This is a genomic window from Methanothrix soehngenii GP6, from assembly GCF_000204415.1.
GTDB classification, from domain to species: Archaea; Halobacteriota; Methanosarcinia; order Methanotrichales; family Methanotrichaceae; genus Methanothrix; species Methanothrix soehngenii.
This window is the reverse complement of the sequence record NC_015416.1, coordinates 115343-171748: the sequence shown is the minus strand read 5'-3', so window position 1 is coordinate 171748 and position 56406 is coordinate 115343. Positions and strand designations below refer to the sequence as shown.

Genomic DNA, 56406 nt, shown 5'->3' with positions numbered 1-56406 from the left:
CCATTGTCAACTCCAAGTTCAAATTTTCCCTGCTGTCCATATAGGATTGACCTAGGCTCTTTGCTTTTAAGATAGAAGAATACCTCAACTGAAAAATTATTTTCTCCATTGAAGAACAGGCTCGGAATCGCGTTATGCTGCATATAACTACTGCTCGTGGTCTTTAAAGCATTCATGGAATTACGGTTTACATTATAGTCCGGCATTGTGGTTTCCTCCCTGTTCATTTTATCCTGCTGTATATCGATTTCAGTTTTTCAGCTTCAATCAAGATAGCTGGATCCGTTTCGGCCTCATTCGCCGGAATCTGACATGAATTCTGGATCGTGTTGTCGCCTACAACAAAGCCATTACAGATGAATGGACCGCCGCCTTCAACATCCAGATTGTAGACAGTGCGCCCGTATGGCTCCGGATAACATTGATCTATGGCGGAGTAATTGCCATCTTCCATAAGCAGCTCATCGCCGATACTCAGGCTAATAATAGGTTTCATTCCCTCCCTTGTCATAAAGGGATGCTTTTCGGTAGCACTTATTTCATTCCCTTTTTCCATTATAATTCGCAGGATCTCTTTTTCCATACCGGTCCAGACATTTGTCACGCTCAGTGACTTGCCCCCCAAACCCATAACCCTGTCTCCAATGGCAATAGCTCGAATTGTTTTCGTGCTGCCATCAACCATCCTAACAAGGCTGTCTTCAGCCAAACATCCCCACTGAAGTTTTATGCATGATATATGCTTGTAATGGGGATTCGGGGGCTTCTCAAGGCTGGATACAAGAATCTGAAACAGTTTTGGGATATCATCGCCCGGTCCTAGCGCGTAAAAAAATAAATGTAATCCATATTTGTAACTCCTGGTGCCAGCAATGACGCTTTCTGGAATTTGATTATCCCAGTCTTCATCGATATTCCATTCGAAATGTGTATCGTCTATCCTGCTTATTGCATTCTCCGGGATAGGCGGCGAATACAAGATAGAGCCTTTATCAGTATGATTCAGCACAACAAGCGTCTTCTTCATTTCGCCTCCCATGAATTTAACGCCATCATTTAGTGTCACTTTTCCGCGATTCTCAAGATAGACACTCTGATTTTGCTCTATACGGTGCTCGGGATAGCTATAATCAAGATTTGGTGCACTCCGGCCATAGGCCACTAGAATGTCTTCATCTGGAATTGATGCCTTATGTCTCGGGTCTACGACCTCAATATCCTTGACTACCTCGTCCAGCGTTGATTTGAGTGAATCTCTGGTATCATAGCTGATGGCTGAAAAGAGAACATCTTTTCTTTCTGGTATCCATGTAGTATTGATTATAATCGTTAGCTCATCCTTCTGGCCGCCTAGAGGGTCGATGTCAATTGTAGTCTTATCTATGAAGTTATAATTGCTTTCAAAGCTGAAAGACTCATTATTGTCAATGAGCTCATCATTTCTAAAGACATAAAGGATTTGATATATCTTATCTGCCTTTCCAACCAGGTTCGCGTAGCCACAGGAATAAAGCTGCCTATCGGTTTTTTTGTAAGAAACATCAAGCACTTCTGTATAGTCTCTAAATCCCTGCTGGTCGGATTCGGCTGTTACCGCCTTGTTTGCTGCATGATCCTGCCTGGTCTTCTGCGCAAGCAAATAATGACGGGGAAATTCCTTCTTAAAGTAGTCTTCGCCACCGAACATCTCGCTAATGCAACGGTAGTGATCTTCGTTTGCGAAATTCAGGAAAACTGTTCCTCGTCGTTCTGAACGGTCGGAGACTATTCTGTTAATAGCTCTTGAATGACTTTTAATATCATATGCCATATAATATCTCTCTCATCTGATATCCTCTAATCCATTTTTGCTGTTGTCACTGATTCTTTGGATCCCTCATGCCCAGAGACAAGAGCCACTCACTGATAACCTCGATCTGCTCGATGTGACGAAGAGCGATGAGATCACTATGCTTCGATGAAACCGACTTCAGCAATGCATTGTGTGTCTATCTCGTGTCAATGACTTAGATCAAATTTAAACTTAGAGATCTTCTGACATCTAGCCTTATCCTCTGGGCAGGGAGTGTTTGACTCACTGCAGCGATACAAAAATAAAGGCCTAGATAGGGCCTATGCAAGCGTTTTCATTTGCAGGGCTACTCAATCCCTCCATCCAGCATCAAAGATTTTTTACAACCGTCATTGTTTATCACTTCATAATATATAAAACTTTTTGCAAGTGTTTAACTTCTGTAGAGTCCCGAAATTATTTTGCTTGCCATTCAAGCCTGGACGGCTGGTTCAGGATATAAGGCAGTGTACCGAATCTTCTGCAAATTGGCTGGCTCTGATATACCTCAAGTCAATTCGCATCCATGGTCCTCGGCTGCTTTGGCTACTTCCTGCTTAAGCCACTCTCCGAACTCTCCTCGCGCTTTGCGATAATGCCTTGGAGGCAGGAAAGGAGTTGCACTCTCCTCACGAGTACGCCTCCAGCGTTCTCTGCTCTCCGGCCATCCTCGCCTCTGCCTTCCCCCGGCCCTTTGCCCCAGCTGGCCTTGAGCGGGAAGAGTATTTAAGCCGGCAAGCTAAATAGATCCATGGGCAAATTATGAGCACATCCAAGACCATCGAATGCATCTATGAACGTGGCGTCCTAAAGCCGCTCCACGAGGTAGATTTTAAGGAGGGAGAGAGGCTGAAGCTCACGATAAAGAGATTCAATATCTCCGATTTTCTCGGGGCATTTGGCGAAGGCTCTGTAGAAGAGTTTGAAGAGTTTGAAGAAGAGGCCCAGATGTGATCTTTCTAGATACAAATGTGCTATACAGCGTTTTAGGACGAAATCAGGGCTAATCCCCGCCTTTTCAAAGGCGGGATACAGCCCGTACTTATAGACCAAAAGACTCATTAGCCGGCACAGCATATTAATATCATAATGGCTAAAGTGTTTCGGTATAGACTCAGACCGACAAAAGCTCAAGTTACAAAACTTAATGAGCAGCTAGAGCTTTGCCGATGGGTCTACAACGAAACGCTGGCTATGCGAAAGAATGCATTCGAGCAAGAAGGCAGATCAGTAAGCTACTTTGAATCCAAGAGAATGCTTCCAATTTGGAAAGAGTCTAAGCCGGAACTGAGATCTGTTTATTCTCAGGTTCTGCAAGACGTTGTTCTCAGAGTTAATCTGGCTTTCAAGGCATTCTTTCGCAGAGTTCAATCAGGCGAAAAGCCTGGCTATCCTCGTTTTAAGGGAAAGAACAGATACGATAGCATCAGTTATCCTCAAAGTGGTTTTTCCATAGACGGTGATAAACTCTGGTTATCCAAGATAGGAGATATCAAATTCAAGTTGCATAGGCCTATCGAAGGATTTGTTAAAAGGTTAACCATTCATCGATCTGCTACCAATAAATGGTATGTCTCTTTCCTGGTCGAAGAGTCGATTGATCATGTTATTGAACCTTCTGATAAGGTAGTTGGGATTGACGTGGGGATTACAAACTTCGCTGTATTGTCTAATGGCGAGTTCATAGAAAATCCTCGGTTCCTCTTAGCAGATGAAGGAATGCTCAAGAAAGCCCAAAGCAAACGCGATAAGCTGCCCAAAGGTTCTCAAGAGAGAAATAAAGCAAATAAATCAGTCAACCATCTCTATGAACGGATTGCTAACAGGCGAGAGGATTTTGCTCAGCAACTCAGTCACATGCTTGTAACCTCTTATGGCATAATATGTTTTGAAGACTTGAATATAAAAAACATGACTCAAAATCACAACCTGGCAAAAAGCATTCTGGATGCATCATGGAACAAGCTTGTACAATACACTTCATACAAAGCGGTAGAGGCTGGTAGGAAGGTTGTACTTGTCAATCCATTGAATACATCTCAGATGTGCTCTTGCTGTGGTCAAACAGTCAAAAAGGATCTATCCGTCAGAGTCCATAGTTGTCCCTATTGTGGATTGTCGATGGACAGAGATCTTAATGCAGCTAAGAACATTCTCAGACTGGGGCTACAGTCTGTGGCGAAAGCCTAGATGCCCGCCAATTCATTGGCGGGAGTGGTCACTGCAAACGAAATTCAGCAAATCCGCTCAAGAGATAATTTTGATGCCATCCGATCTGGCGACATCATCAACGGTTTTGAGCGAACTAGTCTTCGTATCCCTTCGCAAGCTCAGCAAAGAACGATATGGGACCAAGAACTACTCCGAATTTCGCAAGGCCATTGTTCAAAGAGGTTATGGTCCCTTTAAGGAGGATTTGGATCTATTGTTCAGGCTTATTGAAGAGCGGGAGGTCTCAATTCTTCCTATTAATGATGACCTGAATGAGTGGAAGGGTATCATGATCAGATACAATTTATTGCCCAATGATGCATTGATCGCTTCCACCTGTCTTAAGCATGAGATCTCCAAGATTGCCACATTTGATAGTGACTTCTCAAGAGTTGATTGGCTGAAGATAATCGGTAAGAAGCAATGACATCTGTATTCTTCCTGATCGAAAGATGACTGTAGCCAAAAGCTCTGCTCGAACTCCAGGACCCAGTTCTAGAGCTTGAAAGCAGAGGTCATTCAAAAACTGCTAATACTCTTGAGAGTTTCCTGTTCTGCCTATGGAAATGCAGGTCATTTCACAATTCTCACGGCCTGGAGGAAAGGAGTTACACTCTCCTCACGAGTACGCCTCCAGCGTTCTCTGCTCTCCGGCCATCCTCGCCTTTGCCTTCCCCTGGCCCTTTGCCTCAGCCGGCTCATTGTAGATGCAGAACACACGGTCGGCCAATTCGGTCATCTTCTCTAGATGGGGATCCAGCGCAGGCGCATAGAGAAGAATGGTTGCCTCTCTGGAGGTCTGCTTGAGGGCCTGGGCCAGGTAGCCCACCATCCCCTGAGAGTCCTCGTAGAGTAAGGGGTCGTGCTCCACGATCAGAAAGCTGTGGTGGTTCTCCTCCAGTATGGTCATGAGCTGGAAGGAGGTAAAGGCTCGGCGCACGTCCAGCTCGGTGATGTTCCGGTTAAGCCGGCTGAGGATGCGGGAGTAGTTGCCGCTGATGAAGAGGATCTTATAGCGCTGCAATTCGGGGTGACTGTTGATAGCTCCGGCCATCAGCTCCACCGGGGCGACCAGGACGTTGAAGGTCTCGGGGAGGAGAGAGACGGCCGGGCAGAGTTCGATCTCCATGATGGAGAACAGGGTGCTTCGGGGATATCAGGACGAGGCAAGGGGGCGGGGCGAAAGTGAGAAGGCCCACTTTATGAAATAGGTCCCTTCTCGTCACTTGGTGGACTTAGGTCTATCATCAGATTATCCATGCTCTCATTATTCAGGCAATTAATCAAGAAAGCAGCAAGATCCTCTTGCCTGGATTGTCCAAAGACCATCCTGTATACTGCCAGCGATTTTTTCAGTTCATTCATCTTCTCTCTGTCACGACTCAAGGGCAACGCAGGGACGTGCCGCTCTATTTTAGAATCCCCCTCAGGATATATCCAGAACGGAACCAGATCCCCCGCTTCACTTTTTCTGTCTCTTTTGCCTGCTCTGAAAAGCGCATCCCATGGATCGATATCGTTAGGTCCGACTTCAGCAAGTCCATATTTAGCTGCCAGATTCTTTCTTATTGCATGGCCTTTGAACCTGTGAATCCTTCCTTCACGCTGCTCAAGATCAACGGGATTCGATGGAAGATTCCAGTGGACGATTGCATGGCAATATGCATGAAAGTCCAGCCCTTCCTGCCCAATCGATGTTGTGGCCAAAACAAAAGGCCAAAATGGGGAATTAAAAGCCTGCCTCACCTGGGAGATCCTATTCACTGACCTACCCTCATCGCTTTTTTTATCAGAGAGCATTACCGCAAAATTCGTCCTCATCTTCTTGATAGACCTCGACATGGATTCTAATCTCTGGTCAATTTTTATTTTATCAACATCCAGGCTTGCGGTTCTTAGGCTCATGGCTTCAGAAACAACTTCCGATAATTTGCCTGCAATTTCTACCTTTTCCTTGCCAAACAGTCCCTCAGATTCCTTCAGAAAATGAACATATTCATCTAAAACCGCTTGAAGGCCACCATCTAGGCAATAATCCAGAACTTGCCTCCAATAGGCCTGACCGTCTTGATCTTCTAATGAATAAAGACCGCGCAACAGGGCAATAGACGTTGACAGATTAAAAAGACGAATAAAAGATCGAGACATTCGAATAGAGCTCATGCTAATCTCATAAAAAGGATGCCAAGGATTGTTTGCAGGCAACCCCCCTGTGACCCTAGACAATGCTCTTAAACATGTTATTCCGGGCCCAGCTAATGCCAACTTTGCCAAAACTAATGAGAGATCCTTCGGAGGTTTCTCAAGGCGGATCTTGCCCCCGATCAGATCATTGACTTCTGCAATTGCCTCAATCCAGAGGGTTGAACTTTCATCAATGTCTTCATCATCAGATACCTCTTCGCCGCTCAAAATGACAGCTAAATCCCTGCTGCGAAAAATTTTTTCAGAGATTCCTCGGTAATAATGCAGATCCAGCAGTATTGGCGCGGCCCAGTACCAGTCTTCATCTTCAATTCCATACCCTGGATAAGTCTCTAGAATAGGAACCATGAGCTTCTCTATGACCATCTGGGCTTTCTGGATCACATCATCTGTAGATGGCAATTGCTGAGAAGCGAACCCAATGGGATCGCATGCCTTCGCAAGCGTTATGCTCGGATATACGATCCCCAGGATTGGCAATCCTGTTATTCTCCCTTGCCTATGACTTCTACCGAGTTTAAGCAGACGCCCTATCTTTTTCATTGAATCGGGCTTTTTGTGGATGCTAGAATCGAATTGCCTTATTATATTACGTTCCGCTTCATAGCTCGTCAGACTCGCAACCATCCTCGGAACCATCCTCCAGGAAGAGAATACCAACCTCTTGGTAAAATTCTTGAGAGCAGGATCTGCAAAAGGTCCTCGGAGTTCGTAATAAGACAGAGATGGAGGCAGCCAGAGTAGCTTCCAGGCATTAACACCAATAGTCCCTAAAAGAAGACTGCGAAGCCTTGCATTTCTTGGATCAACTTTGTTATAAGCTTCGATATCATCCCAAGGAAGCAGCAATCCTTCTGCTTTTGAGAGATGACTGTAAATTTTTTTATTGTTATTCGAACAAGCGACATCAAAGGCGCCTTTCAGTTCGTATTTTTCCATGAAGTTCAATGTATATGGTGATGATTTCCAGTACTCAAGAGAATCGCGGCTGTTCAGACATTCAGCCACATTCTGCAGGCCGCAGTAGGCTATCAGATCACCAGGATGTAGCTTGACCGACTCATCAGAGACCTCCTCTAGCATCCCGTTTCGGTCATCCGAAGCCGCAAGCCTTTCAGTCCTTACCATAACTCTTCTGAGATGAGATTCAAGTGATTCCTTCAGATGAATTAGATGAGATACATCCCCACTTCCAATGCGGAACAACTCCGTCCTGTATTCTCTGAGGATGCTTTCGCATTTCTCAACTGCCGCGGTATCTTGCATAAGAAACTTCAGAGTTCTTAGAAAGTCCTTGTAATGATCCTCAATTCCAGACTCGTCAGCAGTAGTGTACATCTTATAAGGAGTCGCAGAGAGCAGAAGCACTCTGGCTTTAGAGTTCTCATCAGCATAATCGAATAGCTCTTGCGCAAGTTCTCTGGCTGAAATTGTTGAAGCATCTTCATCATCATCACTGTACATAAGATGCTTGAACCTCTGGAATTCATCCAAAATGATTAGATCCGGCTCAAGGGCTTTTAGACATGATCTGACGAGAAGTCTACGCAGCTCGGATACGCATCTATTGCTCTCTTTTATCATCTCTCTTTTTCTTGAAGCACTCAAGCTCATCTCTGAGAAAGCGCTTGAGAGCTCCTGCACCTTACGTCGCAAAGCGATGCAAGAGTTGCTATCAGATACATCTTTGTCATCCTGCAAAAGGCTAAGGAAACACGCTTTTAGATGAGCATCTATTTTATGTCTAGGATATTCTTTTACAAGCCTCTTGAAGTTCATGAGCTTCATGCTACCGCAAAATACTCTTTTATGACCCTCTCCTTCAAGCTTCCATTCCTCCTTTAACATCCAGTACAAGAGAGCCCTTTCATTAGCAATTCCTGTGCCAGATGATACCTCAAAAGAGGTGCCTGGGGTCAGAGAGACAAAGTTGATCTTTCTTTCTTCGAGATTCTTGATTATCGTGGGCAAAAGAGAAATGCGACTGGAGCAATGAGCATTATCATCCCCCAAGACATTTAGTCGCGCTATATTCTGTTTGGCAATATTTGAATTTGAGCAGATGTAGATAATATCAATCCTGTGAACAGTCTTCCAGAGGTGGTCTATTGTCTTGGCTATGACTCCTCGGGCCACAAGGGTTTTTCCGAGGCCCACCTCATCTGCGACGAGGAAGCGTCTTGTGCAATCCTCATCAGTATAGAGCCGACGAAAGACATAATCTACGGTCTCTCTTTGGAAGTCCTTCAAGCTTCCTAGAATCGCATCGCAATCAGGCTTTTGGAGGGTCTTTTCACTCTCGGCCATATCAATGGATTCATGTTTTATCATGTTCGTCCCCTCCGATCATCTTTCTTGCCTCCCAGATGGGCTCCCAGATCTCATCTATCCTATCAGGGAGCAAATCCTTCGTATCAGGATGACTCCTGAGATCCTGAATAAGGTGGTTTAAGTCGTCGAGCCTTCGTTGATCCCGCGCTAATGCTCGTATCATGCACTCGAAAAGAGGAATCATACCTTGAGATGCCCAGTTTCCCCCATTGGTTCGCCCTGGTCCGACTATCAGGCCCCCTGGATCTGACCTTCCATCAAGAGAGAGAAGAAGCAGCATAAGCCTGAGCACCTGGCTTTTATCCTTCAGCAGAGCCCGAAGCACTCGCTCAGTTCTATCTTCTGGTGCTCCGGTAAGGGGCAGCTTTAGGACAAATCCATCTGCCAACCTTTTCTCCTCTAAAATTATTGTTGATTCAAAGGCAAAAAAGGCTGAGATCTCATTATCCTGAAGGTGCCTGAATTCTGCTAAAGCGCCGGGAATCGATGAGAAACATATAGCTCTCGACTTTTGCAGAGTGATTGGTCTGCATTTTACAGTGGCTTCTTCAGGAAGGACTGGAGATCTTCCCTCCATAGAAATACTGAAATGATCATCGCCATCCATGGATACATGTGCTGCAAGATTTGATTGTATCAGCGCATTTCTGACCTTGTCTGCCAGATGCTTCAAGGATTCCATCTCATCTACGGTAGGACCACCGTTAATCGTGAACGGATCAAGAAGAGTTCTTAAACCCGCCTCCGTTTCGTCTTTCGCCTCTTTGCCGCCATTTAGTATCGCATCTATGCCACAGAATTTCTTTCTGCCTCGCAGTTCAACAAGGAATTCTATATTTCCCTGGAAGGCGGCATCTGTGGCATTAGCTGAGCCTGTCCATATCCGGCCCTGACCTCCAGCATCGGCAACATAGAGTTTTGCATGCAGCCCTTGGGGGTTTTCGTCCAATACAGCAAAATTTTCTTTCTCGATATCAATTTGTCCTTGTCCAGGATCGATAAATTCAGAAGAATCCTCTTGTACAACGAATTCTTCTTTAAGGTAATATATATCCGAGAACTGCCTTAGGCTATCGGCTTTAATTTTCTCAAGGCTATCTAATCTGGATATCAACGTGGCTCCTTTTCCCAGAGATGCAAATGAATCGAGTCTGCTCTCTGATAAAAAGGGAGATATTACCAGGATTCTATCGATTCTATCTGAGAAGGGATTGGATCGGCGATTGCCAATGCCAAGAGGGTAAAATATCATTTCGTCAAAGCCCTGGGGCGGATTAAAGGATACCCTGCGGACCTCGTGCTGCATCAAGTCAATCCTCTTTTGCAGCTCCATCGGCACGCCCTTTTCTACCATTCCCGGAAGAGAAGCTAGAAAATCCCCCAAGGGATGATTCGAGGCAAAAGCCCTAATTCTGTCTTCTAGAACTCCATCAAGAACCAAGGCTGCATCCCATGACCTGTCGTAGGTGAGGTTTCTACTCAAACATAGGAAACGGTAGACAACAGGTCCCTCTTCAGAATTGTAGCGCAGAACCCAAGCTTTAGGATGGAAGACCGATCCTTCGTAGGGTGGATGCACCTGGAAGACCGAACCTTCCAAGAATGTAAAGAGAGGCTGACCGTATTCTTTGGGGATATGAATTCTGCCTTCCTGGCAGAAGATGCTGATCCTCCCTGCGTATCTTCGAATTGACTCTATTAGCGCCAGGGAATCTGGCGATCCAGAATCACTTTCAGCCTCGAAGAGTGTAAAGCCAAGCGGCGCTGTCATGAGAGCCAACAGATCAAGAGAGAACGTTGTGCCAATGGCGAAATCGAGAGTATAGCCGTCTGGAGGTCTTAGGATCTCAAGAAGGTGCCTCCGATCATAGGGATCTAGCATCGGGACCTCTTAAGACCCAATAGTATATCTGAAATGATGGTCTCTGCAGGTCTCCATCTATACCTAAGCTTTCCTGTGCCAGCTTGCCCATTCCATCTGGCCAGGGCATCAGGATTATCAAGCTTTGATAGATTGCGTTTCAAGAGGCTTTCCCGATCATGAATGAGCTTTCTGGCGAGGTCATCCCCTGCAATTTGTTGAGCACGTTCTGGTGACAAGACCATCTGTAGCCATTGATTTACAAACCGCCAGGTTAGGCCGGTCACTCGTGCACCCTCTTTGTTTAATATATCCCAGAATCGCTTTCTATAATCCCAACGAGACATATCATCACTGCGTGACTGCAGATAATCGGCCCATTCCATCAATTCATCTTCGTAGTAGCTCGCCAGGCTTTCCTGCGCTTGCCCGGTTAATTCATCCATCTTTTCGGCAAGCATGAGGTTATAAAGGAGGGAAGCGCCATTAATGGCATCTGAGAAGTTTCTGGCATGCAAAATTTTCTCTTGGATTGGCTGGGGAAGGTCCGGGCAAATGGGATGGTCCCATGGGAAGGCCACTGATTCAATTGGCATATCTGAGTCCAAGAGGTGGGCAAGCATCGTATTTGGCTGTCTGGATAATACTCTCTCTTTTAGATAGCAGGCTTCATCATATGTCAAGTCAAAAGAGGCTTTGGCCGGGAAGTCAGAGGGTGCTTGAGGAAGTCCGGGATGCCAGTTATGAAATCTTTCGAAACCATCGATCTCTTCTTCATATCTATGGGAGGCCTCTTTGAGATGTCTGTAAAATGTATCTAGAGAACGATGATAGTCGGAGACGGAGTAAGGACAGAGCCGGATACCCCAGGCTTCAAGCCCCTGCCAATAGATATTGCTTGGAAGCCGCTTGAGGTTTTTTTTAGCCTCCTTTCCTATTACGCCATTGGTGTCATTCGACTCCAAGAGGGCATAGATCAGTCGCACTTCTTCATCTCTTGCTCTTCTTTCTATCTTTGAGGAGAGGACCTTCTTCTCCTCAAGGCTCTTGTATATCCATGGCACAAACAGAAAATATCTGGCACGAGTCTGGATAACGCTTGTCCCAGGAAAGAGCATATCCGAGAATGCATCTCTAATAACACCAATCCCAAGTTCATCCCTTGTCTCATGCTCCTTGAAGGTGCTCAGGATATCTAGCATCCTTTGTCGTTCTTTTTCTGAGTAATCCAGCCAAGTGAAGGTTGAGGCCATCTTAACCATATCCAGACATAACTTTTCCCAATCTGAAAATTGATTAGTGAGGTTAGTGAATAATCTAGCGGTTGTAGGATAGGCTCGCGGGAGGAAATCGAGCAGGCCAAAACACCTCCATGAGGTGCTGGATATGCCGCCCCCTGAGGAGCTGCGCGCCCTGACCAGGAACGGGCTGCGGGAGATCGCCGTGAGTGAGCTGAAGGCTCGCGGGCCGAGGATGGATGCGGTTTTCTATCTGCTGGATGCCATGCGACTATTTTTCATCTATCATTTTCTGGAACTTCTCAAGGTAATCTATCCTTGTGCGGTTGAGGTTGACCATTTGGCTCAGCCTTGATTCTATGGCGCTCACAAGGCTCTCTGTAACCGTATTCTTGCGGTTTCTCCTAAAAATGTCCTTTAATTTATCGAAGTCTATCTTGCTGATATCCACAATACGCAAGTCATCCTTGAAATCTACGGTATTTCGGTGAACCCTTTAATGAAGCTCCCACTGAAGCAGGAGGCCCTCATCCAGCCTCTGAACAGACTGGAGGCTGAGCCTGGGAAAGGAATTCCGAAATCCAGGGCCATCTACCAGGCTGGGAGCTCTCTCTCCCCCTATTATCAGCCCTCCTATGTAGATGTAAATCTCATCGACCAGACCAAGCTCTATCAATGACCAGTTGAGGCGGGCGCCGCCTTCCACCATAAGGCGCCTTACCCCCCGGTTATACAGCTCTTCCATGAGCCCTGGCAGGTCCACCATCTCGGTGCCGCATTTGATTATCTCACAGCCAGATCGAAGCCTATCCAGTCTCTCCTCAGGGGCAGAATAGGATACTGCGATCATGCACCCAGGCCCGAGGATCTTTGCATTGGCCGGAGTTCGAGCGTTGCTATCCGCCACAATTCTGAAGGGCTCTTTCAGCTGCCCCATATCCTTTCTCTTCTCCCGCAGGATCCTGGATTTGACCCTCAGCCCGGGATCGTCTGCCAGAACCGTCCCCACCCCCACCATGATGGCATCGCTTGCAGCCCGCAGCTCATCTACCCTCATTAGATCCTCTTTGCCCGAGATCCTTATCTGTCTGCGGTCTCTTGAGCTGATCTTGCCGTCCGCGCTCATGGCGCTGTTTATGAAAACAAATGGCCTGTTCAAATGATCTCCGCCGTCATATTCTCGCCGTATTCTTATTCTGATCCTTTTGTTCTACTATGAGAAGCTAAATACATTGCCTCGTCTTATAACCATAGCCATGTCAAATATCGCCAAGCCCAAAGTAGCTCCGCCTGGTGCAGCCAGGCTCAAACAGGATGAGCTCATTCTGCAGGGAACCATAATCTATGGCGATGATTTCCAGCCCATTGAGGGCTACATCAGCATCCGGGACGGAAGCATAAAAGAAGCGGGCACCGGTCAAGTGGACGCCGATCTTGAGGGGATAGTCTGCCCTCGTTTTGTCAATTCTCACATTCATCTGGGCGACTCGGCATTCAAGGATCCTCCATTCCTCCCCCTCTCCGAGCTCGTCGGCCCAAAAGGCCTGAAAATAAGCCTGCTGAGTGAGACGCCGCGTGAGCGTCTCATTGAGGGCATGAGAAGAAGCCTGGCCCAGATGGTGGACTCGGGCACCTATGCCTTTGCTGACTTTCGCGAGGGAGGCGAGGCAGGAGTCAGGATGCTGCAGGAGGCGGCGAAGGATATGCCCCTCCTCGTGCGCATCTTTGGCCGGCCAGCGCAGGGAGAGACGGAGACGCCGGAAGGCTGCTATGGCCTGGGAATAAGCAGCACCAGGGATTTCGATCCCAGCCTTATCCAGAGAATGATCTTGGAGGCGCGCCGGGCGGGCAAGGCGCTGGCCATCCATGCGGGCGAGTCAGCCAGAGACGATATACCTGATGCCTTCTCACTTTTGCCCGATCATCTGGTGCATATGAGCCGAGCAGAGGAGTCTGACCTCAGATCTGCGGCCCAGAAGGGCATTGCTCTGGTGATCTGCCCCCGATCGAATCTGATCACCGGCTCAGGCCTTCCCAATGTGAAGAGGATGATTGAACTGGGGATAACTGTTGGAGTTGGAACGGATAATGTGATGCTCAACTCCCCGAATATGTTCATGGAGATGCATCTGATCAGCAGGGCTTTGCTGCATGACGATAGACAGGTATTTAAGATGTGCACTCTAAATGGCGCTGAAATAATGGGGCTTGATCAGAAGCTCGGGTCCATAAGGGAAGGAAAAGAGGCAAAGGTGATGGTCATCAACGGAAGCTCAAACAACCTTTGGGGATCGACTCATCCTCTCCGAAGCATTGTGCGGAGGGCCGAGCCAACTGATATATTAGCGATCTTCTAGCTTTAATTATTGGGGTGGATCATGTTCGAGAAGATTCTAGCGGCAACCGATGGATCGGAGCACGGATTGAGAGCGGCAAAAGTAGCAGTGGAGCTGGGAAAGATCTCAGGAGGAAAGGTCTATGCCGTCTATGTGGCGGACACTCAAAGGACGGCTCATCTGCCTGATGATATGCTGCTGTTCAGCATCAAAGAGCTTCTGCTCAAAGAGGGAAAGGAAGCGATAAAGCAGGTCCAGGAGCTGGCGGAGAAGAATGGCGTCGACTTCGATGGAGCAGTTGTGGAAGGCAATCCCAGCGATGAGATCATTAGCTATGCTAAGAAAAAGGGGGCAAATGTAATCATCGTCGGCGCTGTGGGACGCACTGGGCTTGACAAATTCCTCCTGGGAAGCGTGGCTGAGAAGGTGGTACGCAACTCCAGGATTCCCGTTTTGACTGTTCCGAGGGAAGAGTCTTGAAGATTCTTGTCAGAGATGTGATGGTTCGGGAGGTCGCCTATGCCGAGATCCCCGGAAACAGGGACGATGTCTTGAAGACCCTTCAGGACCGGAAGGTATCCGGCCTGCCGGTGGTGAAGAAAGGAGAGGTGGTGGGGATCATAACCCGATCCGATCTGCTCCGCAATCGGGAGGAGGACCAGACTGCTCTGCTCATGACCCGCGATCCGGTTGTGATAAGCCCGGACAGGAGCATAGTTGAGGCTTCAAAGCTTCTTATCCAGCATAAGATAAGGCGCCTTCCTGTGGTTGAGGGCAAAGAGCTGGTGGGGCTGGTCACAGTGGCGGACATCGTCCGGGTGGCAGAGGGCATGAACATAGAGGAGAGCATAGAGCCGTACCTGGAGAAGGAAACGGTTGTACTCTGGAGCGAGATGCCCCTGCCGGTAGCAGGATCGATCATGGAGTTTGCGGCTGTCGAGGCCTGTCCGGTTATAGATACCGACCTGAAGCTGGTGGGCATGATCTCTGACAGGGATCTAATCAAGGCCAGCGTCATCGAGGATTCGGTGGAGAAGACGGACATGTCCGCAGACGGTGGGGAGGATGCCTGGATGTGGGACCGGGTGATGCGAACCATCAATAAGTATTACACCGTCTCCAGGATAAGGCTGCGCGATATACCCGTACGCGAGGCAATGGTCCCGCCAAAGACGGCATTCAAGACGGACAAGGTGAGCGACTGCGCTGCTGTAATGCGCAAGAACCGGATCGATCAGATGCCGGTGGTTAAAACGAGCCGCAAGCTGATGGGAATGCTCAAGGATACCGATATCCTGAGAGCTCTGGTGGACTATTGCGAAAGATCAAGCGCTTGAATTCAATCGGTCAAATGGCGAAGATTTAAAGATCAGGCCATCTCAACCACAAAGGACTATGTCTCTAATCAAGTTCTTCAGCACCAACGGCCACCTGGATAGGGTGGACTTTAAAGGGGCTCTCCTGGCTGGCCAGGCCCCGGATAAGGGGCTCTATATGCCCGAGATGTTCCCTTCTCTCTCCCCGGAAACCATCCGGAATTTTCCTCAGATGAGCTATCATCAGATCGCATACCAGGTCATCAAGCCATATCTTGGCGACCTGGTGGAAGAATCGGCTCTAGAGGATATGCTAAAAGACGCCTACAGCTATGAGGTTCCCCTGGAGCGGGTCTATGACGGCAAGTACCTGCTGCGGCTGGATCGGGGTCCTACCTGCTCATTCAAGGACTTTGCCGCCAGGCTGATGGGCAGGCTGATGCAGTACTTCCTCAAAGAGGAGGGAAGGAGCATGATTATTTTAACTGCCACTTCTGGGGACACCGGCTCTGCGGTAGCGCATGCATTTTATGGCCTGGAGAATATCAAGGTGATAGTGCTATTCCCGGAGAGGGAGGTTACGGAAAGGCAGCGCCGGCAGATGACCACACTTGGCGAGAACATCTATCCTCTGGCCGTAACCGGCAAGTTCGATGACTGTCAGGCCCTGGTCAAGCAGGCATTTGTCGATCCGGAGCTCAAGGGACTCGAGCTCTCCTCAGCCAACTCCATAAATGTCGGCCGGCTGCTGCCCCAGGCGGTCTATTACTTCTATGCTCATTCTCGGGTTGCACCCGGAGGAGAGGAGGTGGTCTTCTCTGTTCCCAGCGGAAACTTCGGCGACCTGATGGGCGGTCTTATCGCTCTGAAGATGGGGCTTCCTGTGAAAAAGTTCGTGGCGGCCACCAATGAGAACGACGAGTTTCCTCGCTTCATGCAGACCGGCGTCTATGAGCCAATCCGGCCGAGCAAGAACTGCATCTCCAATGCCATGAACGTCGGCCATCCCAGTAACCTTGCCCGGCTCTTCTCCCTTTACGGCGGCCAGATGGATGAGACCGGACAGGTAGCCAGGCAGCCGGACCTCTCCGCCATGCGCGAGGAGATCTATGCCGTATCTATCAGCGATGAGGAGACCCGCCAGACCATCAGAGAGGCTTACTCTCAGTACAAGGTCCTCCTCGAGCCCCACGGTGCAGTTGGATGGGCGGGGCTGGTGAGGTATCTGGATGAATTCGGAGACTGGAGCCCCGCCGTCTCCCTGGAGACGGCAGATCCTGCCAAGTTCCCGGATGAGATTGTGCGCCTTACAGGGGTGAATCCCTCTCTTCCTCCAGCCATGGCCAGTCTTGATGAGAAGGAGGAGCACTACCTGGAGATGGATGGCAGCTACGCTTCACTGAAGAATTATCTGAAGGGCTTTTTCTGATCGATTACTGGAGGCAATAGGATGGAGCAGGAGAGAATATTCTTCGATGATATCGGCAGCTATCCCCTGCCCAGGGGAGTTAGGCTGGATGGCCTTTCCAGGGATCGGTATCTGCAACTCGTAGGCCAGGTTCTGGCCGAGAAGATCCGTGCCGGGGTGGAGATTCCTACCTATCCTCAGCTCCGGGATATGATTCGCATGTTCATGGACCCCATCAAGGATCCGGATATGACTGAAAGCCCCTTTCTGATCCGGAGAGAAAAGGCGGAGATACTGGAGCTACAGGCCGTCCCTCCCGGTCAGAAGGTGCGGGTCTGCGTCACGGGACCGGTTGAGTTATACATATCCGCTTTTGCGGCGACGCATTACACTGATATTCTTTATACCCTGGCGGAGAGCGTTTCCAGGTTCCTGGAATGGGCAAAGGAAGAGGGAAAGATGGCCATTGCCTCACTGGACGAGCCGAGCTTGGGCCTGAACTCCAATATCATCTTCTCTGAGGAAGAGATTCAGGAGGCTCTGGAGATCGCCAGCCGCCCCTGTCAGGGAATGCACTGCGAGGTGCATCTGCACTCACCTCTCTATGCCGAGCTGTGCGCGCACGTCTCGGGGATAGACATCTTAGGAGTCGAGTCAGCGGCTCATCCTGATTACCTGAAGCTGATCGAGAGGGAGGTCCTGGAGGATACTGGGACATATCTGAGGGCGGGAATCGCTCGCACCGATATCTTCTCTCTATCTGCCCAGCTTAATGATAGATATAAAGTAAATCTATGGGAAGATCTGCCCCGTCTGGAAAGGGAGATCACCAGCCTGGAATCGCCTCTTATCATGAAGAGCAGGTTGGATCAGGCCTATGCCCAGTTCGGCGATAGGCTAATTGCCACTGGCCCGGACTGCGGATTGGGGCCCTGGCCAAGCCAGGAGCTGGCTGGAAGCATTCTGGGCAACTGCGCTGCAGCTATTGCTTTTTTTCGCTCTGAGCATCCTTGATTGTGGTATTGGACCTTCAGTATTTGCCAGGCAATTGCTGTTGTGAAAATATAAATTGTTTCTTATCATAAAAACACATAGAACAATTTAACATTTATCTGAGCGCTTTTGCTCCGGAGCATAAATATTTTCCTAATTCAATTTCTGATCTCAGTATATCTAATTATGGATTACTATGATTACCATTATCTATAAATATTTTAAGAGCATTGGTATGTATCATGAAGCTGAGGGTAGTAAGTTCAAAAAAGGAGATCACAGATCTGAACAGGAATGAGCAGTTGGTTCATCTAGCTTTCAGGGCCTCTAACATGGATGTGATGAATCTGGTGCAGTCATGTCCCCGTCTGCGCGCCGTTCAGATACCACCATCTTACCATGAGACCATGTCCCGGGCCGCTCAGCAGTTCCTGGAGATTCAGGGAGTTCAGCTCCTGAAGGGAGATGTATGGGGCCACCGCAAGGACATCGACGAGTATTATGCCATTGGAGAGCAGATAGTGAACCGGATCTCCACCCTCATGTCCGAAGGAAACAGCATTGAAGAGACTGTGAGGAAGCTGCAGAGAGAGACCAAGCTCTCAGAGGATCTCATTCGCTATATCTTAAAAGAGCAGGTGATGGCCTAATCTCATCCAGGCTGACGGGATCCAAAAAACCGCAGCTCGGAGCATAACTCTTTTTCAAATAGTTCAGCCTGCCAGAAAAAGCAGAGGCTCCGAGGAAGAACAGGGATATGAGAGCACAAGCTTTCTCATGCAGAGCCTAAAGGATGATGCGTACGCATGTTTTCAGGCATATTCTCCATCGCAGTTCACAGATAAATTTTGCGTCCAGTCTCCATGGCAGGGATCGGACGAGCACGAGCGAAGTCGCAACGGCAAATATATGTCAGAAACAAGCAACAAAATTAATATAATGTATTAATCTTGGATGGCGGGGAATGGTCGGGATCATTGGTTACATCGGAGAGGAAGAGGCAAAGCCCATCTTGCTCCAAGGACTTAAGAACCTGGAATCAATGGATTATGATTCTCTGGGCTTAGCTACCTTATCTGACCGGCTGTTTATCGCAAAATCTGTAGGGAAGCTGGATGGAGCTATTGATGACCTTTTAAAGGAGTTTGAGGGAAACATCGGCATAGCCCATACCAGAAGAGCCACACATGGGCATATATGCGTGGCCAACGCTCACCCTCATACAGACTGCAAGAACAGGGTGGCCATTGTTCACAATGGCGTAATTGAGAACCATAAGGAGCTCAAAGAGGAGCTCCTCTCCCGGGGCCATATCTTCACCAGTAGCACTGATTCAGAGGTGATCGCCCATCTCATAGAAGAGGGCCTAAAGGCAGGTCGTAGCTTTATCGCTGCCTGTATGGATGCATTCAAAAGGCTGCAGGGCTGCTATGCATTGCTGGTGATCTCTCCGGACGCCCGCAGGCTGGTGGCTTTCAGAAAGGATCTGCCTCTCGTTGTCGGCGTGGCGGAAGGAGGAATCATATTCGCATCGGATGCATCAGTCCTCCTGCAATGGACTCCCAAGATGATCTATCTGCAGAACAACGATGTGGCCGTAGCCTGCAAAAAGGAGCTGGTGTTGCGCAATCTTATCGACGGCGAGGAGGAATAGGCTTGTTAAAAAATATTCTCTTTACAACCGCAATACTTTTTTATTATGGTGCCAGCCTTCTATAGAGGACAATGCCGATCTGATGATCAGAATTGGCGAATCACGGAGGACAAAATCATGAAGTTGTTAGGCATTTTGATGTGTATAATTATTTTTATCGGCATATGCGCAGCGGAGGAGACTGAATACTTCGACTGGAAGGGGTCACAGCTCTACGCAGCGAAAAATTATACTGATGCTCTCGCCTATTTCAATCAGGCAGTGGCTCAGGACCCAAACTACGTAAATGCCTGGGTCCATAAAGGGGATACGGAGAGGATTCTGAAAGACTACAATGTATCGATCCAGTCTTATTACAACGCTCTGCAGTTGGACGGCAGCAATGCAGCTGCCTGGTCGGGCATCGCGGAGTCATATATGGCAGTAAAGAGCTATTCCAATGCCACCATCGCTGCCTCAAAGGCTACAGAGCTGAATAACCAAAGCAAAAACTACTGGTATCGGGAGGGCCGTCTGCTTCAGCTGCAGGGGATGTATGAGGAATCAGTGGCAAAATTCGATGGTGCCATTGCTCTGGATCCGAATTACAAAGAGGCCCTATACCTGAAGGGAATCACCCAAATGGCCTTGGGCAATTATGAGGATGCCAAAGCTCTCTTCGATCAGGCACTGGTGGTCGACCCCAATTATAAGCAGGCTTATTTGGGTAAGGGATTGGCCCTGCATGCAGATGGAAAGCTTGTGGAGGCCCAGCAGGAGTATGATAAGGCCCTGGAGATCGATCCCGGTTATTCTTCTGCCAAGATCAGCAAGATGCATGCCCTAATGGCAATGAATAAGCCAAGAGAAGCTTTTGGGATGCTGATCTAGATCAGAAGCCCGCGAACGCGGGCTCTGTTATTTATTAGCACCTTCCTATTTATTATGGGTGAACTTGAATCGCAAATTATAAGAAAAAAGGATTATTCCTCAGCCTCTTCAGGGGCTGATTTATCCTTTTTTGCCTTGAGCTTTATCTCAATCTCAAGCTCATCCTTCTCGCACTCCACCTCGACCTTGATTGGAGGCTCGGGATTGATGGAAATATTGATGCTGCCATATTTCACTGAGACCTCTCCGCCAGCCTCGATCTCTCCAGCAAGACCTCTTAGAAATGAGGCCGTCTCGGAGTTGGTGAGGGCATACTTCTGCTCGAACTCCTCAACCCCTTTGCCTGAGCGGAATTTAAGCTCAATCTTTCCCGGAACACCTGTTAATTCAGCCATAACAATCGCTGTTCTTTTAGGGCTCGATCTATAAATCGCTTTGGTTCTGGAAGGATCTTCGGCTTGCTGGATATGATTTGAGCAATTCTCGCAGCAAAAGAGATGTGATGATGAAAGGGCGGTGTTTCAAGCCCATTCATCAGAATTTCCGCTTGTCCAGCTCGATTTCTCAATAGTTCTTGGCCATCAGCTCGAAGTAAGCCTGCTCATGAGCGCATGCCGGGCACTCATCTGGAGCCTCGGTGCCTTCATGGATGTATCCGCAGTTTCGGCATCTCCAGGCCACTTTGGTATCCTTCTTGAAGACCTTGCCCTCTTCTACATTCTTCAGCAGAGCCCGGTATCTGTCCTCATGGCCTTTTTCCACCTTGCAGACATTTCTGAACTTCTCAGCTATCTCCGGGAAGCCCTCTTTGTCTGCCGTGGCGGCAAACTGGGGATACATCTTGGTGTTCTCGAACTTCTCTCCCTCGGCCGCCTCCATAAGGTTGGCCTTGGTATCCCCGATCACGCCAGCCGGGAATGAGCCGTTAATCTCCAGCTCACCTCCTTCCAGCAGCTTGAAGAAGACCTTGGCGTGCTCCTTCTCATTGTCTGCCGTATCAAGGAATATTGCCGCAATCTGCTCGTAGCCTTCCTTCTTGGCCTGGGAGCCAAAATAGGAGTATCTGTTCCTGGCCTGCGATTCTCCTGCAAAGGAGAGCAACAAATTCTTCTCTGTCTGTGTGCCTTTAAGACTCTTCAATCTCTCATCTCCGATTAATCTTGATATCAATTTTAATTCAATTCGATCTACTTGGGAACCTCGCTCATGGATATGCCAAGAGCCCTGGCCACGCCTTCGCCGTAGGCTGGATCGGCCTTATAGCAATTGCCTATATGGCGGATCTTGATCATTTTAGGAGCATCTCCCATGGCGCGAGCGGTGTTCTCAAACAAGGCCTGCTGCTGCTCCGGCTTCATCAGGCGGAAGAGCTTGCCGGGCTGGGTGTAGTAATCGTCATCGTCTTTCCGGAAATCCCAGTGATATGCCTCTCCTTTCAGCTCTAAAGGCGGCTCACGATACTCCGGCTGCTCCTGCCACTCTCCATAGCTGTTGGGCTCATAAGCCAGGGTGCATCCCTGATTGTCATCCACCCTCATCATCCCATCGCGGTGGTATATATTGGTGGGACAGCGGGCCCGGTTGACTGGAATCAGATGGTGGTTCACACCCAGGCGGTAGCGCTGGGCATCGCCATAGGAGAACAGCCTGCCCTGCAACATCCTGTCCGGAGAGAAGCCTATGCCGGGAACTATATTGGCCGGATTGAATGCCGCCTGCTCTACCTCGGCAAAGAAGTTCTCTGGATTGCGGTTGAGCTCCATTACCCCCACCTCGATAAGCGGATAGTCTCCATGGTACCAGACCTTGGTCAGGTCGAAGGGGTGATAGGGAACGGTCTGTGCCTCCTTCTCGGGCATTACCTGGATGAACAGCTTCCAGCGAGGATAGTCTCCCTTCTCAATGCTATCGAATAGATCGCGTTGATGGCTCTCCCGATCCTTGGCTATGATCGCCTCCGCCTCGGCATCGGTCAGGTTCTTGATTCCCTGCTGGGTTACCCAGTGGAACTTCACCCAGACCCTCTCGTTCTTGGTATTGATCATGCTGAAGGTATGGCTGCCAAATCCATGCATGTGGCGGAAGGAGTAAGGGATACCCCGATCGCTCATGGTGATTGTCACCTGGTGCAGAGCCTCAGGAAGAGAGGTCCAGAAGTCCCAGTTGTTCTTGGCGCTGCGCATGCCCGTCTTCGGGTCGCGCTTAATGGCGTGGTTCAGGTCAGGGAACTTGAGAGGATCTCTCAGGAAGAAGACAGGGGTGTTATTTCCCACCAGGTCCCAGTTGCCCTCCTCGGTGTAGAACTTGACGGCAAAGCCGCGGATGTCTCTCTCGGCATCTGCTGCCCCCCTCTCACCGGCTACTGTGGAAAAGCGTGCAAACAGATCGGTCTTCTTGCCGATCTTCGAGAAGATCATAGCTCTGGTAAACCTGGTTATGTCATGGGTAACAGTGAATGTTCCATAGGCACCTGAGCCCTTGGCATGCATCCTTCTCTCAGGAATTACCTCCCGGTCGAAATGGGCGAGCTTTTCCAGGTACCATACATCCTGAAGAAGCATCGGTCCGCGTTGTCCTGCAGTCAATACATTCTGGTTGTCGGCCACTGGTGCACCGACATTTGTGGTCAGCTTCTTATCCTTTTTTTTATCTGGCATAACTATTCTCTCCTGAGGTTCAATCCCTTTGCGCCTGAGCAGATAGCAGGAAGCATTGGCCCACAGCCAAGAAGTTCATGATTGATCTGCCCCGGGGATCAGCGATTTTGATGAAAATCAGCTAGCAATCTTTTTTATTCGGTTTTTTCCCCGGTTATGAGATTTCCCTAACCATTGCCATAAATAAGGTGCGAAGGTTATTTAAGAATTGCTATCACCTAATAATCGTGACTCCTCCCGCCCCTAAAGGGGACGGGCTTGGACGGATTGAATACCGACAGATTGTAGTCCCAATCTGTGTATGTTGATCGCCGCGTTCCAGTCTCCATCTATCGAAAGCCCGCATTGAGTACAATTATGGACTCGCTCAGATAGATCTTTTTGAACCAGAATGCCACACCTAGAACACATCTTTGACGTATTTCTTGGATCTACCAGGACTACCATCGAACCAGCACTTGCAGCCTTGTACGAGGTCAGAGTCACAAGCATATTCCAAGCCACATCTCCAATGCTTTTGGCTAGGTTGTGGTTTTGCATCATGCCTTTTATATTGAGATCTTCAAATGCGATTAGGCCATATCGATTGACTAACTGGTTGCTGATCTGATGAGCAAATTCATATCGCTTATTTGCTATTCGCTCATGGACTCGCTCAACAATCTCAAGGGCTTTCTTGCGCTCTGGCGTGCCTTTAGGAGCTCTAGATAGTATTCTTTGAACTCTGGCTAACTCGTGCTCTTCTTCTCGGAAGAATCGAGGATTAGCTATCTTCTCGCCATTGGAGAGGGTGGCAAAGGACTCTAAACCGACATCTACGCCCACCAGAGAGCCGTCTTTCCAGGGCGGTTTGGGTAGATCTTCCTGGCCTACTGAGAAACACGCATACCATTTCCCAGTTGCTGCCCAGCGAACAGTTAGCCGTTTGATCTTGCCTTCAATGGGCCGGTGGAGCTTGATCTTGATATCCCCGATCTTGGAAAGATACATCCTTTCCAGAATCGACCTTGAACCCTTTCTGAGGATAGGTGAACGAGTCATATCGACCTCTGCCCTTGAAATAGTTTCCTTGAATGGCTTAAGCGATCTTCCCACATTGACGATTCGATCACTTGCGGACTGCCGGTACTATGAGAACGGGAATTTTAGAATGACGCACCACCTTTTCTGCAACGCAGCCAAGCAGAATCTTCTCCAGATCGCTCCGTCCAATTCTGCCTAAAACCAGCAGATCTGCGCCGGACTTATGCGATCTCTTGACAATTTCCTGGCTGGGATCTCCCTCCGCAATGATACTGCTGAAAGGCACGCCTGCATCGCATGCCATATTCTCTACCTCAGAAATGGCCAGCTCTCCCTCTCTCTGCATAAGCTCCATCAGCCTGCTGCTCAGGCTGGGAAAGGCGGCATAACCGGGAAGATGGGCCAGACGATAAATATCCACCACATAAATGGCGATGATCGATCCCCCAGAGAGCCTGGCCAGGTCAACCGCAAGCTCAGCGGTCCGTATGCTGGTCTGGGATCCATCAGTTGCTACCATTATCTTCTTGAACATGCCATGAACCCTCTGCTGCTTTTCTCCCGCATAGATGATTCAATCTCTATCTGCATCACTGGTCTCCAATTTGGGTGCTGTTATCTTTACCAGTCCTTTGGAATTGAGCTCTCGCCTTGCCTCTTCTGAGAGCAGACAGCCACATGATCCCGCGGTCGCTTTGGCGCAATTGCAGGGCTCGATGTGGATGGTGACTGTGGTTCCCGGGTAATGCTGCTTGATTGCACATGCGATCATGTCGGTAATACGATGCGACTCATCTACGGACATGGATGAATCCACCCGCAGATGAAATTCAACGAACCGGTTTCCGCCTGCCTTTCTCGTACGAAGCCTGTGGACTCCTCTCACCGTTGGGGCAAAGGCAGCTATATGCCTTCTCACTTCCTCTATCTCATCATTTGGGAGGCCGAAGTCTATGAGGTCCCGGGCCGATTCGAGGATCAGATGATATGAGGTACGGGCGATGTGCAATGCTACTACTATCGCTGCTATGGGATCTACCCATTGCAGATTTGTGCTCGGTGAGATGTAACCTCCAAGAACGATGATCAAGAGCCCTGCCAGTACTCCTAATGAGGTATAGACATCTGTTCTCAAGTGCCAGGCATCGGCCTTCAGGGCGATGGAGTCGGTCTCCTCGCCGACAATGAAGAGCTTGCGAGATACGAATATGTTGGCCGCTACCGAGACCAGCATCACTGCCAACCCCAATGCCGGCTCATCCAGTGGCACAGGATTTCTCAGCCTGCCGATGGCCTCATAGATTATCCAACCGGCGGCAATGAGAATCAGCAATGCCTCCGCTGTCCCGGAGATATTCTCGACCTTTCCGTGCCCAAAGGGATGATCCTCATCAGCTGGCTTGGCAGATGTCTTGACGGCAAAGAAAGCGATAACTGCAGCGATCAAGTCCATACCGGAGTGGATCGCCTCAGAGATGACGGAGACGGAGCCGATCATCATCCCGACGATGATCTTGAGAAAAACCAAGCTCGTGTTGGAAAACACAGAAAGAAGAGCCACGTTCTTCTTGCGTCTGTCTCTGTCTTCAATACCGTTTCCCATGATTGTTTCCACGAATTGCAGTTGACCGTTCATCCTTTCCGATGTTATATAAGAGTATCTTGTGGGCCTTTATAGCCGATCCGGCAAAGAACTTCGGCTGCTGATTCAGGGCACGCTAACTTTAATAAATAGATCTGCAAACTACCGGTTGTGGTATACGATGTCATTCGAGATCGAGAAGATTCATGCTCGTGAGATACTTGATTCACGAGGCAATCCGACCGTCGAGGTCGATGTCTACACCTGCTGTGGCTTTGGACGGGCGGCTGTGCCTTCGGGCGCATCTACAGGCACTCACGAGGCCCTGGAGCTCAGGGATGGCGGCGACAGGTACGACGGAAAAGGCGTCCTGAAGGCGGTCAAGAATGTGAATGAGGTGATCGCTCCTGAGCTTTTGGGCATGGATGCCTCCTGCCAAAGGGAGATCGATGATCTCATGATAAATATGGACGGAACCGCGAACAAGGCCAATCTGGGCGCCAATTCCATCTTGGGAGTCTCAATAGCTATGGCAAAGGCGGCGGCAATGTCCTCTGGGGTGCCGCTCTACAAATACCTGGGCGGAGTGAATACCGTAACTCTTCCCATCCCCTCTTTCAACGTTCTTAACGGGGGCAAGCATGCCGGAAACGAGCTATCCATCCAGGAGTTCATGATCCAACCCACCGGGGCCAAGACCTTCAGCGAGGGCCTGCGCATGGCCGCCGAGACCTACCATGCTCTGGGAAAGATCCTGCAAGGGAAATACGGCGTGGGGGCGACGAACGTAGGATACGAGGGAGGCTATGCACCACCTCTCATCAAGACCCGAGATGCCCTGGACGCCATCATGAGCGCCTTTGACGTATCAGGTTACGGAGATGAGATCAAGATCGGCCTCGATGCTGCTGCCTCAAGCTTCTATATGGAGGGCGGCTACTCTGTGGACGGAAACAGGCTCTCACCTGGCGAGCTCATAGATTATTACGTGGATCTGGTCAATACCTATCCCATCATTTTGCTGGAGGATCCCTTCGAGGAAGAGGCTTATGATGACTTCGCCCGCCTCACTGCCAAGCTTCCGGGAACGATCATAGTGGGAGACGACCTGTACGTCACCAACATCAAGCGCCTGGAGAAGGGAATCAAGATGTGTGCCGGCAATGCACTGCTTCTCAAGCTTAACCAGATCGGAACGGTATCCGAGGCCTTTGACGCTGCTCGGATGTCCTTCCGCTCTGGATGGAAGGTCATGGCATCCCATCGCTCTGCAGAGACAGAGGACTCCGCTCTGGCAGATGTGGCAGTGGCCTTAGGCTGCGAGCTGCTGAAGACTGGCGCTCCCGCCCGTTCCGAGAGGACGGCCAAGTACAACCAGCTCCTAAGAATCCAGGAAGATCTGGGCGAGGCAGCAAGATACGCTTGCATCTAAATATGGATGCATCAGTGAGAACATCACCCGCTTTTCCTCCTGAGATGGGAGGATGAGCGCTCTTTTTTAAGGGGCATTGGGCAAAACGGCTCGAAACATTATTACTCGATCAGAATTCACCTTCTCACATGGATTACTCATTCAAGCGCGGATTCAAGCCCGACATGGAGAGAATCAGAAAGGTTCTGGAAGAGGAGTTCCCCGCAGAGATAAAAGAGTTGGACGGAATGCTCTCGCTCTCCTTTGGCGCCCTGAAAAGCATCCAGGTATCGATCAATAATAAGAAGCTCAATGTCACCACTGAATCGTATTCGGACGCAAAAGACGATCAGATCCTGGACACCAACAAGCGCTTCCGAAATTTTTTGGAAAAAGCGACCGGATATACTGCAAAACAGCGGCTGCAGATGGCCAAAAAAGAGGTCTCAAAGGAAAGCAAAGGATCTTAAAAAGGCGCAGCGATTTTCAATAATCCCCTAGCCTCCTTCAGAGATGAATTTATAAGCCTTGAAAACTCAGTCCCTGATTATATGAGTGAATCAACAGCATTCTCTGGTCAAGACACAATACAGGAATCATTCCTAAAGAGGATAGCCGCTCTGGAATCAGATACAAAGAGCCTCGCAGAAGAGCTGGAAACCACCCGGATGGAGCGGGAAGAGGTAAGGGCAAAGCTCTTCGAATCCCTAATCGCCAACAAAAAGTATCTGCGTGAGGTTGAGCGGCTTAAGAAAGAGAATCTTCTTCTCAAGAGGATGCCTCTGTTCCTGGCAACTGTTGTTGAGATGGGACCGGACTATGTCCTGCTGAGACAGCACGGAAACAATCAGGAATTCATCACAACGGTTGCTCCAGAGATGATGGAACAACTCCAGCCAAACTCCCGGGTGGCAATCAACAACTCCCTGACTGTAGTTCGCATTCTTGAGCGCTCGGTTGATGTCCGCGCCAAGGTAATGGAGCTGGTTGAGCTTCCGGATGTATCCTATGATCAGGTTGGAGGCCTGGAGGCTCAGATCCAGGAGGTAAGGGAGACGGTCGAGCTTCCCCTAACCAATCCCGAGATCTTCCAGGACATAGGAATTGAACCTCCAAGAGGAGTGCTACTCTACGGTCTTCCCGGGACGGGCAAGACGATGCTTGCCAAGGCCGTGGCCCACGAATCCAAGGCCACATTCATTCACATGTCCGGATCGGAACTGGTGCATAAGTTCATCGGCGAAGGTGCACAGCTGGTTCGCGATATATTCCAGATGGCCCGGGAAAAGGCGCCAAGCATCATATTCATCGATGAGATCGATGCGGTGGGAAGCATCAGGACCCATGATGGGACCACTGGAAGCGCAGAGGTCAACAGGACCATGATGCAGCTTCTGGCGGAGATGGACGGCTTCAGAACCAGGGGAGATATCAGGATCATTGCCGCCACGAACAGGATAGATATCCTTGACCCTGCCCTGCTCAGACCGGGACGCTTCGACAGGATCATCGAGATACCCATGCCATCCCTTGTGGGCCGCCTCAAGATACTGGAGATCCATACCCGGAAGATGAGGAAGGCAGAGGATGTCAACCTGGCCGAGATCGCCACAGTTACGGATGAGGCGAGCGGCGCAGACCTTAAATCCATCGCGGTAGAGGCAGGCATGAACGCTCTGCGCAGAAATGCGACCATCGTCAGCAAAGATGACTTTGATAAAGGGATCAAAAAGGTTCTGGGAGACGAGATCGATGGATCTGAGGAATCTCTGCGCATGTTCTCGTAGGTAACCACTGAGCGGCATTTCGCCGCTTTTTTTTAAATTTTTCTGGTGCTGTCGCGAAGGGGGAGCTGCAAGCTTCCAAAGCACCTCATTCATAAAGCATGAAAAACCAGTATGCCTTAAGATTTTTTCAAGGTGACTGCAGAATAAAAAAAAGAGAGAGGTTGAGGGCTTAATCGAAGTCCCCGCCCATACCGCCCGGCATGCCTCCGGGCATTCCACCGGGCATTCCGCCAGGCATTCCGCCTTGCCCACCGGACTTGGAGGCGATGACATCATCGATCCTCAGGATCATCACCGCTGCCTCAGCGGCAGAGCTAATGGCCTGGCTCTTAACCCTCAGGGGCTCGACCACACCGATCTGCATCATATCCACCGGCTTGCCGGAATCCATGTCCAGGCCTGCGGTCATAACGCCCTTCTCATGCTGGCTGCGCAGTGCCACTAGAGTATCGATCTGATCCAGGCCCGCATTCTCGGCCAGGGTCTTGGGTATGATCTCCATGGCATTGGCAAAGGACTCTATGGCCAGTTGCTCACGGCCGCCCACAGTAGAGGCATAAGACCTGAGCCTTGAGGCAAGTTCCACCTCTGGCGCTCCGCCGCCGGCAACCAGCATTTTATCCTCAATTGCCACACCAACCACTCGGAGGGCATCCTCCATCGCTCTGTCCAGCTCGTCGACCACGTGCTCTGTCCCGCCATGAAGGATGATGGAGACGGACTTGGGATTGTTGCAGTCCTCAACAAAGGTCATCTTCTCATCGCTGACCTTTCTCTCCTCCACCAGGCCAGCCTTGCCCAGGTCATCCACTGAGATCTCATGGAGGCTGGTGACGACCCTTCCACCCGTGGCCCGAGCCAGCTTCTCCATGTCGCTCTTCTTGACCCGGCGTACAGTGTAGATTCCGGCCTTGGCGAGATAATGCTGGGCCAGGTCGTCAATCCCTTTCTGGACGAAGAGCACATTAGCCCCGGTGGCGGCGATCCTGTCGACCATGCCCTTTAGCATGCTCTCTTCCTGATCTAAGAACGACTGCAACTGGGCGGGAGAGGTTATCTGGATCTTGGCATCGACCTCAGTCTTCTCGATCTCCACCGCAGCGTTCAGCAATGCAATTTTCGCATCTGTGACCTTCTTGGGCATGCTGGGATGGAGACGATCCTTGTCTATGACCACACCCTGCACGATCTTCGAGTCGGATATGCTGCCGCCTACTTTCTTTTCTACTGTAATGTTATCGGTGTCCACCGATCCGTCCTCATCCACAACCGCCTGGACTGCTCTTACGGCAATATCGGCGAGCTTCTCCCTGGCGGCCTGAGAGCCTTTGCCGGTCATGGCAGTGATGGCGATGCTATTGAGAAGATCCTGGTCATTGGCGGTGACATTTTTGGCCAGGCTCTGGAGGATCTCCATGCATTTATCTGCCGCCGCTCTGTAGCCTGCTGCGATGACTGTGGGATGGATATCCTGCTCCAGTAGCTCCTCAGACTGCTTGAGAAGCTCTCCTGCCAGGATCACGGCAGTGGTTGTGCCGTCTCCAACCTCAGTGTCCTGGGTCTTGGCGATCTCCACCATCATCTTAGCTGCCGGATGCTCGATATCCATTTCCTTGAGGATAGTGACGCCATCATTGGTGATGACCACATCTCCCATGGTGTCCACCATCATCTTGTCCATGCCCTTGGGGCCAAGAGTGGTCCTCACTGCGCCGGCTACAGCCTTCGCCGCCATGATGTTCGATCTCTGCGCTTCTCTTCCCGCAGTCCTCTGGCTGCCTTCCCTAAGGACGAATATAGGGGTCCCGCTGAATTGTCCTGCCAATTTAATACCTCAATAAGGATTTATTATCTAGGCGTTGTTTGAGGTTCTATATAAACCATGTTATTAGTATTCTCCTCCGATCAAAGGCTGAAGTGATAAAACCATTAGGCAGACAGAAAATAATGAAAGCAAGATGCTGGACAACGCCATTAATAATAACATCATGAGCATTAGGAGTGAGCTGGAAGACACCAGATGCATTCTGTCGATTCCCATTTTTTTTAGAGGGATTCAAACCAATCATTCAGCTATGGCTCCGCGAATGGATTAAAGTGCAGACCATGAGCCTGCAGATTAAATTATGGCAAAATTAACCTGCTGATACCATGTAAAATGAAGGACGTATGTATTCTATACTCTAAGAATAAGCAATCTATAAATACTTATGAAATGTATATGATATGCGAATGCAGCTAAAATTAACATCAAAGGAGAGGTTAGTTCTTTACGGTCTTGCCAGATATCCGGGATTTAGCGATATTGATCTCGCCTCCAACATAGGCGTGGATCGATCAACCATATTCAAGAGCAAAAGGAAGTTCAGAGACTGGAAACTCATTAAGCTATTGAATGTGCCTTCCGGAGAAGCTGTGGGTGCCGAAATCCTGACCTCAGTGTTCGTCAAGTACAATCCGACTGCGCCATACGAAGTGAGGAAGGAGTCTGAGTCCCACAAGAGATGGATAAACTATCCTAACTGCGTATCCCATACTGCAACAGACACCGATTCCGTCTCAACATTTTACTCCCGGAGCCTGACGGATTTTCGGGTTAACTTCGATCCAATCATCGATGAGTACTATAGGAACGATTTCGTTGAGGATATTCATTATTATCACTATCCCTTCCAGGTTTCCGGCTACTCATCTGATGCCGCCCTGGCAGTTGACGGCCTCTTCGATCTGGAAAGAGCTGATCTTCCCAGCGGGATGATTCCTCCCCGTCCCGCACTGACTGAGGACTCACGGCTGACGGAGAAGGATAAGCTGACCCTATATGCCTTTGTGAAGTATCCCATGCTCTCCGACCTTGAGCTCTCCAGAAGGACGGGCATATCCAGGCCTACGATCTCCGGAAAGCGGACCAAGTTCTTTCAGAGCGGCCTCTTGACCCGGGAAGCCTATATCGACTGGCAGAAGATCTGCTGCGAGCTGATGTCCTTCTATCACGTACCCATCAGGCACGGCCATGACCGGGAAGATCTGGCCAAGGTCTATCAGGCCTTCCGCCGGGTTGGAGCGCCGCTCTTCACCTATATGCAGCCTGGCGAGATATTCGGGGCGTTCCTCTCCACTGGCTATCCGGAGCTCAAGAGCCGCCTGGATCAGGAGCTGCGCAACCTCTCTTCCCAGGGGCTGATCACTGAAAGGCCGATGGTGGTCATCATGCCTCTTAATGAGATAAAGTCTACCAAGATAGACTATGCGCCAATGGTAGCGGACATGCTGGGGATCGGCAGGGAGATCTGAGAATTCAGCAGCCTGGTCAGATTGCTGTAGTCTGCTCTCGGGCAGATCCGGCAAGTTTCAATATCTTTGGACGTCTGCTTGAGCTGCAGGCTTGGCAGGAGTGCAAAGGATACCGATCCAGCGGAAACTTCCGTCTCCTGGTTCATGATGATAAGCAGACCGCCCTTATTGGTCTGGACGATCGTCTGGCGGATCTGGATCTTTATCCAGATATGATCGTTCTCCCCTGCAGGCATGAGGCCAAGGCAGCATTACCCTGGTTCGGAGGGCATTTTACTGGCATTTTGGAGGTGGGAGAGGGCAAGAGCCGTCTTTCCGCTGCCGCTCCCGCAGGCTTGAGGTCATTTCTATATAATGTCTCAGCTATCGTTTCCCTGTCGATGCCGGGGTATATAGTCTCGGCTGAGGCCACTCATCATGGTCCTGTGGATGTAAGGACACCATCCTTCTTCGCTGAGATCGGCAGCACAAAGGAGCAGTGGGTAGATTTGAAGGCGGGGGAGGCGGTGGCAAGGGCGATTTTGGCCCTTGGACCGGAGGAGTTGCCCGTGTTTCTGGGATTTGGAGGAGGTCATTATGTGCAGAGGCAGACTGAGCTGATCTTCAACTCTCGTATAGCTTTTGGCCATATGTTCTCCAGCTATCAGGTTCCTGATCTGGATTTAGAGGCGGTTGAAATTGCTCGGGAAAGCTCGAATGCCACTTATGCCTATATCGACCGCAAGTCGCTGCGATCTGCAGAACGAAAGAGGCTTGAGGGAATGGTTGAAGAGATCGGACTGCCTATGCTCAAAGCGCAGGAGATTCGGGCCCGATTTTCCCCGAGCGATGCGATATAATAACATTAGATTTTCCCGCCGCCAACATTGCGATCCTTTGGCAGAAGCTGAATATCTCATAAAATATTTAAAATATTGATAGATTTTCTGCAATAAATCCCAGTATTCTATGGAATTTTCTCGGAATATGAGGTTATATCTGCTATTTTTAGACAAAATAAGGGGTAAATGCAAAAGAGTTTTATATCAAGAGAATTCATTACAGTATATCAAAAATAATTAAGTTTGGGCTCTATCTGACCAAAGGGAGTATGAAAATGGGGGAGAAGTCAGAATTTGCCGCTAAGAGCAGCATTGCTGCTCTGCAGGAGAAGGCGATGGATATCATAGCCTTGCGGCCAGAGGGAATTTATCAATCCGATCTGAGGAGGCTCCTGAAGATCGACAGCAGCAAATGCTCAAAGGTGGTAGCCAGGCTGCAGGGCTCAGAATTGATCCGCAGAGAGAGCGTTCCTGCCAGCAGCACCTACCTATTAAAGCTCTCCGGAGCGTTTGTCCCACCTCCTGCGGATGGTTCATCCAATGCTACTGCCCCATCTGCCGTCCCTGCTCATGCCGGCCCGAGGAAAAAGAAGTCTGGGCATGAGGAGAAGAGGAAGGACGCGGCAGGCAAACTCAAAGGCGGCATTTCCAGGGTTCATGCTGATACGCAGATGAAAGGCTATAACGCTGACATCACCGCTGCCAATATAGAAAGTGATCTTGAGAGGTTCATCCAGGGCAATGCCGACGGCCGGATCAAGAAGTTGATCGATCGGCAAATCGACAGGCTTATTGATAGAAGGATTTTCGGCCAGGTCAACCGCAGGATTCAATGTTCAATCGGCAAGATAGAAGACACGATCAATCGCAAGACTGATTCTTCGATGGACGGCAAGAGCTCAAGCCCAATCGAGAGCGAAAATGACGGTCCAAAGGATTTAAATGAGCTTGATCGCCCGGTCGGCAGCTATTTCGACTGCTCGATCGAGGACAACCTGGGCAGCAAGAGTGAGATGGATCTGGATATCGATGACCGGATCGATAGCAATTTTAACCACAATAGATTGCCTGGCAGCCACAGCCATATCGATAGCTACTTAACTGAGATCTATCTGCTCTATCTCACACGTGCGACCTCGTTTTAAAGGCCGCCAAAGAGGGTAGAATTGCTGGCATTCTGGGAGATCCTCCGCCCGTTCAACTGCTTGATGGCATCAGCGGCAGCCATAATCGGCCTTCTGATCGCTATGGTTCAGGATATGCACGCTGCCCTAATCATCGCTGGGGCCGTCTTCCTGATCACTGGGGCGGGAAATGTCATCAACGATTACTATGATCGCCAGATCGATGCCATAAACAGGCCTGACCGGCCCATCCCCAGCAAGCGAGTCCGGCCCCAGACGGCTTTCTACTACTCGATCGCCCTTTTCGCCGCCGGCTGCATTCTGGCGGGCCTGGCCGGTCGGATATGTCTGGCCATCGCCGCCTTCAACTCCCTGCTCCTCTTCTTCTATGCCCGAAACCTGAAGGCCACCCCAATTCTAGGAAATCTGTCCGTCTCTTATCTTACCGGCTCCACCTTCCTCTTTGGAGGGGCAGTGGCTGGATTTATGGGCATCCTGGCCAACCAGGTCCCCTTCGGCCTCTCCTTTCTGGCCAGCATGAGCCGGGAGATCGCCAAGGACATCGAGGATATGGTGGGAGACCAGCAGGGTGGAGCCCGAACCTTACCCATCCTGGCGGGCGAGCGCGCGGCGGCAGCCCTGGCCGGGCTCTTCGGAGTGGCGGGAGTGGCCCTGAGCCTCCTCGCCCCCTTTGGGAGGCTATACCTGCTGATAGTAGCGGTGGCGGATCTGCTCCTTCTGCTCTCTGTGTACAAAGTAATCCGGAAGGACGCAGCCGGCTCTCAGAAGGCGATAAAGAAAGGGATGGCTGTGGCCCTGCTGGCATTTCTGGCCGGGGCGCTCTTATCCTGATCAGATGATGATCCTATGAATTGATGCAAATCGTGGAATGATTTAGGATCTCATCCTGGCTTTGATCTCAGTCACATCGCTCTCGATCCTCTGCAGCCGCTCCTCTGTGCGGCCCTTAAGATCCGAGCGCATGCCGGAAACCTCAGAGACGATCTCCTCGCGGGCACAGTCTATCCTATCGATGATTTGATCCTGTTTCCCTGAGATATCTTTTAAGGAGGAGCCAGTCTCCCTGAAGCCTTCCGTAATTGACTTTTTTAGATCATCCTGTTTCCCTGAGATATCTTTCAGATAGGAACCAGTTTCCCGGAAGCCTTCTGTAATTGACTTTTTTAGATCATCCTGTTTCCCTGAGATATCTTTCAGATAGGAGCCAGTTTCCCGGAAGCCTTCCGTAATTGACTTTTTTAGATCATCCTGTTTCCCTGAGATATCTTTTAGAGAGGAGCTCATGCTATCGAGCTTTGAACCATTATCCTTGAATCCTTCTCTCACGGCGGATATCAGCTCTTTAAGATACTCTGCCGCCTGGTCCAGACGGGCGTCAGTCTCCCCCTCCCCTGCGATTTTAAAAAATTCTTCGTAAGATCCATTTGCCTCAGAAAAATCTGCTTTAATCTCCTCCACGTCGATCAGGGTATTTTTGATTCTGACGGCTTCAAGGAACCTTTCTAAATCAGCTTCATGGCCCTCTGCAACGATCTTCACCCTGCTGTCGGGCAGGTTCATCACATATCCCTTGAGGCCAAAGACGCGGGCAATAGTTGCTATCTTAGATCTGTATCCCGCCATCTGGACCTTTCCAGAGACATAAGCGGTGAGCTTAAGCATTATTTTGACTGTTATCCTTTTTCGTATTTGGACTTTATCGTCGCCTGCTGAAAAGGCCGCTCTCTCGCGTGCGTTTGCCATGTGAGTACGCTCCTGCGCGTCAAGTCCAGCCTATTTCGTTCTCCCCTCCCGATCAAACACCGGTCATATAGAAGGCCGCCCAGTAGAATGGATGCCAGAATCGCGTATCCTCTCGTAGCTCCTTTTGAGCCCTAGCCAGGGCCTGCACTGGCTGTTTGCCTTCCGCCCGCCAGAGCTGATAGAAGCGGATCATGAGCATAGCTGTGCTCTTTTCCGATACTGTCCAGAGTGAGCCTATTGCCCCAGCAAAGCCAGCCCGGATGAAAGCGGAGGGCAGCGATACCACCTCATCCGGAAGCCGGGCACCGGGCACCCCCGTCTCGCAGGCGGAGAGGGTTGCCATCCGGGCCTGATCCAGGTGCAGCTCGAAGAGATCCTTATGGTCAAGACCGCATCTTGATCTTTCGTTGTCTGGATCTCATCATTTTCCAATACAAAGCCACCGATCTCGTGATTATCCCAGTTTGCTTTTCCATGGCAGGAGAAGTAGATCGCCTGGGCTTTCCGCAGCCTCACTGCTCACCGGTGCGCGTAATAGGCCACTATCGGCTCGCCAATTTTATTGACCCGCACAAATCCATATCTCTCGAACTGCACGACCTTCCCCAGCTCCTCGGCAATTCCCGTTTCTCCTATTCCCTCATCCACCCCATCGGGCTTCATCACTATGACCCTCACCCCGTCCAGGGGCGCCCAGTGGATGATCTTGGTCCTCTTTCCCATGTCCTTGCCCAAAAAGCGTGCTCTGGCAGGCTCCAGGCTGGTAATCTCTACATTGCACAGGTCCTTCAGGCGGATGTTATCCCCCGCTCGGAAGCCCTCAAGATCGCTCCTGCAGATGAACAGCCTGTTTCCAGCGGGAATCTCCCGGAATCCCCGATCGTCAGTGGGATGCAGGGGCGCTCGCGCCAGCGGCGGGACATCGCCCTCTATCTCCAGGGCCACCGGCTCCCAGACGAAGAAGCGGCGGTTGGCTTCCGGATCGACCAGCTTCCGGTTCTCGGCATATATCGAGTCCATGCTCAGGCTGATGTCCGTCTCACCAACGCCAAGATCGATCATGAACTTTCGCAAGGCCTCAGGCCGGATTCCCCGGCAGCGCATCGCCCGCACTGTTGGCACCCGTGGGTCGTCCCAGCCCGAATACTCTCCGGCCTCAATCGCCTTCCTCAGCTTGCTGGTGCTGAAAGACCCGAACTGATGGATCTTAACCCTGCCCCAGTGAATGACCCTGGGGTACTCCCATCCGAGGTAAGAGTACAGATACCTCTGCCTGCTTCCGCTATCTGCCAGATCCTTTCCCCGGATGATATGGGTTGTGCCCAGCAGGTGGTCCTCCACCGCCGACTCGAAGTCGAGCAGCGGCCAGACCCGGTACCTGTCCCCCACCAGCGGATGGGGGGCGGTGACAATCCTGAAGGCCGGCCAGTCCCGAATCGCAGGGTCTTTATGGTGCATGTCGGTCTTCACCCGCAGGACCGCCTCACCCTCTTTGAGGGTTCCGTCCAGCATCTTTTTCCAGAGATCCAGGTTCTCCTCGATGCTCTGGCCCCGGTCAATGCACTCTATTCCCTTCTCCTTGTGCTCTTTGAAGGCCGCCTGAGGGCAGCGGCAGACATAAGCCCCACCCCGGCGGATCAGCTCCTCGGCAATTGGATAGTACTGCTCGATCCTCTCGCTGGCGACAATCACCTGATCCGGCTTCGCCGCCAACCATTGGCAGTCCTCTAAATACCAGCCATAGGCCTCGGGCATGGGCCTTTTTTTCACGGGATCGGTATCATCAAAACGGATGATGAACTTGCCACCGTACTTTTTCACATACTCAGAGTTGACGATGATTCCCCGGGCGCTGCCCAATGTGGGCGGGCCGTTGGGATTAGGGGCAAAGCGCATCACCACTCCACCCTCCGCTCCCTCCAGACTGGGCAGTCCTTTGTCAGGCTCCTTTTTCTCTGAGAGCTGCACCAGTAGCTCAGGCGCTATCTCCTCCAGCCTCCTCTTCCATTCCTCGGGGCTGGTCTTCTCCACCCTTGCCAAAACCTCGCCTACCAGGGGCGAGACCTCTTTTGCCCGGCTGCGAAGCTCCGGACGCTCGCCCATGAGCTTGCCCATGACCGCCCCGGCATTGGGGGCAGCATTGTACTTCACCGCGTTCTGCAGCGCATATTTCTCGATGAGATCTCTTATCTCTTCCATTGAATACCTCTCCCAGAAGGGGCAAAGGCAGATCTTTTTCGCTCTACATTAATTTGATGCACAGATTCCCAATACCTCAGCCAGGTGGAGGGCATCACTGATGATTTGCTCATGGTCGAAGGAAAGCCTGGTCAGCTCTTCTGGGGGGAATACCTCAGCAGACCGGGCGTCAGAGCCGGATTGGAGCCGGCCACTGCCCCGGGCGAGAAAGGCCACGGAGACCACATGGCCCCTTGGATCGCGGGCGGGATCGGAGTAGACCCCCACCAGCCCCAGCAGATTGATATCAAGCCCCGTCTCCTCCCTAGCCTCCCTTATCGCTGCCTCTTCGACAGTTTCCCCTATCTCCACAAAGCCGCCAGGCAGGGCATAGCAGCCTTGATAGGGCGGGTTGTTCCTCCTTATCAGCACAATCCCATCCTGGAAGAGTATGACTGCATCTGCAGCCAGCAGGGGGGTTTTAATCTCTCTTTTCATCTCATTCCTCAGGCCGCACTCAATATGCTATTATTATCTATCAGTTACATCCATAACACAACCAAAAGCCTTATCTACGTCGAGAGCCGGGGAGATATACGGCAAAGGTCGATAACATGGATCCCTCCTACCCTACATCCAGTCGGCCTTCGTCCATCTTTTTATCCTTCAGGAAGAGGCTGAAATACAGATAGTGACCTTACTCATCCTCATGCCATCTTACGTATTGAAGCTTGGAGGGAGCCTCATCGAAACCTCCCGGGATCTTATGCGCGTCCTGATCTCCCTCGCGAACGAGGAGGACTACAGCTTCCTGGTGGTGCCTGGGGGAGGGCCGTTTGCCGATCTGATCCGTGAGATTAACGCCAAAAGGGGCTTGGGCGATGAGGCCGCCCATTGGATGGCAGTACTGGCCATGGAACAGTATGCCTTTTTCCTTGCAGACGGAAATGGAGCCAGTCTCAGCTCCGAGGTTCGCATTCCAGAAAAAAGGGAGGTGAATGTCCTTCTCCCCTATCGAGCCCTGACCGAGGATGACTTTTGCCCGGAGCATTCCTGGGACTACACCTCCGACTCCATAGCTTTGCTGGTTGCAGCCAGGCTGGGCCTGCCCCTGATCAAAGCCACAGACGTGGATGGTGTGTTGATCGATGGAACGGTGGCAGAGGAGCTTTTTGCCCGCCAGCTCCTGGGAAGAGAAAGCTGCATCGATCAGGGCACTATTAAGCTTCTATTGGGGGATCTTTCGGGATTGAGAATGTGGGTGCTTAACGGCACCGATCCGATCTCATTTGCAATAGCGTTGAGATGCAGAAAGGGCGGCACGTTTATCAATGGACAGAAGCTTTCCCCATCCTATTGATCAATGGGAAGGTTTATACAGAGAAATAGGTCTACCAGGGAGGAGATAATATGAAGGAAGAAATGCCAGAGAGATGCATATCATGTGGCATTACGCTGACCGGCGTGGGCGGAGCAAGGTTTCCCTGCCCAAGCTGCGGAACCGTGATTGCCAGATGCAATAAATGTAAAAAACAGAGCAATGTCTATACCTGCAAGGCCTGTGGCTTCACAGGACCATGAGGTGAAAGTAATGGGAGACGCAGCAGTAAGAATGAAGGTTATGCCTGAGAGCACAGATGTAGACCTGGAAAAGCTGGCTGAGGACATAAGGAAAGCCGTGCCCAGCTTCGCCAGAATGCATGCCATCGAGCAAAAACCAATTGCATTTGGCCTCAAGGCTCTGATCGTTGTGACCATCATGGATGACAAGGGCGGCCGCAGCCCGGATGAGATCGAGGAAGCGGTGAGAAAACTTCCCGGCGTGGAGTCCGTGGAAGTGGAAGAGGTCGGTCTGATCTAAAACCACCTCTATCGTTTTGGGAGACGATTTAGATCCAGGCAGATCCAGGATCATTGGGCTTGTAGATCAGTGGTAGATCGCCGCCTTCGCAAGGCGGAGGCCACGGGTTCAAATCCCGTCAAGTCCATTCCCATCAAGTCCATTCCTCTCAGGTCAATCCTGAACTGCACGACAAGCCAGTCCAGTAGCAAATTACTTAAATTTTAGTGACCATTGAGTTGCTAATGCCGCTGGCCATTAATAGCACGGAAAAGCCCAGAAAGGATTCCATCCTTGCCAGCCATGGCTCGCGAACGGGAGGCGAATATATGATAGAGCTGGAGCTCATAGCCGCTAAGGAGATACTGGCTGAAGTCTTCGACATAACAATTGCCGAGGCTGAGGATATGATCAAGCAGCGCAGCCAGGAGAGAACCCTCTGGCCGGAGAAGTTTGGAGATAATAATATATCATTGCAGTAAGAGAGTATAGACCAATGGGAACGCTGACTAGATTAATAAAATTGGCAATGAGTGCAGCTCTGGCAAATAAGGTGATCAGAGGGACACTGGCAAGTGGTCTGGCCAGATCCATGAGATGGTTCACGAAGCCCTCAACCAGGGCCAAGGCGGAGTCCTTTGTATCCGGCGCATCGAAAGCAAATCCTGGGGCAAGGTCCAGCCCTCTGCCCACACTATTCGAGGCAATGATCGGCCTGTTGCTATGGAGATATAAAAAAGTCCGCTGGATCGTTGAATTGCTTGCATTCTCCGGCCTGGGCGCGCTTCTTCTGGATATGCTCGGGAAAAAACAGAGCAGCCCTGGTGATCAAGGCAGCGGAAGGAGCAGCCAGAGGGGTCGGGTCATCGATGTGGATGAGTATGACGTGATCGAAGAGGACAGATAGCAGGAAGCAATTAATGGGCCTCTCTGCACCCACCGCCCCCAAAGGCAAAGGCCAGGACTCAATTTTGATCAAAGTGGTAGTTGGCGAAGAGCTGCAGGAGCTTTCCAGGGAGCTTTCCCGCCTGGGCCTTGCCCGTAGCACTAAATTCTACCTGCGAGACGCCAAAAATCTGGAGCAGAGCGATGCCTGCGTTCTAATGGCGGCCAGGTCAGGGGATAATGCCGGCCTTAACTGCAGAAGATACGGTTTTTCCCGCTGCCAGGATATGATAGCGGCACAGAACCGGTCAATAGAGTCACAAGAAAGGGTTGTGGCATATGGCATTCCCCTGAAGGCCTCGGGCAAGAATATCTACTTTGGCCGGCAGGCATAAGGCCGCTCTTGGCTGGAAGCTATTTGTTGAATCTGCACAGAAGCCTTTGTGATAGAGGTGCGATCTTGGCAAAGATATTGATAAGAGGCGGGGATCTGGACCTGGTTGAATACGAGTTCCAGCCCTTTGTCCCGGGCCAGTGCATAAAAACCCTGGGATTGGAAAAAGACTACCAGCTCACTCCGGTTTCAGGGAAGATAACGGTAACCGCTCCTGGTCGCATTCATCTGACTGTACTGGACATGAACCGCTTTGCCCCCGACCGGCCGGGGGGAGGAGGAATGGGCTTTGCCCTGCAGATCTACTGCTCTGCCCAGGTGGAATGCATCCCATCCGGGTTGGAGATCGACTATTCTCGGGAACCTATAATCCGCCATTTTGCAGAGGTATTCAGAAAGACGGTCCGCTATGAGGGTGGATTCAGAATTGTGGTCCGCGACCACCAGAAAAAGCATGTAGGACTCGGCTCCACCGGATCGGTCCTTTTAGCTTTAGGCCATGCCATGAACAGCGCTTTAGGCTCCCCCCTGAATAGAGAACAGATCCGCATGCTCATAGGCAACAACTATGTGGAGGAGACCGAGGACGGCAGGGTTACAAACGGCTTTGAGACCGGCGTGGGTCCAGCGGCAGCAACTTACGGAGGCATGGTAATTACCGGCGACGAGCTGGCCCTGGTCTACCAGCACCGGTTTGCCGAAGGTAAGAACGTCTTCATCACCATCCCCCCCACCATCGTCTCCTCTGCCGGCCGCTCGGAGTTCGATCTGCTCATGAACCGGGCCAGGAACCTCGATTATCAGGACAGGGAGCTAAAAGCCTATCTGATGCTCATGGACCTCATCCCCGCCCTGGAGAAAAGCGACCTGAGAAAGATCGGAGACACCATCTGGGAGATAGAGTTTCGGGGCTCGAAGAGGGCCGAGGTGGAGCATCATGGCTTTGAGATCTATCGCTACATGAGCATTCTGCGAGATGCCGACCTGGAGTTCGTGGGGATGAGCTCGGTCGGCCCTTCCATCGCCATTGTCACCGAACGCAGCCGGGATGAGGTGGCGAAGATTATCGAGCCCGTGGGCCTCAAGATTGCCGTAGAAACCAAAGTGGACAATATAGGCCTGACGATCAGAGTGGACTAAGCAAGACAGAAATAAAACCAGCCTGAAGGAGCGAATCGGATACTCCTTCAGGGGCTAATCCTCTTTCTCTCCTTCATTACCTGTCCGGCCGCCTTCTCCGCCTCAATATCCCGCCGGCATTGGGAACAGATCCGGATCCATTCCAGGCCGCTGGCATCCTCCTGCATCCCTGCAGGAAGGGAAGCCTCGACCTTCATCAACATGGGCAAGGTGGCATATCGTGATCCGCAGACCCTGCAGGCCACCAGTTCAAAGGAGATCTCGGACTCTGGGACAAGCTCATCATAAGCCACCAGAGCCAGTGCCTTGGCCGGACAGAACTCGACGCAAAGATCGCACTCCTCTTTGCACTTTTTCCAGTGAACGGTTCTGGTATCAGCGCTCTGTAGAAGGACGATGTTCTGGTTGGGGCAGACGTTGGAGCAGGACAGGCAGCCCAGACACTTGCCTGGATCAACTTTTATCATGCTCTGCCTCCCCTGGTGATTAACATGGCCGCACGGTTGCGAGCCCTGCGGCTGGCGAGATCGAAATCCAGGCTCAAGGCATTGGCTGGACAGGTCATAACACATGTCGGCATCTCCTGGCCCGAGCACAGATCGCATTTATGAGCGATTTTGTCCGTCCGTACAACCCCAAAGGGACAGGCCAGCTGGCACAGGCCACAGCCAGTGCACTTGTCCACATCAAAAGCCGTTTTATCCCCCTCTTTATGCAGGGCTCCGGTACTGCAGACCATGGTGCAGCAGGCATCCTCACAGTGATGGCAGAAGACCGGTACTGATGCCAGACTACCTACAAAATGAACATTCACATGCCCTTTGCCACCATGCACCCGATCGCAGGCCACCTCGCAGGACCGGCATCCTATACATCTGCTGATATCAACATAAACTGGCATCTAATCCCTCTTCAATAGGTATATAGATCGCTATAAGGCCTCTTTGATCTCGGGATGAGCTTGACGAAACCATCCTTCAGGACCTCTTCAGGAATCAGTTCGAGATCAGGGAATTTTTCAATGAAACCGGACACATACTGGTCTAAAATCCCCCGATCGGCTTCATCAATCGGTGAGATCTCCACCTGTTCGCTCACCTGCGAGCGGTTCACTGAGCCCCGCAGATATATGGTCCCGCCATGCATACCTGATCCTATGAAGTTCGCCCTGTGGCCCTGACCTTTGAGATCCAGGAGGATGACTGTCCCTCCAGCCATGTACTCGCCCAGAAAATCCTGAGCCGTCCCGCCTATGACAAGAGCCGGCTTTTTGCCCTCGTACTCTTTCATATGCAGAGCGGTCCTGTAGCCGCAGCCGTCCCGCACATAGATCGTCCCTCCACGCATGGAAAAGCCCAAGACATCTCCCGCTCTACCCTCAATCACAATCTCTCCATCATCCATGGTGTTTCCAACCCCGTCCTGAGCATTGCCATGCACGACCAGCCTATGACCGAAGAGGAAGGCAGCCAGGTCATTTCCAGGAGTACCGAAGATATCGATCTCCATCCGGTGCCTCTCTGGCGAGTACAGTCTGGTGCCAATATATCGCTGGCCGCATACATTTCTGATTATCACTTTTCTCTTGCCGGCCAGCATCAGATCTCGCAGCCGGTCGTTCAAATCTCTGGTCTGGAGCCCGTCGGCATTGATCTCAACCGCTCCCAAAAACAAACCTCCTGAAGCCATGGTATTTGTTGGGATAAGGGAGATCTCATTATCCTGAATCATTCTCCCGCACCCTTTATTCCCAGGACATCCAGCTCCCATTCATATAAACCCACGCCCCGCAGATGGTCACGGTTTCCGCGCAGGCTCTCCAGGGCATTGATCCCCATTCCCCCCAGCATCTCCTGAATCTCATGAGACCAGGCAGATATGAGGTTAACCAGCCGCTGGGAGGCGATATCCACATTCAGCCGCCCTGCTAGACGCGGGTCCTGGGTACAGATTCCCCAGTTGCATTTGCCGGTGTAGCATTTCTGGCAGAGATTGCAGCCCATGGCAATGAGAGCTGCCGAGCCGATATAGGTGGCATCTGCACCCAGGGCTATGGCTTTTATCACATCTGCGCTGCAGCGAATTCCGCCAGCGGCGATGATCGAGCACCTGTTCCTGATGCCATCCTGGCGGAGGCGTCGGTCCAGAGAGGATATGGCCAGCTCAATGGGTATTCCCACATTGTCCCTGATCACCTTGGGAGCAGCTCCGGTGCCCCCCCGCAGGCCATCGATGGCAATGATGTCCGCGCCAGCATGAACGATCCCCGCTGCTATGGCGGCGAAGTTATGCACAGCTGCGATCTTGACCGATACCGGCTTCTCGTAGTTTGTAGCCTCTTTGATGGCGTGGATGAGCATGGACAGATCCTCGATGGAGTAGATATCATGATGCGGCGCCGGGGAGATGGCGTCTGTGCCCACTGGGATCATCCGGGTGGCGGAGACGGAAACAGAGACCTTCTCTCCGGGCAAGTGACCGCCTATTCCAGGTTTAGCCCCCTGGCCTACCTTGATCTCCACCGCAGCGGCGCAGTTGAGGTATTCGGCATCTATGCCGAAACGACCGGAGGCTACCTGTACGATGGCATGCTTGCCGAATTTCTCTCTCATCTCCCTGGGAAGCCCCCCCTCGCCGGTATTGAAGTAGGTCCCCAATTTGCTGGCCGCTGTGGCCAGGGAGAGGAAGGCATTGTAGCTGATTGCTCCGAAGGACATGGCGGAGAAGACGATCGGCATTTCCACCATCAGATTGGGTGAGAGCTGGGTGGCAATCTCCACTTCCTCGTTCTTTACCTTGAAATCCATCAGGTCAGGCTTGGCACCAAGAAAGGTGCGCAGCTCCATCGGCTCCCGCAGAGGATCTATCGAGGGGTTGGTGACCTGAGAGGCATTGAGCACCATGTGGTCCCAGTAGATCCTGAAGGGCTTGTCGTTGCCGCATCCTGTCAGTATCACCCCGCCAGTCTCAGCCTGCTTTTTAACGTCCTCCAGCTTCTCCCGAGACCAGGAGGCGTTCGGGCGGTAGAATGACGGATTTGGCCGGACCACTATGGCATCACGGGGGCAGAAGATGGCGCACCTCTGGCAGCCAACGCACTTGTTGTCGTCTGATATCAATCGATCGCTGACCGGATCGTATGTGTGGGTGCCAAATGCGCACTGCCTCTCGCAACCCCGGCACTGGCCGCATTTTGCCTCGTCTCTGATGATCTGAAACTGGGGAAAGACGAATGATTTCATCTTATACCCTCCTGCTGTTAAGTTCGCATATTACCGGTTCTCCTCCGCTGGGCGTCCAGACGGAGTCTAATTCCGGCGAGATAAGTCTGATCGACGCTTCTTCGCTGGAGAGATAGAACATCTCCCCTCTGGTGGCTGCTGTTATCGGCCGGAGCCGGATTCTGTCCGTCAGGCCAATCAGCCTGCCTGTCTGGCCGATGATGATGGCAAAGGGGCCGTTCATAAGCAGGGGGCCATAGACCATTCTCAGTGTGGTGAAGAGTTTCTTCTCCTTTTCATTCATGGTATCGATGGCATTCCAGATGGGCGGGGCCAGGATCTTGGCCACGATCTCCATCGGTATCCTCTGCCTTCTGAGGAGCAGGTCTGCAGCATAGGCTATGACCTCGGTATCGGTCTGAAGGGTGCAGGCATAGCCGTACATCTCCAGGTACCAGCGATTGGTGCCGTAAGAGGAGATCTCGCCGTTGTGCACCACGCTCGTATCCAGCAGGCTGAAGGGATGGGCTCCCCCCCACCAGGCCTGGGTGTTGGTAGGAAACCGGCCATGAGCCGTCCAGGCATAGGCAGAGTAGAGTTGGTCGAGCATGAAGTACTCACCGATCTCCTCAGGATAGCCCACTCCCTTGAAGCAGCCCATATTCATTCCAGAGGAGAATATGTAGGCGTCCTCTGCTCTGCTGTTGGTCTGCATCACCGTTCTCACCACGTACTCGTCGTCTGACAGGCTGGCGTCCTCTCCCATTTTTTTTGGGGAGGCGAAGTAGCGCCATATCAGGGGGGGATCTCGAAGCTGGGTTTGAGGGCGGTGAGGGATCTCCTCATCATGGACCACATCGAACCTCTGGTTGAGGTATTGCTCGAATTCCGCTTTGGCCGATATCTGGGACTGGAGGGTTTTGCCGTTGAACATGAGATGGAAGGCATAGTAGTCTCGATACTGCGGATATATGCCGTAGGCTGCAAAGCCCCCGCCCAGGCCGTTGCCCCGCACATGCATGTTGGCTATGGCCTTCATGACCCCGGCAGCGTTGAAGCGTTCACCATCCCGGTTCATTGCCCCGAAGATGGAGCAAGCGCAGATCTCCTTATTGTAAAGCTCTCTTCTGTTCCTTGGCATAGCAACCAAAAACTCCAGTCATCGACCTTGCTATCTCTTATAGACGATTCCCCGGGGCTTAATCGAGCAGCCAGATTCGTCCCCAGAATGCTCACAGTAGTGGAAGGTAGCGGTTAAGCTCCCACTGGGTGACGTTCATGCGGTAGGCATCCCACTCTGCCCTCTTGTTGGCGATGAAGGCCCGGAAGACGTGCTCGCCTAAAGCCTCCCGGACGAGGGTGCTCTTCTCGGTGATGTGGATGGCATCGTTCAGGCTGCCGGGAAGGGACGTGATTCCTGCTTTCGCCCTCTGTTCATCAGTCATGTGATATATGTCCTGCTCCTGGGGCGAGGGGAGATCGTATTTGTTGGCAATGCCGGCGAGCCCTGCGGCCAGCATGACAGAGAAGGCCAGGTAGGGATTGGCTGCCGGATCCGGGCTGCGATACTCCACCCTCGTGGCCGCCTCTTTTCCGGGCTTGTACATGGGCACTCTGACCAGAGAGGATCTGTTCCTCCTTGCCCAGGCGATGTAGACGGGAGCCTCGTAGCCGGGGACCAGCCTCTTGTAGGAGTTAACCCACTGGTTGGTGACGGCAGTGATCTCGGGAGCGTGCCTGAGAAGGCCGGCGATATAGTATCTGCCCTCATCGGATAGATTGAACTCGTTGCCTGGATCGAACATCACATTCCTCTTGCCCTGGAAGAGAGACTGGTGGACGTGCATTCCGCTGCCGTTCTGGCCGAAGATGGGTTTGGGCATGAAGCTGGCATGATAGCCGTATCTGCGGGCGATCTCCTTGACGGTGATCTTGTAGGTCATCACCGTGTCCGCCATGGAGAGGGCATCCTTGTACCGAAGGTCGATCTCATGCTGAGAGGGAGCGACCTCGTGGTGGCTGTACTCCACATCGATGCCCATGGAGTCCAGGGCGAGAATGGTGTCCCTCCTCAGGTCGGTAGCGTTGTCTGCCGTGGTCAGGTCGAAATATCCGCCGTTATCCAGGACATCGGTGTTGTTCTCTCCCTTGAAGTAGAAGAACTCCAGCTCCGGGCCTACCAGGAAGCTATAGCCGTCATCTTTGATTCGGCTGAGGTTCCTTTTGAGCACATTTCTGGGGTCGCCCTCATACGGGGTGCCATCGGGGTTCTGGATGTCACAGAACATCCTGGCCACGGCGTTCTCCTGCTGCCTCCAGGGGATGAGCTGGAAGGTGGTTGGATCGGGCTTGGCAACCATATCCGACTCGTGAATTCTGGCGAAGCCCTCGATGGATGAGCCATCAAAGCCCATGCCCTCTGAGAATGCTCCATCTAACTCATTGGGGTTGATGGCGAAGCTCTTGGGGATTCCCAGTATATCTGTAAACCAAATTCGGACAAATCTTACATTAAATTCGTCTATTGCCTCAAAGACTTCCTCTTTATTTCTTGTTTGCAGGGCCATTTTTCTTACCTCCAAATAGAAGGTAACGTTAAGCGGAATTTATAGATATTTGAGAATAAGGCAGAAAAATTATGAAAATTTATGATCGCATGTTGTTCATTTCTAAGGCGTGCAATTGTATTGAAAAGGAATATGATGGCTATGAATAACTCATAATAAAAAGTGATCGGAAAGAAAATGCTCTGGGATTTAAAAGCGCGGGTGATGAAAAAAAAGAATGGGAAAATGGACTATATGCGCCCGGCCACTTAGCCCTTATTCAAGAATGCTTTAAGCGCTTCCTCAAGGCCGGGGACCTGATTTGAGCCGGCGGGGACGGTGAGGTTTGCCCCTGCGAAATCCTGGCCGATGGGCTGATAGCTCCCGCCCAGGTGCTCTCTTGGGTCATCAAAGCCAAAAATATACCAGGTGCGGCTGCCGGGATTCGAACCCGGGTTACGAGCTTGGGAAGCTCATGTCATAACCGCTGGACCACAGCCGCTCCTTGTCGCAGAACATACGACGTGCTTCCCTTTCTCAGCTTCCAATATTTAAAGGTTATAGGATTCGGGCCCCTTCTGCTGCGACCAGCCCTTTGGGGCAGGAGAGAAACCTCCTCCCCTTAACTGGCACATCGCTCCCATGCGCACCCCCCCGCTCAAAGAAAGCGAAATGATGCCATTGCCCGCATCCCTCCAAACATGTCTCTGGGTTGGTCTTTACAGGGGTCTGGTCTCCAAGCTCTTTTTTGGCCTTAAAGCTCCTTTTTCCTCAGGACTATCCGGTCTGCTGCATTGATCCTTTCGAATAGGTCCAGACCCTGCACCACCTTTCCGATGTGGTTGACCCTGGAATAGGGCTGGGTTTGGCCGAAGAATATGCATAATGCAGGCCCTGGGGACCAATAGCAGATGTCTCCTGCCTCTGAAGAAGCCGATGGATTCTCATCTTTCAATTTCATATCCAGATCGAAGTAGACCTCTTCGCCCCAGAGGATGGCCCTGCCCTCTATCGGCAGAGCCTGCCATATGGCTTCCCTGATGATGGGGTTTCGCTCATCCATTTCTGCCAAGGCGCTCCCCTTTCCATAGACCTCGATTATAATCGCCTTCATTAAACCCTCACTGTCATGTCCATTTGCTTTGACTTGTCCTCTCTCATCCCATCCTTGCGAATACTTTCGCACTGCACGGCCAAGCTATTCATATCCACCGACATTACTATGAGTTAGACCGCCCGTGCCTAGATACCCTTCTGATTACTCCCTGCGGGCGGATCCATCCCCTATCAGCTTCGTTTTAATCTTATATGCAGGCGATCGGAGTAGTTTGTTCCCAGCTTCAGCGCCAGGTCCCAGGCCTCACTAGCATTCTGCATTCCCTGGTCCGTCCCATAGGCCATTATCCATACTCTCTCTCGATCGAGAATGGGAATGAGTTGTTTCAGCTCCTTCTCATTCCAGCACCAGTCTGGCTTTCCGAGGACGAATTTGAGGTGGACATTGCTCTTATTCGCCCAAAAGCCGAGATTAAAGTCAGATCCTCTCTTGGGGCTTACCACAGCGCAACAAATCTTCTCCAGAATATCCAGGGGAATTGTATTGGTGCCATTGCTCTCGATGTGAATCTCCATCCCCCGGCTGTAAAGCCTGCAGATCAGATCCACCAATTCATTCATCTGCAAGGTTGGCTCACCGCCGGTAATGATCACCCTCTTGCCCTGGCCCTCAATTCTCTTCAGCAGCTCAAGGACGGATAGATCAAGCGATGGCTTCAGATCGGTGTCGCAGCCCTCGCAATTCAGATTGCAGCCCGAGAGCCTTATAAACAGTGCCGGCCTTCCCATGGCGGGCCCTTCTCCCTGCAACGAACGGAATATCTCAATCAGCTTCATGCCATCTGACCTATAGTCATTGTTTTTAAATCGATCCGCATTTGCGCCTTTCCTATAGCGCTTCCAGGCATATCTCTCATTCTCTTGTATTTTAAAATATATTCAATATTTAAATATGGCCTGCCCCTAAAATGCTATTCCAGTTAATGGGGTTGATATGAGCAGCGAGTATTATTATGAGGGGAAAGGCCTTCAAGATGTGGATAATATATGCTAAGCCCAATAGCACCTCGTCGGCTGCGCCGCGCAGGTAGCGGGAGAAGAGGCTCACCAGAGTGCCGATCGCCACGGTGACGAGCCCGCAAAGAAGCCCACAACGAGCGAGATGCACGTGCAAAAGATCAAGCTCACTTAAGATATCCGGTCGATATCATTGATGCCCAAAAAAAGGAGTTGACTTTGAACCTCTGCTTCAAGGCTAAGCGATATTATTTCTCTCCGTCAACAATGACCTTAGAATGCGCCACAATAATCACCAGTACGCGAACACTCCTCGCCATATTTCTCGATACATTTGTTCACATAATACTCATCGTTGTGGCATGCCTCGCAAGTAAAATCCCATGTATGCCAGCAACAGCCCGTTTTGATCCTGCCGCAGCCTTCATCCCAACTCTTATCGCATCCTACAAAACTATCTGGACAGTCATCAATAACAATTGAGACATTACCGAAGGCCTCTGGAATCGCGTCATCCGCTTTGGAGATGATATGCGACCAGTCGGAATTAAATGTGTAATCATCGAGGACTTTCGCTGTGTATGTCAGAGTGCTGTTTGTCTCATCAAACTGGGGCGAGGTCAGCTCCGCCACGACTACATCGCTCTCGTTCTCTCCCTCCCTGAGCATCACCGCTGCATTGGGTGGGTCTATGGCACCAAAGCAAAATCCATCGAGGAATTTATCCATTGGTGCGAACCCAACTACTCGTTCAGGACGGTCTGAGAAGTAAATGGTATATGGCACCACGCCAGTGATGGTTAGCGTGTAGTTTCCTGACTCATCCTTTACAAAGGTGCCACCAGTCCCCTCCTGAATGAAGATGAATGTCGTCCGATTCATTTCCGTCTCATTCAATTCCATCTCATTCAATTCCATCTCATCCAATTCTGTCTCATTCGCGGCCATCTCCGCGCAGGACACAGCACCAATAAAAGCCAAAGAGCATAGTGCTGAGACCAAAATCGCCAATTTCATGTGACGCATTTGTTTACCTCAAAATGTAAATCCCGTCTGGCAACAATATAAACTTAGCCCCCAAAAATTTCAGGCGAAAGATCAGACACCCCAAAATTTTTCTGTTTTTTCATTTCAGTGACGATTTTTTATCCATCCGTCAAAACGATGTTCGACAGAATAATTATCCAATATATGCGTTCTTGGATCCATCTGACCAAAAAACATATAACCCTTTATTGTTAATTATTTAACATTACATTATAGGCTATATGGGGTTTGGGGATTATGATAAAGATCGGGATCGAGGTTAGCCGCAGAAAGTTGCTCTACGACCTCCTGGATAATCCCGGCCGGTACTTCTTTATTCTATCCGAAGGCGGTCGGGCAGCACTATGCATTCAAACCTGCGATTTTCAAGGAGATGACATAAATACGCATATCATTAATGGTTTCGCCTTAAATAAGGACAGCAAGCTATGCCCTATTTTTGATGATGGGATCAACGATTCCATTTTGAATGGCTGCAAATGGGAGAGGCGAACTCCTGACGGAAGGGATTATCCCATATCCTCTAAACTGGAGGATACTCTCTGCCGACTGCCAGACCTGATGTACTGGATTATTTCAAAGGTCCTGACTGGCGGCCGAAATCTGGTCATATATCACCCAAAGATCAATGCATAATGGTTCGCCAAGGTTAATTCAAGATTCAACCGATTAAAATATATGCTCCGGAGCCAAGGGTGCTTGCAGGAAGATGAAGATCAAATGGCTGCAAAAGGTAAAATGCACCTCATTCCTCTCCGGATAAGTTGGAATGCTGCAGTGCAGTGTTCTGTTATAATCTGCCTCCTGGCGGCAATCCAATCGCCCTTGATAGGCTGTGCAGGGGCATCTCAAGAGGATCTGCTGGACCGAATTGCCGCTTCACCCGACCCGACTTCTCCTATTGTCAATTCTTCGCTTAATGGATATTCTTCGTCGCATCCCATATTATTCTATTCACCCATCGCCAGCAGGACTCAGGTGCTCAGCAAGGGCTTTTCTGGCACATCCCTGCATCACTCTATCCAGTCAGCGCATGAGATCTCAGGATCATCGGAGTATACAGTCTCGGAGAGAAGCTATCAGGAGGGAGATTCGACACGTATCAGCTCCAATTCCATTGGTATGAGGATCGACGAGACTGTAACCGAAGGCAAGGTCAGCATTGGTGCGTTTCAGGCTGATCTCTCCTCTCAGGATGGCACGGATTTGGAGAGCAGCAGAAAAACGAGCAATCCCTGGAGAGACCCGGCCCTGATGATGGAAGAGGAATACATCGGCACATTTCACATATCAAGGAATATGACCATAAAGAGCAATTATATAATTCAGGGAGAAAACTACAGCTGGCTGGGTTATGACAGCGTTTATTTGAGATTCATTCCATCAAAGCCAGTGTCATTCAGCGCAGATGAGATATTCAAATGCCTCAAATGCAGCTGAAATTGAGCAGATCCGAATTCCGCAGATCAAAAGAAGATGAGAATCGAGTATCGTTATCGATCTCGATCCCAATTAAAAAATTTCGATGCAGCCTGAATGGCCTCACATGCTCAGGCTTATAGGCACTAAAACCTGATCGATCAGATAGACGACGCCATTGCTGTACCTCTCGGATCCCGATACCCTGGCCATGCTCACATAGCCTGTGGCGGAATCTACTGCCAGAGATTCTCCCTGCAGGGTTTTGGCGGAGCCGGATTCGGTCATATTGATGAGATCCTTTGCCTCAACCATATGATAGCCAAGCAGGTCTATCATTCCCATATCCTGCTTTTTGATCGAATCGACAGTGGACTTGGCGGCATCAAATGCCTCATCACTGGGAGCGAAGATGGTAAATGGCCCTTCTCCCAGGGTGGTGATTCCCATAAGCCCCTGGCCATTCAGCCTATCCTCCAGCCCTTCAGCGACAATGGCAGAGGCAAAATCCTTTGCACCCAGATTCTCTGCTGCCTTGGCCGCGCCAGCCATCGAGCTCTTTTCAGGCATGAGCACCTTGTCGATTACATAGATGACACCGTTATCGTATTGAATGCTCTCTGTTACATTGGCCCCATTCACCATCAGACCATCGGTGCTGTTGATGCTGAGGTTCTCACCCTGCAGAGTCCTTGCGCTATCAATATCGGAGATATTCACAAAGGAACCGCTGTTCCAGACCGCATGATAGGAGAGAACCCGCTCAAGCTCCGTCTGATTCTCAATGAGGATGTTCATGTCCATGTCGTCAATTGCGGAAAAAGCATCATCGCTGGGGGCGAAGATCACAAAAGATCCGGAATCGAAGAGGAGGACACCCTGATTGTCCAGAGTACTGGCAAAACCCGTGCTTTCAGCCAATTCTGAGAACTCAGTCAGGCCCAATTCCCCGGCAGCATCCAGGACTCCATGGGCAGTTGTATTATTTTGTGCCAGGCATGAACCCATGCAAAGCCATCCCGTAATGAACAACAGACTCAGGAATATCAAATTTTTCCTTGTCATATCATAACCTCCACTCATTTCGCTGGATAGTTTATCAACTGGATAAAAGATAAACCTTCTGCATAAGCCGAAATATTCAATACTGATAGAACGGCTATGCGAGGATGTGTCGCCCGAGAGAGTCATCTTTGCCTTGTTGCTGGTCATGCTCCTGCTTCCATTTACCGCTGCCGGACATGTGCCTCTCATAGGAGGAGGAAATGAGGATATATCCTCTGCCCTGCATATCTCTAATCCGGCTAAATCCTGGGCGGTTTATGCCGTTTTAGAGAACGAAACCGTTCATTATTTCAGCTTTGATGTCAGAGAAGGAGAGAGAATCTATATGGGGCTGCTCAAATCCACAGACCCGGCAGACGAGGGCTTTCTGCCAGACCTTCTCTTGATAGGGCCGGGTATCGGGGTTCAGAGCGGCTCATCCGCCCAGCAGCCTGAGGGGAACACCTCCCTCGAGGGCGCCGTTCTTCTTGAGAATTCTGCTATTCCCAAGAACATAATCCTTCCTGAAAGCCTTAAGGATCTGGGTGCTCTTGCAGCCGATGGAAGGGAAGGAATAGCGACCTATGAGCCCTTTGGTCCAAGCAGCTTCATCGGGCTGGCAGAGATCAACCTCTCTGCCCCTCAATCGGGCCGGTATTATGCCGCGATCTATGAGAACACCAGGAACGGCTCGAATGAAGGGGCATCATTAAGAGCAGCAGAAGCAGATGAGAAAGGAGGCCACTATTGTTTAGTGGTAGGATATCGCGAGGAGTTCAGCTTCACCGACAGGATGATCGCTCCGATCCAGATCGCATCGGTTTACATCTGGGAGGGGCAGAGCGTCATTATGATCTTCATTCCCTATCTGGTGGCTTTAATCGCTGGAGGGCTCATATACTGGAGAGGAAGTCGTCGCAGCTTGTTCAGCCTGACGGGGACTTTAGCAGGCTTTCTGTTTCTCGGCACCAGCTCTCTGGTCATAACTCAAATGATCTACAGCCTCAGCCGCGCTCCTTATGGTCCGGAGGTCTATATCACCATGGCCATAATCCTGTTCCATGCTCTCTTGGGAGTGGCATCTATCCGCCTGGCCAGGGGGGAGGCAGGAATTCTGCAGAGATCTCTTCTGGCAGTGATCGGGACTATAGCTCTCCTGGGAGGATCGGGCGTGATACTGGGACCAATGCTGGCTGTATCTGCCAGCTTTCTTCCCACCATTAAGAGATCAGTTCCTGGCGATCTCCTCCAGAAAGCTAGCTGATGTATAATTTTCGGGCTCTGCGCTGAATTGTGTGGGTGAGGTCAGGCAGAGAATATGGCCTCTGTTCCTCTGTGTTTAGGTCAGAGCACCGCGGTTCACCACAGAGGCGAAAAGATACAGAGAATATACGATTAGAGTTCACCCATGATAAATAGCGAGGAGCAAATTTTCGCTATGAAGCTATAATGTTCGCGAAAGAGGTGATTTCCCTTTTCTCAGTTCCAACTCTCCAAAAGAAAGCTTCCTCAGGGATTCAACAGGGGAATATTCGAGCCTTTTCGTATCATTTTATCCATTGACCAACCCACTCCCACAAATATATAATAATATTAAAAATATAATAAAAAGAGTTTATTAATCTATCCTCACTTCTCACTCAGATGGTGTGTGAGATTAAAAATAAAAATCAATAAATAATAAAATTTTCTAACAAATTTAAATATTTCTCTTTTTTAGATATCTTATTATCTATAGAATTTAAATTTTGATAATAATAATTAATATGTACAAAATTTTTAAAAAAATTAATTATGTAAAAAAATAGAAAATGCCGATAAATTGAAGAATAGTAAATTTGTTATATAAATTTATGAGTTTAAAGTTAATTAGATATTATTTATTTTTCAAGAAATTTCACGCTAGATCCGAATAGAATATCAAAATCCTTTAAATGGAACTGGATACTATAAACTATAGGTATGATTTTATTACCCCCTCGAAAAGCCCAGTTTTGTTAATCACTTTATTCCATATACTATACGAATATGCCCCTCTTGCCGCCTATCCTCATCATTTACCAGAGAGAGAATGGTTCTACAAGCTAAATCAGCATTCTAGCTCCATTCATTCACATATACTATAAGATTTAAAGGCTTCAGAGAAAATAATGTAAAAATTTTTATAAACTATTAAACTGACCAAATGCTCTATACTTTATAGACTAAAAAGCTATTTATAAAAATAACAAATTTAAAACTTTCAGGTATCAACCCGATTTAATTATAAAAATATAAGCTATAATTATAATGATTTTACATAATTTGCAAATGTTTTATAACGTTATTTATTTATAATTACATCGAATTGATTATGTTGTGATATTATCATAAAATCAAATAAAAAAATAAATGTTATTTAGACATAATACATTTAAAAATAATTAATAAACAGATCATTTTTTAAATAAAATTTTAAGATTCTTTTCATTGAAGCTATAATTCAGGCAAAAAGTTAGAGTTAAAAAGGCAGAGATAACGAGGCAATTAAAGCCGAGCTGAGCAAATGAATGAAGGGAAAATCGTGTGCAGGGGTCAGGGCAGCTTAGATTTTAAAAAGGGAGTGTTCTACGCTAGATGACTAGCCAAGAGTTATTCCGTCATGAGGCCAAGAGATATTCAGTTGCAGGAGAATCAATCACTAAAAAAAAATAGAGGGTGAGATACTCCCTTGAGCATAGCAGGTATCTAGCTGAGAATTAGGTTTAGAGCTGTCCCAACCACAAGGGCAGCGACAAGCCTCAAAGCCACTGATTTTGCCGTTCCCGAGACGCCAAGCTCCTTGAGCATCACCATGAATGTTGCTACACAGGGCATATACATGGCCAAAACCACGGCAGCAATAACATACTGCACCGGAGTC

The 56406-nt window shown here is 50.3% G+C and carries 58 protein-coding genes, 2 tRNA genes and 2 pseudogenes (2 of these 62 only partly in view); 30 read left to right on the top strand and 32 right to left on the bottom strand.

Features of this window, described 5'->3' with window-relative positions; translation table 11 throughout:
* Together MCON_RS00780 and MCON_RS00775 are read right to left on the bottom strand one after the other, a co-directional pair.
* Positions 1 to 227: the 5' portion of a hypothetical protein gene (locus MCON_RS00780; protein WP_048131602.1), read on the bottom strand. It extends 157 nt beyond the left edge of the window; 227 of the gene's 384 nt are visible here — the first part of the coding sequence; it begins with the start codon at positions 225 to 227; the stop codon falls past the left edge of the window.
* A complete protein-coding gene (locus MCON_RS00775) occupies positions 224 to 1810 on the bottom strand; it encodes a Hint domain-containing protein (RefSeq protein ID WP_013718146.1) in 1587 nt (528 codons plus the stop codon). The genes MCON_RS00780 and MCON_RS00775 overlap by 4 nt, the downstream gene beginning before the upstream one ends.
* A gap of 783 nt (positions 1811 to 2593) precedes the next feature.
* Between MCON_RS00775 and MCON_RS00770 the strand changes: the two genes are divergently transcribed.
* The 3 genes from MCON_RS00770 to MCON_RS15005 all read left to right on the top strand — a co-directional run bounded on the left by MCON_RS00770 (position 2594) and on the right by MCON_RS15005 (position 4469).
* A complete protein-coding gene (locus MCON_RS00770; RefSeq protein ID WP_013718145.1) occupies positions 2594 to 2785 on the top strand; it encodes an antitoxin family protein in 192 nt (63 codons plus the stop codon).
* 135 nt (positions 2786 to 2920) lie between these two features.
* On the top strand, positions 2921 to 4021 hold the full coding sequence (locus MCON_RS00765) for an RNA-guided endonuclease InsQ/TnpB family protein (RefSeq protein WP_013718144.1): 1101 nt from the start codon (positions 2921 to 2923) through the stop codon (positions 4019 to 4021).
* Entirely contained in the window at positions 4005 to 4469 is a 465-nt protein-coding gene (locus MCON_RS15005; RefSeq protein ID WP_320353585.1) for a PIN domain-containing protein, read from the top strand. Before MCON_RS00765 ends, MCON_RS15005 begins: the two co-directional genes overlap by 17 nt.
* Positions 4470 to 4661: 192 nt before the next feature.
* Here the strand turns inward: MCON_RS15005 and MCON_RS00755 are convergent, their stop codons facing one another.
* The 4 genes from MCON_RS00755 to MCON_RS00740 all read right to left on the bottom strand — a co-directional run bounded on the left by MCON_RS00755 (position 4662) and on the right by MCON_RS00740 (position 11701).
* Positions 4662 to 5171 (bottom strand): hypothetical protein, encoded by a 510-nt coding sequence (locus MCON_RS00755; protein WP_013718142.1) that lies wholly within the window; start codon positions 5169 to 5171, stop codon positions 4662 to 4664.
* 71 nt (positions 5172 to 5242) lie between these two features.
* On the bottom strand, positions 5243 to 8578 hold the full coding sequence (locus MCON_RS00750) for a helicase-related protein (RefSeq protein WP_013718141.1): 3336 nt from the start codon (positions 8576 to 8578) through the stop codon (positions 5243 to 5245).
* A complete protein-coding gene (locus MCON_RS00745) occupies positions 8565 to 9911 on the bottom strand; it encodes a phospholipase D family protein (RefSeq protein ID WP_157863602.1) in 1347 nt (448 codons plus the stop codon). The genes MCON_RS00750 and MCON_RS00745 overlap by 14 nt, the downstream gene beginning before the upstream one ends.
* A gap of 542 nt (positions 9912 to 10453) precedes the next feature.
* The gene (locus MCON_RS00740; protein WP_052297500.1) at positions 10454 to 11701 is read right to left on the bottom strand and encodes a DUF6361 family protein; all 1248 of its coding nucleotides are present in this window, start codon (positions 11699 to 11701) and stop codon (positions 10454 to 10456) included.
* A gap of 124 nt (positions 11702 to 11825) precedes the next feature.
* Here MCON_RS00740 and MCON_RS00735 point away from each other — a divergent pair, with 124 nt between their 5' ends.
* Positions 11826 to 12032: a hypothetical protein gene (locus MCON_RS00735; protein WP_157863601.1), complete on the top strand. Its 207-nt coding sequence runs from the start codon at positions 11826 to 11828 to the stop codon at positions 12030 to 12032.
* Positions 12033 to 12173: 141 nt separating this feature from the next.
* Here the strand turns inward: MCON_RS00735 and MCON_RS00730 are convergent, their stop codons facing one another.
* Complete coding sequence (locus MCON_RS00730; protein ID WP_013718137.1) at positions 12174 to 12836, bottom strand: 2,5-diamino-6-(ribosylamino)-4(3H)-pyrimidinone 5'-phosphate reductase; 663 nt, start codon at positions 12834 to 12836, stop codon at positions 12174 to 12176.
* A gap of 97 nt (positions 12837 to 12933) precedes the next feature.
* Here MCON_RS00730 and MCON_RS00725 point away from each other — a divergent pair, with 97 nt between their 5' ends.
* The 8 genes from MCON_RS00725 (at position 12934) to MCON_RS00690 (ending at position 20254) form a co-directional block, all read left to right on the top strand.
* Positions 12934 to 14034: an amidohydrolase family protein gene (locus MCON_RS00725; RefSeq protein WP_048131600.1), complete on the top strand. Its 1101-nt coding sequence runs from the start codon at positions 12934 to 12936 to the stop codon at positions 14032 to 14034.
* 21 nt (positions 14035 to 14055) lie between these two features.
* The gene (locus MCON_RS00720; protein ID WP_013718135.1) at positions 14056 to 14493 is read left to right on the top strand and encodes a universal stress protein; all 438 of its coding nucleotides are present in this window, start codon (positions 14056 to 14058) and stop codon (positions 14491 to 14493) included.
* The gene (locus MCON_RS00715; RefSeq protein WP_013718134.1) at positions 14490 to 15350 is read left to right on the top strand and encodes a CBS domain-containing protein; all 861 of its coding nucleotides are present in this window, start codon (positions 14490 to 14492) and stop codon (positions 15348 to 15350) included. The genes MCON_RS00720 and MCON_RS00715 overlap by 4 nt, the downstream gene beginning before the upstream one ends.
* Positions 15351 to 15408: 58 nt before the next feature.
* Entirely contained in the window at positions 15409 to 16758 is a 1350-nt protein-coding gene (gene thrC, locus MCON_RS00710) for a threonine synthase (RefSeq protein ID WP_013718133.1), read from the top strand.
* 21 nt (positions 16759 to 16779) lie between these two features.
* The gene (locus tag MCON_RS00705; protein ID WP_013718132.1) at positions 16780 to 17751 is read left to right on the top strand and encodes a uroporphyrinogen decarboxylase/cobalamine-independent methonine synthase family protein; all 972 of its coding nucleotides are present in this window, start codon (positions 16780 to 16782) and stop codon (positions 17749 to 17751) included.
* 221 nt (positions 17752 to 17972) lie between these two features.
* Positions 17973 to 18380 carry a DUF1699 family protein gene (locus MCON_RS00700; RefSeq protein ID WP_013718131.1) on the top strand — a complete coding sequence of 136 codons (408 nt, stop codon included), beginning with the start codon at positions 17973 to 17975 and terminating at the stop codon, positions 18378 to 18380.
* Positions 18381 to 18694: 314 nt separating this feature from the next.
* Positions 18695 to 19384 (top strand): glutamine--fructose-6-phosphate aminotransferase, encoded by a 690-nt coding sequence (locus tag MCON_RS00695; protein ID WP_013718130.1) that lies wholly within the window; start codon positions 18695 to 18697, stop codon positions 19382 to 19384.
* A gap of 117 nt (positions 19385 to 19501) precedes the next feature.
* Positions 19502 to 20254 (top strand): tetratricopeptide repeat protein, encoded by a 753-nt coding sequence (locus MCON_RS00690; RefSeq protein ID WP_013718129.1) that lies wholly within the window; start codon positions 19502 to 19504, stop codon positions 20252 to 20254.
* A 92-nt stretch (positions 20255 to 20346) separates the two neighbouring features.
* Here the strand turns inward: MCON_RS00690 and MCON_RS00685 are convergent, their stop codons facing one another.
* From MCON_RS00685 to MCON_RS00660, 6 genes and pseudogenes are all read right to left on the bottom strand, one after another.
* Positions 20347 to 20649: an amphi-Trp domain-containing protein gene (locus MCON_RS00685; RefSeq protein WP_013718128.1), complete on the bottom strand. Its 303-nt coding sequence runs from the start codon at positions 20647 to 20649 to the stop codon at positions 20347 to 20349.
* A 169-nt stretch (positions 20650 to 20818) separates the two neighbouring features.
* Positions 20819 to 21394, bottom strand: coding sequence for a rubrerythrin (rbr, locus tag MCON_RS00680; RefSeq protein ID WP_013718127.1), 576 nt, complete (start codon positions 21392 to 21394; stop codon positions 20819 to 20821).
* A gap of 47 nt (positions 21395 to 21441) precedes the next feature.
* On the bottom strand, positions 21442 to 22911 hold the full coding sequence (locus tag MCON_RS00675) for a catalase (RefSeq protein WP_013718126.1): 1470 nt from the start codon (positions 22909 to 22911) through the stop codon (positions 21442 to 21444).
* Positions 22912 to 23154: 243 nt separating this feature from the next.
* Positions 23155 to 23971: pseudogene (locus tag MCON_RS00670) on the bottom strand (RNA-guided endonuclease InsQ/TnpB family protein); the annotation flags it as partial.
* A gap of 48 nt (positions 23972 to 24019) precedes the next feature.
* Positions 24020 to 24469 (bottom strand): universal stress protein, encoded by a 450-nt coding sequence (locus MCON_RS00665; protein ID WP_013718124.1) that lies wholly within the window; start codon positions 24467 to 24469, stop codon positions 24020 to 24022.
* A gap of 39 nt (positions 24470 to 24508) precedes the next feature.
* The gene (locus MCON_RS00660; protein ID WP_157863600.1) at positions 24509 to 25537 is read right to left on the bottom strand and encodes a cation diffusion facilitator family transporter; all 1029 of its coding nucleotides are present in this window, start codon (positions 25535 to 25537) and stop codon (positions 24509 to 24511) included.
* 160 nt (positions 25538 to 25697) lie between these two features.
* Here MCON_RS00660 and eno point away from each other — a divergent pair, with 160 nt between their 5' ends.
* From eno to MCON_RS00645, 3 genes are all read left to right on the top strand, one after another.
* Positions 25698 to 26948: a phosphopyruvate hydratase gene (gene eno / locus MCON_RS00655; protein WP_013718122.1), complete on the top strand. Its 1251-nt coding sequence runs from the start codon at positions 25698 to 25700 to the stop codon at positions 26946 to 26948.
* Between the two features lie 128 nt (positions 26949 to 27076).
* Positions 27077 to 27397: a DUF5611 family protein gene (locus MCON_RS00650; RefSeq protein ID WP_013718121.1), complete on the top strand. Its 321-nt coding sequence runs from the start codon at positions 27077 to 27079 to the stop codon at positions 27395 to 27397.
* Positions 27398 to 27478: 81 nt separating this feature from the next.
* On the top strand, positions 27479 to 28714 hold the full coding sequence (locus tag MCON_RS00645) for a proteasome-activating nucleotidase (RefSeq protein ID WP_013718120.1): 1236 nt from the start codon (positions 27479 to 27481) through the stop codon (positions 28712 to 28714).
* Positions 28715 to 28883: 169 nt separating this feature from the next.
* Here the strand turns inward: MCON_RS00645 and thsA are convergent, their stop codons facing one another.
* Complete coding sequence (gene thsA / locus MCON_RS00640; RefSeq protein WP_013718119.1) at positions 28884 to 30539, bottom strand: thermosome subunit alpha; 1656 nt, start codon at positions 30537 to 30539, stop codon at positions 28884 to 28886.
* Between the two features lie 407 nt (positions 30540 to 30946).
* Here thsA and MCON_RS00635 point away from each other — a divergent pair, with 407 nt between their 5' ends.
* Positions 30947 to 32008 (top strand): Lrp/AsnC family transcriptional regulator, encoded by a 1062-nt coding sequence (locus MCON_RS00635; protein ID WP_013718118.1) that lies wholly within the window; start codon positions 30947 to 30949, stop codon positions 32006 to 32008.
* On the opposite strand, the gene MCON_RS15875 is transcribed toward MCON_RS00635, so the two are convergent.
* Entirely contained in the window at positions 31960 to 32244 is a 285-nt protein-coding gene (locus MCON_RS15875; protein WP_052297499.1) for a hypothetical protein, read from the bottom strand. The two genes, MCON_RS00635 and MCON_RS15875, sit on opposite strands and share 49 nt — an antisense overlap.
* On the opposite strand from MCON_RS15875, the gene MCON_RS00630 reads away from it, so the two are divergent.
* From MCON_RS00630 to MCON_RS00620, 3 genes are all read left to right on the top strand, one after another.
* A complete protein-coding gene (locus MCON_RS00630; RefSeq protein WP_013718117.1) occupies positions 32221 to 32847 on the top strand; it encodes a D-aminoacyl-tRNA deacylase in 627 nt (208 codons plus the stop codon). The two genes, MCON_RS15875 and MCON_RS00630, sit on opposite strands and share 24 nt — an antisense overlap.
* A gap of 251 nt (positions 32848 to 33098) precedes the next feature.
* Positions 33099 to 33974 (top strand): MarR family transcriptional regulator, encoded by an 876-nt coding sequence (locus MCON_RS14995; RefSeq protein WP_157863599.1) that lies wholly within the window; start codon positions 33099 to 33101, stop codon positions 33972 to 33974.
* Positions 33975 to 33995: 21 nt separating this feature from the next.
* Entirely contained in the window at positions 33996 to 34805 is an 810-nt protein-coding gene (locus tag MCON_RS00620) for a geranylgeranylglycerol-phosphate geranylgeranyltransferase (RefSeq protein WP_013718115.1), read from the top strand.
* A 42-nt stretch (positions 34806 to 34847) separates the two neighbouring features.
* On the opposite strand, the gene MCON_RS16585 is transcribed toward MCON_RS00620, so the two are convergent.
* The 4 genes and pseudogenes from MCON_RS16585 to MCON_RS00600 all read right to left on the bottom strand — a co-directional run bounded on the left by MCON_RS16585 (position 34848) and on the right by MCON_RS00600 (position 38393).
* Positions 34848 to 35636: an acylphosphatase gene (locus MCON_RS16585; protein WP_013718114.1), complete on the bottom strand. Its 789-nt coding sequence runs from the start codon at positions 35634 to 35636 to the stop codon at positions 34848 to 34850.
* A gap of 133 nt (positions 35637 to 35769) precedes the next feature.
* Positions 35770 to 36096, bottom strand: a pseudogene (locus MCON_RS00610) (CHAT domain-containing protein); the annotation flags it as partial.
* Between the two features lie 140 nt (positions 36097 to 36236).
* Positions 36237 to 37916: a glutamate--tRNA ligase gene (locus tag MCON_RS00605; RefSeq protein ID WP_013718112.1), complete on the bottom strand. Its 1680-nt coding sequence runs from the start codon at positions 37914 to 37916 to the stop codon at positions 36237 to 36239.
* Positions 37917 to 37964: 48 nt separating this feature from the next.
* Positions 37965 to 38393, bottom strand: coding sequence for an NUDIX domain-containing protein (locus MCON_RS00600; RefSeq protein ID WP_013718111.1), 429 nt, complete (start codon positions 38391 to 38393; stop codon positions 37965 to 37967).
* A gap of 211 nt (positions 38394 to 38604) precedes the next feature.
* Between MCON_RS00600 and MCON_RS00595 the strand changes: the two genes are divergently transcribed.
* From MCON_RS00595 to MCON_RS00560, 8 genes are all read left to right on the top strand, one after another.
* Positions 38605 to 39255 carry an amino acid kinase family protein gene (locus MCON_RS00595; protein WP_048131590.1) on the top strand — a complete coding sequence of 217 codons (651 nt, stop codon included), beginning with the start codon at positions 38605 to 38607 and terminating at the stop codon, positions 39253 to 39255.
* Between the two features lie 50 nt (positions 39256 to 39305).
* Positions 39306 to 39476, top strand: a complete 171-nt coding sequence (locus MCON_RS00590) for an HVO_2753 family zinc finger protein (RefSeq protein ID WP_013718109.1) — start codon at positions 39306 to 39308, stop codon at positions 39474 to 39476.
* A 10-nt stretch (positions 39477 to 39486) separates the two neighbouring features.
* Complete coding sequence (locus tag MCON_RS00585) at positions 39487 to 39756, top strand: elongation factor 1-beta (protein WP_013718108.1); 270 nt, start codon at positions 39487 to 39489, stop codon at positions 39754 to 39756.
* A 55-nt stretch (positions 39757 to 39811) separates the two neighbouring features.
* A tRNA-Ala gene (locus MCON_RS00580) sits at positions 39812 to 39883 on the top strand.
* A gap of 97 nt (positions 39884 to 39980) precedes the next feature.
* Positions 39981 to 40217 (top strand): hypothetical protein, encoded by a 237-nt coding sequence (locus tag MCON_RS00575; protein WP_013718107.1) that lies wholly within the window; start codon positions 39981 to 39983, stop codon positions 40215 to 40217.
* 14 nt (positions 40218 to 40231) lie between these two features.
* The gene (locus tag MCON_RS00570; protein WP_013718106.1) at positions 40232 to 40642 is read left to right on the top strand and encodes a hypothetical protein; all 411 of its coding nucleotides are present in this window, start codon (positions 40232 to 40234) and stop codon (positions 40640 to 40642) included.
* A 13-nt stretch (positions 40643 to 40655) separates the two neighbouring features.
* Entirely contained in the window at positions 40656 to 41015 is a 360-nt protein-coding gene (locus MCON_RS00565; protein WP_013718105.1) for a hypothetical protein, read from the top strand.
* Between the two features lie 65 nt (positions 41016 to 41080).
* Entirely contained in the window at positions 41081 to 42154 is a 1074-nt protein-coding gene (locus MCON_RS00560; protein WP_013718104.1) for a GHMP family kinase ATP-binding protein, read from the top strand.
* A 47-nt stretch (positions 42155 to 42201) separates the two neighbouring features.
* Here the strand turns inward: MCON_RS00560 and MCON_RS00555 are convergent, their stop codons facing one another.
* The 11 genes from MCON_RS00555 to MCON_RS14980 form a co-directional block, all read right to left on the bottom strand.
* Positions 42202 to 42621, bottom strand: coding sequence for a 4Fe-4S dicluster domain-containing protein (locus tag MCON_RS00555; protein ID WP_013718103.1), 420 nt, complete (start codon positions 42619 to 42621; stop codon positions 42202 to 42204).
* Positions 42618 to 43055 carry a 4Fe-4S binding protein gene (locus MCON_RS00550; protein ID WP_013718102.1) on the bottom strand — a complete coding sequence of 146 codons (438 nt, stop codon included), beginning with the start codon at positions 43053 to 43055 and terminating at the stop codon, positions 42618 to 42620. Before MCON_RS00550 ends, MCON_RS00555 begins: the two co-directional genes overlap by 4 nt.
* An 11-nt stretch (positions 43056 to 43066) precedes the next feature.
* Complete coding sequence (locus MCON_RS00545) at positions 43067 to 43885, bottom strand: GltB/FmdC/FwdC-like GXGXG domain-containing protein (protein WP_013718101.1); 819 nt, start codon at positions 43883 to 43885, stop codon at positions 43067 to 43069.
* Positions 43882 to 45396: a glutamate synthase-related protein gene (locus MCON_RS00540; protein ID WP_013718100.1), complete on the bottom strand. Its 1515-nt coding sequence runs from the start codon at positions 45394 to 45396 to the stop codon at positions 43882 to 43884. The genes MCON_RS00545 and MCON_RS00540 overlap by 4 nt, the downstream gene beginning before the upstream one ends.
* A gap of 1 nt (position 45397) precedes the next feature.
* Entirely contained in the window at positions 45398 to 46516 is a 1119-nt protein-coding gene (locus MCON_RS00535) for a class II glutamine amidotransferase (protein WP_013718099.1), read from the bottom strand.
* A gap of 91 nt (positions 46517 to 46607) precedes the next feature.
* On the bottom strand, positions 46608 to 47942 hold the full coding sequence (locus MCON_RS00530; protein ID WP_013718098.1) for a glutamine synthetase family protein: 1335 nt from the start codon (positions 47940 to 47942) through the stop codon (positions 46608 to 46610).
* Positions 47943 to 48351: 409 nt separating this feature from the next.
* A tRNA-Gly gene (locus tag MCON_RS00525) sits at positions 48352 to 48423 on the bottom strand.
* Between the two features lie 252 nt (positions 48424 to 48675).
* Positions 48676 to 49035, bottom strand: coding sequence for a cyclophilin-like fold protein (locus MCON_RS00520; RefSeq protein WP_013718097.1), 360 nt, complete (start codon positions 49033 to 49035; stop codon positions 48676 to 48678).
* A gap of 173 nt (positions 49036 to 49208) precedes the next feature.
* Entirely contained in the window at positions 49209 to 49814 is a 606-nt protein-coding gene (locus MCON_RS14985) for a 7-carboxy-7-deazaguanine synthase QueE (protein WP_052297496.1), read from the bottom strand.
* Positions 49815 to 49923: 109 nt separating this feature from the next.
* The gene (locus MCON_RS00510; RefSeq protein ID WP_157863598.1) at positions 49924 to 50151 is read right to left on the bottom strand and encodes a hypothetical protein; all 228 of its coding nucleotides are present in this window, start codon (positions 50149 to 50151) and stop codon (positions 49924 to 49926) included.
* A 116-nt stretch (positions 50152 to 50267) separates the two neighbouring features.
* Complete coding sequence (locus tag MCON_RS14980; protein ID WP_013718094.1) at positions 50268 to 51020, bottom strand: hypothetical protein; 753 nt, start codon at positions 51018 to 51020, stop codon at positions 50268 to 50270.
* A 258-nt stretch (positions 51021 to 51278) separates the two neighbouring features.
* On the opposite strand from MCON_RS14980, the gene MCON_RS00500 reads away from it, so the two are divergent.
* Positions 51279 to 51677 (top strand): hypothetical protein, encoded by a 399-nt coding sequence (locus MCON_RS00500; protein WP_048131584.1) that lies wholly within the window; start codon positions 51279 to 51281, stop codon positions 51675 to 51677.
* An 84-nt stretch (positions 51678 to 51761) separates the two neighbouring features.
* On the top strand, positions 51762 to 52481 hold the full coding sequence (locus tag MCON_RS00495) for a hypothetical protein (protein WP_157863597.1): 720 nt from the start codon (positions 51762 to 51764) through the stop codon (positions 52479 to 52481).
* A 102-nt stretch (positions 52482 to 52583) separates the two neighbouring features.
* Here the strand turns inward: MCON_RS00495 and MCON_RS00490 are convergent, their stop codons facing one another.
* A complete protein-coding gene (locus tag MCON_RS00490) occupies positions 52584 to 53525 on the bottom strand; it encodes a fasciclin domain-containing protein (protein ID WP_013718091.1) in 942 nt (313 codons plus the stop codon).
* 106 nt (positions 53526 to 53631) lie between these two features.
* On the opposite strand from MCON_RS00490, the gene MCON_RS00485 reads away from it, so the two are divergent.
* On the top strand, positions 53632 to 54768 hold the full coding sequence (locus MCON_RS00485) for a hypothetical protein (protein ID WP_048131579.1): 1137 nt from the start codon (positions 53632 to 53634) through the stop codon (positions 54766 to 54768).
* A 1463-nt stretch (positions 54769 to 56231) separates the two neighbouring features.
* Here the strand turns inward: MCON_RS00485 and MCON_RS00480 are convergent.
* Positions 56232 to 56406 carry the 3' end of a ferrous iron transporter B gene (locus MCON_RS00480; RefSeq protein ID WP_013718089.1) on the bottom strand. Its footprint extends 1526 nt past the window's final position, so the window shows 175 of its 1701 coding nt (coding positions 1527-1701); its start codon lies beyond the right edge, outside the window; it ends in the stop codon at positions 56232 to 56234.

Coding starts and splice junctions, on each gene's coding strand:
- MCON_RS00775 (WP_013718146.1), bottom strand. CDS start 1,810: ATGGCATATGATATTAAAAGTCATTCAAGAGCTATTAACAGAATAGTC.
- MCON_RS00770 (WP_013718145.1), top strand. CDS start 2,594: ATGAGCACATCCAAGACCATCGAATGCATCTATGAACGTGGCGTCCTA.
- MCON_RS00765 (WP_013718144.1), top strand. CDS start 2,921: ATGGCTAAAGTGTTTCGGTATAGACTCAGACCGACAAAAGCTCAAGTT.
- MCON_RS00755 (WP_013718142.1), bottom strand. CDS start 5,171: ATGGAGATCGAACTCTGCCCGGCCGTCTCTCTCCTCCCCGAGACCTTC.
- MCON_RS00750 (WP_013718141.1), bottom strand. CDS start 8,578: ATGATAAAACATGAATCCATTGATATGGCCGAGAGTGAAAAGACCCTC.
- MCON_RS00745 (WP_157863602.1), bottom strand. CDS start 9,911: ATGGAGCTGCAAAAGAGGATTGACTTGATGCAGCACGAGGTCCGCAGG.
- MCON_RS00740 (WP_052297500.1), bottom strand. CDS start 11,701: ATGGTTAAGATGGCCTCAACCTTCACTTGGCTGGATTACTCAGAAAAA.
- MCON_RS00735 (WP_157863601.1), top strand. CDS start 11,826: ATGCCGCCCCCTGAGGAGCTGCGCGCCCTGACCAGGAACGGGCTGCGG.
- MCON_RS00725 (WP_048131600.1), top strand. CDS start 12,934: ATGTCAAATATCGCCAAGCCCAAAGTAGCTCCGCCTGGTGCAGCCAGG.
- MCON_RS00720 (WP_013718135.1), top strand. CDS start 14,056: ATGTTCGAGAAGATTCTAGCGGCAACCGATGGATCGGAGCACGGATTG.
- thrC (WP_013718133.1), top strand. CDS start 15,409: ATGTCTCTAATCAAGTTCTTCAGCACCAACGGCCACCTGGATAGGGTG.
- MCON_RS00705 (WP_013718132.1), top strand. CDS start 16,780: ATGGAGCAGGAGAGAATATTCTTCGATGATATCGGCAGCTATCCCCTG.
- MCON_RS00700 (WP_013718131.1), top strand. CDS start 17,973: ATGAAGCTGAGGGTAGTAAGTTCAAAAAAGGAGATCACAGATCTGAAC.
- MCON_RS00695 (WP_013718130.1), top strand. CDS start 18,695: ATGGTCGGGATCATTGGTTACATCGGAGAGGAAGAGGCAAAGCCCATC.
- MCON_RS00690 (WP_013718129.1), top strand. CDS start 19,502: ATGAAGTTGTTAGGCATTTTGATGTGTATAATTATTTTTATCGGCATA.
- MCON_RS00685 (WP_013718128.1), bottom strand. CDS start 20,649: ATGGCTGAATTAACAGGTGTTCCGGGAAAGATTGAGCTTAAATTCCGC.
- MCON_RS00675 (WP_013718126.1), bottom strand. CDS start 22,911: ATGCCAGATAAAAAAAAGGATAAGAAGCTGACCACAAATGTCGGTGCA.
- MCON_RS00665 (WP_013718124.1), bottom strand. CDS start 24,469: ATGTTCAAGAAGATAATGGTAGCAACTGATGGATCCCAGACCAGCATA.
- MCON_RS00660 (WP_157863600.1), bottom strand. CDS start 25,537: ATGGGAAACGGTATTGAAGACAGAGACAGACGCAAGAAGAACGTGGCT.
- eno (WP_013718122.1), top strand. CDS start 25,698: ATGTCATTCGAGATCGAGAAGATTCATGCTCGTGAGATACTTGATTCA.
- MCON_RS00650 (WP_013718121.1), top strand. CDS start 27,077: ATGGATTACTCATTCAAGCGCGGATTCAAGCCCGACATGGAGAGAATC.
- MCON_RS00645 (WP_013718120.1), top strand. CDS start 27,479: ATGAGTGAATCAACAGCATTCTCTGGTCAAGACACAATACAGGAATCA.
- MCON_RS00635 (WP_013718118.1), top strand. CDS start 30,947: ATGCAGCTAAAATTAACATCAAAGGAGAGGTTAGTTCTTTACGGTCTT.
- MCON_RS00630 (WP_013718117.1), top strand. CDS start 32,221: ATGATCGTTCTCCCCTGCAGGCATGAGGCCAAGGCAGCATTACCCTGG.
- MCON_RS15875 (WP_052297499.1), bottom strand. CDS start 32,244: ATGCCTGCAGGGGAGAACGATCATATCTGGATAAAGATCCAGATCCGC.
- MCON_RS14995 (WP_157863599.1), top strand. CDS start 33,099: ATGAAAATGGGGGAGAAGTCAGAATTTGCCGCTAAGAGCAGCATTGCT.
- MCON_RS16585 (WP_013718114.1), bottom strand. CDS start 35,636: ATGCTTAAGCTCACCGCTTATGTCTCTGGAAAGGTCCAGATGGCGGGA.
- MCON_RS00605 (WP_013718112.1), bottom strand. CDS start 37,916: ATGGAAGAGATAAGAGATCTCATCGAGAAATATGCGCTGCAGAACGCG.
- MCON_RS00600 (WP_013718111.1), bottom strand. CDS start 38,393: ATGAAAAGAGAGATTAAAACCCCCCTGCTGGCTGCAGATGCAGTCATA.
- MCON_RS00595 (WP_048131590.1), top strand. CDS start 38,605: ATGCCATCTTACGTATTGAAGCTTGGAGGGAGCCTCATCGAAACCTCC.
- MCON_RS00590 (WP_013718109.1), top strand. CDS start 39,306: ATGAAGGAAGAAATGCCAGAGAGATGCATATCATGTGGCATTACGCTG.
- MCON_RS00585 (WP_013718108.1), top strand. CDS start 39,487: ATGGGAGACGCAGCAGTAAGAATGAAGGTTATGCCTGAGAGCACAGAT.
- MCON_RS00575 (WP_013718107.1), top strand. CDS start 39,981: ATGCCGCTGGCCATTAATAGCACGGAAAAGCCCAGAAAGGATTCCATC.
- MCON_RS00570 (WP_013718106.1), top strand. CDS start 40,232: ATGGGAACGCTGACTAGATTAATAAAATTGGCAATGAGTGCAGCTCTG.
- MCON_RS00565 (WP_013718105.1), top strand. CDS start 40,656: ATGGGCCTCTCTGCACCCACCGCCCCCAAAGGCAAAGGCCAGGACTCA.
- MCON_RS00555 (WP_013718103.1), bottom strand. CDS start 42,621: ATGATAAAAGTTGATCCAGGCAAGTGTCTGGGCTGCCTGTCCTGCTCC.
- MCON_RS00550 (WP_013718102.1), bottom strand. CDS start 43,055: ATGCCAGTTTATGTTGATATCAGCAGATGTATAGGATGCCGGTCCTGC.
- MCON_RS00545 (WP_013718101.1), bottom strand. CDS start 43,885: ATGATTCAGGATAATGAGATCTCCCTTATCCCAACAAATACCATGGCT.
- MCON_RS00540 (WP_013718100.1), bottom strand. CDS start 45,396: ATGAAATCATTCGTCTTTCCCCAGTTTCAGATCATCAGAGACGAGGCA.
- MCON_RS00535 (WP_013718099.1), bottom strand. CDS start 46,516: ATGCCAAGGAACAGAAGAGAGCTTTACAATAAGGAGATCTGCGCTTGC.
- MCON_RS00530 (WP_013718098.1), bottom strand. CDS start 47,942: ATGGCCCTGCAAACAAGAAATAAAGAGGAAGTCTTTGAGGCAATAGAC.
- MCON_RS00520 (WP_013718097.1), bottom strand. CDS start 49,035: ATGAAGGCGATTATAATCGAGGTCTATGGAAAGGGGAGCGCCTTGGCA.
- MCON_RS14985 (WP_052297496.1), bottom strand. CDS start 49,814: ATGAAGCTGATTGAGATATTCCGTTCGTTGCAGGGAGAAGGGCCCGCC.
- MCON_RS14980 (WP_013718094.1), bottom strand. CDS start 51,020: ATGCGTCACATGAAATTGGCGATTTTGGTCTCAGCACTATGCTCTTTG.
- MCON_RS00500 (WP_048131584.1), top strand. CDS start 51,279: ATGATAAAGATCGGGATCGAGGTTAGCCGCAGAAAGTTGCTCTACGAC.
- MCON_RS00495 (WP_157863597.1), top strand. CDS start 51,762: ATGGCTGCAAAAGGTAAAATGCACCTCATTCCTCTCCGGATAAGTTGG.
- MCON_RS00490 (WP_013718091.1), bottom strand. CDS start 53,525: ATGACAAGGAAAAATTTGATATTCCTGAGTCTGTTGTTCATTACGGGA.